Here is a 57024-nt window from a genome sequence, read left to right on the forward strand (position 1 = left end):
GTTCGTCGGCAGCGTCAGATGTGTATAAGAGACAGTTTCTGGGCGCTGCTTTGGGCAAGGAATGCAAGGATGAATTGAAACGTCCGGCTTGTTGAATAAGCCCGGTGCGAGAAGTAGCGATGATAGCCGGCGGTGATCGCAAACATGCGCAGCCAGTATAGGGCGACGCAAATTGCAGTCGCCTGCCATGAGACGCCCGTCCAGACCGCCGCCAGACATCCTGCGTGCACCAGCAGGAACGGGAGGACCTGCGGGTACATGATGTCGTCGTGCTGCGGAGCTGGATCGATATTGGTGGACACGCTCGCGACCTCGGCTGCTTCAATGCGCAGGCCGTTTCGCAGGCGGACGGTTCAAGTCCTGATCCTGGCGGGCATCGCGCGTGGTGTTGACAAAGAGAACCCCGCGGCCGGGTGACCAGTCGCGGGGTCGCGTAACCAGAGGCTTTGCCAGTTCATCCGTGGTCAAAGCAGCATGGCCGATTGTCGCAGCTTACACCGCGCGCAGATTGTCCGCAGCAGATTTGCCGGTCCGGCGGTCTGCAACGATCTCAAAAGAGACCTTCTGTCCCTCGTTGAGGGTGCTCATGCCGGCGCGTTCGACTGCGCTGATATGAACGAAAACGTCCTGGCCTCCCTGGTCCGGCTGAATGAAGCCGAAACCCTTCTGGCTGTTGAACCACTTCACAGTTCCCATGCTCATGGAAAATCGTCCTATAGATGCGTGTTTGGAGCCGCACTCACGAGCGCAGCAGGCGAATTCGAAGTTTAGGGGGTGAGGGTCGTCAGTCAGGCACGCTATCAGCGGCGAGGCCAAGTCGTTCGGCCGAAACTCCATCCGAGGTATATGGCTACGGTTCGGTCATTCCGCAAGCGGTTTTCTCCCTTTCTGACCTCGGCCGCTGCGTCCCCCTGTGAATGTTGGTAATTCATGGAGCGCCGCGGCAAGCCTGCCTGACCGCATGGCGGGGGACATCGTGCGGTTACGTGCACACGTCCTAATCCTTCTTCGCCGTCAGCCCGTCGACCATCGCGCGCGTCAACGTTGCGATCTCGCTGCGCAATGCGCCGATCGGCACCGCGATCAGCTTGTGCTCCAGCCCGAGCGCGACCATGCCATGCACGGCGGAGAACAGGCTGCGCGCGGTGACGCCGAGTTGCGCCGGCGAACGCTGCGGAAACAATGCGGCGAGCGGCTTGTAGATGTGGCGGAACAATTCCATCTGCTCGGTGATCGCCCATTCCGGCACCGGCTTGCCGGGCTGCATGCGATGCTCGAACAGCGCGCGCCACAGTTCGAGATTGTCGGCGGCGAAGTCGCAATAGGCGACCGCGATCCGCACCAGCATCTCGCGCGGCGCCGCAGCCCCGCCGATCTCGGCCAGCGACAGCGACGCATCGAGCCGCGCGAGCGTGCGCGAGCCGACGCGCAGGATCAGCTCGTCGACATCCTCGACCAGATTGTAGACGCCGCCATTGGCGACGCCGATTTCCTGGGCCAGTTCGCGGGTTTTCAGGCCACCGAGACCCTTTGCCGCAATCGCCCGTTCCGCCGCCTCGATCAGCGCTTCCCGCAGTTTTGCACGTCGTTCCAATGCCTTGGACATCTTTGATCCTTCGTTAACCATCGCCTTGAGCAGTGCTCAAATAATTATTGAGCGTTGCTCAGTATGTGGTACAAGAGATTCATGAGCGATGCTCATAACAGGGAGCGATGAAATGTTCAAAACTGTTTTCACTCTTTTCCGCGGCAGCGTGGCAGCAGCGGAGGAGGAACTGCAAGACCGGACCGCGCTGGTCATCCTCGACCAGCAGATGCGCGATGCCGCCGCCGCCGTCGACCGCTCGAAGCGGACCCTGGCGCTGGCGATCGCCGGCGACCAGCAGGAGGGCCGGCGGCTCGACGCCACCAACGCCCGGATCGCCGATCTCGAACAGCGCGCGTCGGCGGCACTCGAGGGCGGCCGGGAAGACCTCGCCCGCGAAGCCGCGCAGGCGATCGCCAATCTCGAAGCCGAGCGCGATGCCGCGATGACCGCACGCGCGCTGTTCGCCTCCGAGATCACGCGGCTGAAGCGCCATGTCGGCAACGCCGAGGCGCGGATCGCCGAGCTCGACCGCGGCCGGCGCCTCGCCCGCGCCTCGGAAGCGGTGCGTTCGCTGCGCCGGAGCGGCATCGAGGCAGCCCGCCCCTACGAGTCGACGCTGCCGGAAGCGGAGGCGACGCTGAAGCGGCTGCGCGAGCGGCAGATGGAGATCCAGGCCGCCGACGAGGCGTTGATCGAGATCGACGCCGCCGCGGGACCGTCAGCCACCGCCGAGAAGCTCGCCGAGCAGGGCTTTGGCCCGCGCATGAAATCGACCGCCGACGACGTGCTGGCGCGGCTGAAAGCCAAGCGCCCGAACGCAGCCTGAAACCTCAAGCCTGAAACTGATCCTTCGTCAAATTTCGCAACATCAAGGAGATTACCATGAACCAGACCATCCAACCCCACAGCGGCAGCTGGGTTACCTTCACCTACGCGTCCTTCGCGGCTTCCGCCTTCCTCGTCGCCATCGGCGTGTTCTTCCTGCCGATCGACCTCTGGATGAAGGGCTATCTGACGATGGGCATCGTGATGCTGATCCAGACCTGCGTCACGCTGACCAAGACGGTGCGCGACAATTACGAGAGCAGCAAGTTCGTGAACCGCATCGAGGACGCCAAGGCCGAGCGCCTGCTGATGGAAGTCTCCAAGGCAGGGTGAGAAGGCCGCCGACAGGAGGCGGCGGGTGTTTCGCACTCGCCGCTTTTGCCTAAAACGCTTTGCGCCGATCGGGCGCTAGACTCAGCGGTCCCGTCATCCTGAGGAGCGCGTAGCGCGTCTCGAAGGATGCACGGCCCGGCTGGTGGCCGTCGACCCTTCGAGACGCGCGTTCCGCGCTCCTCCAGCGACAACGGCAAAGCCGTTGCGCGGGGGTGACGGTGAAGGAGCTGGCGCTCTGCAGCCACGAGCTTCACTTCTCGCAATGACCGTGGATAGGCCGCGGGCCGCTTACGGCCAACTTGTTTCGTTTCCGGAAGGCCTTGTTTACCCTGCGGCAAACAGCGCCAGGTTGCGCTCATGGCTCCTTAACAGGGGCGAGTGCAGAGATCGCGCCCGAGGGACAGAGAAATGGCGTCCACGGACAATCCCACGCCGGCTTCGCGCGGCGGCAAGAGCCTTGCCAAGAGTCTCGGCAGAGCGCGCGCCGCCTTTGACGGTCTGCGCAGCCATGGCGGCTTCTGGCTGAAGGCGCTGTCGCAGCCGACCATCGATCTCAGCCTGCGCACCCAGGCCGGCCAACGCACCCGCATCGTCGAATCGCCGGGCCTGTCGCTGCCGAGGGACGAGCTCGACGCGCTGGTCGAGCAGCTGCGCATCGTCGCCGCCAAGACGCTGCCCGAGGAGAGCCTGACCTACGGCATCTTCTCCGGCGAACCCGAGCGGCTGTCGCGTGCCGTCGTCACGCTGATCTCGGAGGAAGCCACCGGGCGGCCGATCGCCTTCAACGCGCTGTCGGTGATGGACGTGCCGCTCGACGGCGAGCCGGCCGAGGTCACCCATCTCGGCCTCGTCATGGTCGATCCCGATGTGCGCGGGCAGGGGCTGTCCTGGGTGCTGTACGGTCTGACCGCGCTGGTGCTGTTCGCCCGCGACGGGCTGCGGCCGAAATGGATCTCCAACGTCACCCAGGTGCCGGCGGTGGTCGGCATGGTCAGCGATACATTCTCGGACGTGTTTCCGTCCCCGTTGCCGGGCGCGCGCCAGAGCTTTGCGCATCTGCAGCTGGCGCGCGGCATCATGGCAAGGCATCGCGCGGTGTTCGGCGTCGGCGAGGAGGCCGGCTTCGACGAGGCGCGCTCGGTCATCACCAACGCCTATACCGGCGGCTCGGACGCGCTGAAGAAGACCTTCGAGATCGCACCGAAGCACCGCGATGCCGTCTACAACGAGTTCTGCGCGCGCGAGCTGGACTACGCGCGCGGCGACGACGTGCTGCAGATCGGCCGCGTCGATCTTGCCGGCGCGCGCCACTATCTCATGAGCGAGGTGCCCTCGGGCTCGCTGCCGTCGCTGCTCGCCGCGTCCGCGATGCTGGCGCTGCAGCGGCTGGTGCTGCCGGTGGTCTACTGGATGGACGACAGCCGCGCCTTCGGCACGCTGCGTCCGCGCAAGCAGGATAGCGGGGCCGCGCGATGAATTTCGACTACTACTCCTTCACTGGCCGCAATATCGGCTTCATCGACGAGCACGAGCAGCAGCTGCTGCGTCAGGCCTGTCTCTTATACACATCTGACGCTGCCGACGAACTATGTGTATAAGAGACAGGCCTTCGCCGACGAGGTCGGGCGCGAGAAGGCGGCGGTCGCCGCCGAAGCGGCGAGGCGCATCAATCCGACCATCGAGATCGAGGTGCTTGGCGAGAACTGGACCAGCGAGCTCGCCGCGATCGCCGCGCAGTGCCCGGTCATCGTCAACGGCATGGACGATATCGCTGCCGGCGTTCATCTGTACCGGACCGCGAAGCACGCCGATGCAACCGTGATCGACGCCTACATGTCGCCGCTGCCGTCGGTGATCGTGGTCCGCCCGCACGATCCGCGGCCCGAGCAGCGCCTCGGCTTCCCGACAACAGGCAAGGACTGGACCGATATCACCGAGGACGACCGGCGCGCCGCGATGCGCGCCGAGATCGAGCATGTGATGCTGCACTCCTCGTCGCGCAACTATGTCGACCTCGCCATCGCCGGCGAAGTGGCCGCCGGCCGCCGCAGCCGGATGTCGTTTGCGCCGATGGTGATCTCGACCGGCATGCTGATGGCCTATGAGGCGGTCGCGCTGATCCTCGGCCGCACCTCGGGCACCGATTGCCGCGGCTGGTTTCTCAACCCGCATCGGCCCGCGATCGAGAGGCCGCGCAATGCGCTCATCGCCGCCCTGATGCGTCCGCTGGTGCGGCGGGCCATCGATGAACTGACTGGCAGCAAATGACCTCCGGGGTGATCGCGGATTCCATCGTCAATCTGTGCGGCGCCATCGGGCTCGCCGTGGCGATGATGACGTTCTACCGGCGCGATCCAAGGAGCCCGTTGACGCGCCGCCTGCTGCTCGCGCTCGGCGTGATCGCGATCCTGTTCCTCGACCGCGGTCTTGCCTGGTGGACCGGAAGCCGGCTGCTCGACCGCCTGTCGGTGATCCCGGCCTCGCTGGTCCCGCTCGGCGCCCTGATCGTCACCGAAGGCATCCTGCGGCGCCATGCGCCACGCCCGGTCAAGATCGCGGCGCTCGCGGGCGCCATCCTGCTCGGTCTCGGCGGCCTGTTCGGGCTGCAACGGCTGGCGATGCCTTACGCGATCGCGCTGGCGCTGTTTCAGCTCTTGGGTTTCGCCACTTGCGCCCTGCTGCTGGCGACGCGGGATCGCGCCGCGCTGATGGCTGCGGAAAACCGCAGCATCGGCCGCATGGCCGTCGGCGCGCTGGTCGTGATCCCGTTCATCCTGACCGACTTCCGCACGCTGTTTCCCGATATCCCTGTGCGGCTCGGCGCGCTGGGCGCGCTGCTCACCGTGACCGTGATGCTGATCGCCGGCGGCGGCGCCGAGACGCGCCGGCACGGCCTTGCGATGATGGCGCTGCGGCTGATCTCGTCGGGCCTCTTGGGCCTCGCCGCTGCCTTCATGGCGCCCGACGTCGACGCCGCGCAGATGGTCCGTTTCGTCGCGGTTGCGATCGCCGGCGTGCTGACCATCGGGTTGATGACGGACGCGCTGCGCGCGTTGTTCGAATCGCAGGAGCCGGGCGTGCTCAATTCGGTTGCGGCATCGCCGGCGCAGACCCGCGAGCAGTTGATCGCCGAGCTGGCGCGGCATCCGATCTTCGAAAGCGCGCGGCGCTTCCGCGAGAACGAGCTCGCGCTCTACGATCCGCCGCTGCTGCACGACTTCCTGTCGACGCGGCGCGTGCTGCGGCGGTCCGACGCGCCGTGGGGACTGGCGCCGACCGATCCCGCGGCCGAGCGCATGGTGTCGCTGATCTCAGCCAACAACGCCTCCCATGTCATCGTGCTTGGACATGATCCGCTCGACCTGATCGTGCTCGCGGTGCCCGTCACCGCAGCCGATCCCGCCACTGAAACCGCGCTGGCGCTGGTACGCCGGCTGCTGGCGTTGACCCCGGAGGCCAAATGACATCAGAGATCCGCGAGGGCGACCGCAGGGCGGCATTCGACGCCGCGCTCAATGCCTATGGGCGCGGCAGCCTCTACGTGCCGCCGCTGTGGAGCGATTTCGACCGGATGTTCGATCCGGCGAAGAACCCGTTCGTCACCGAAGGCCACGGCCGCTATGCGCTGTTTTCAGCGCATCGCGATGGGCGGCCGGTCGGCCGCATCGCCGCCTCGATCCACGACGCGTCCAACCGCAAGCACGGCACCCGCCACGGTGCATTCGGCTTCTTCGATTGCATCGACGACGTCGAGGTGGCCGATGCGCTGCTGAGCGCCGCCGAGCAATGGCTGTCGGCGCGCGGCATGAGCCGCGTCGCCGGCAATTTCAATCTGACGGCGATGCAGCAGATCGGCGTGATGACCGACGGGTTCGACCATGCGCCGTTCACCGACATGATGTGGTCGCCGCCGCACATTGCAAAGCATCTCGAACGCGCAGGCTACGCCGCGACCTTCCCGATGACGACGTTCGAGATCGCGCTCGACGGCGGCAAGCCGGAGCAATTGCTCGGCGACAAGCAGCGCGCGGTGCTCACTGACCCGGATTTCGTCTGGCAGCCGATCAAGCGTTCCGCCTTCAAGGTGCGGCTGGAGGATGCGCGGCTGATCCTCAATGACGGCTTTGCCGACAACCCGATGTTCGTGCCGCCGACCGCCGCCGAATATCTGTTCCAGGCCGGCGACATGATGTGGATCATCGACAAGCGGATTTCGACCGTGGTCTATCACCGCGGCCGGCCCGCCGGCGCGATCATCGCGATCCCCGACCTCAATCCGCTGATCAAGGCGATCGGCGGCCGGGTCGGGCTGTCAGCGCCGGTCAAATTCGTGCAGCACCGCGTGATGAACAGGCGCGCGGTGCTGATCTATCAGTCGGTCTGCCGCGACCTGCACAATCGCGGCCTCAACGGCGCGATGCTCTACCGCACCGCGCTGGCGTTGCAGGAGGCCGGCTACCGCACGCTGGGCGGCACCTGGATCGCCGATATCAACGGTCCGTCGCTGCGCCAGGTCGAGAAGGTCGGCGCAAAGCCGCTGCACCGGCTGCATCTGTTCACCAGGCGGCTGGCCGCGGCATGAGCGAGCTGACGCCGGATTTGCTGCGCGAGGTGGTCGCGGAGGCGCGGCTGGCACCGAGCGTCCACAATATCCAGCCGACCCGCTGGCGCCTCATCGACGAGGGGCGGCTGGCACTGGTCGACGCGACCGGCGTCCGCGCGCCGGTCGCCGACCCCGCGGGACATGACGTTCTGGTGTCGCACGGCGCCGCGCTGGAGGGCATGAGCCTCGCGCTCAACCGCCGTGGCTTCGCGATCACGGGCATGACCACGATCGAGCAGCCGCTGTCGCCGCAATTTGCCGTGCTCTGCTCTTTTGCGATCAAGCAAGGAGCCGAGCCCGATCTGCTGGCGGACCTCGTGGCACGCCGCATGTCGTGGCGCGGCAAGTTCGCGGCGTCGCTTGATGATGCGGCGGCGCTGGCGCAGCTGGCCGCCGCGCGCGACGATGTGATCTGCATTGGCGATCGCCGGGCGATTGCCGATATCGCCGGCTGGGCCGACCGGGCCGAATTCTCCTTTGTCCGCGGCGACGACTACCGGGCTGAGCTGCTCGCATGGATGCGGCTGTCGCCCGGCCATCCGCGCTATCTGCTCGATGGGCTCAACCGTGATGCGCTCGCCATGAATGCGGTCGAGGCCACCGCCGCGCGCTACGTACTCGGCACCCTGTTCAAGCCGCTCGATCGTCTCGGCCTCGCCGCGTCGTTGCTTGCCGACGGCGCCAAGACCGCGTCGGCATCGGCGATCGTGCTGTTTTGCCGTCCCGTCGGTGAGGATCCACTCACGACCGGACGACATTTCTACCGCGCCTGGCTGGAGATCGATCGCGCCGGTTTCGCGGCGTGCCCGATTTCGGCGCTATCAGATCATCCTGACTTCAACGACCGGCTGCGAAAGCTCGGAAAAATTGGCGCCGATCTGCGCCTCGTCAACGTGTTCCGCATCGGCCGGCCATCAAAACCGTTGAAACCTCGGCATTTCCGGTTGCCGGTTGACCGGCTCATTGTCTGAAAATTAAGCTGCAATCCCCGCTGTCAAAACTTCACGCGGTCGTGCTATGACGCCGCCCGCTAACCAACGACCGGTGGAGATGATGTCGAAGCAATCGCTGCGCGAGGAGGCCGAACGCCTCATCCGCGAGACCATGGAAAAGCGGAACCTCGTCGTCAAGCAGGGCATGACCCGGATCGAGGCCGTTTGCGGCAAATGCGGTGCGCCGAACCGGGTGCAGGCGGAAAAGGGCCAGTCCCGCGTCAAGTTCACCTGCAAGAATTGCGACCACAAGCAGGAAACGCTGTAAGCGGGGCCGCCCTCCCGTCATCCTGAGCGAATGTGAATGTATTCAGCGTCGTCCTGGCGAAAGCCAGGACCCATTACCCCAACCGCTTGTCGTTGTGTGACGCTGGGGCCACTATTGCACTCTCAATCGAATTCGGTGGTTATGGGTCCTGGCTTTCGCCAGGACGACAGCGTGGGGAGGCCGCTCGCTACAATTCTCACACCGTCATCCCCGCGCGAAGGCTTCGCCTTTGTCGCTGGAGGTGCGAGCGGAGCGAGCCTCGAAGGATGCACGGCCACCAGCCGGGCCGTCGATCCTTCGAGACGCGCGCAAGAGCGCGCTCCTCAGGAAGACGGTGATAGTCCGCAGGTGGGGCAGCCGAGCGTAACCCACTCTACGAAGCGCTCTACTTGAACGCCTCGCAGACCGTGGTGTGATCCGGCGCGGTCCGGGCCGCGGCGCGTAGCGAGACGCTGCGCCACCAGGCATCGAGCGCGTGGCGGTCGCAGGCGAGCTTCACGCTCATCCCGCCGGCGAACTTGATCCAGTCCGCAAAGCTCGCGCGCGACACCGCGATCACGACCGGAATGTCGGCGCCGAGCGCGCGCTCGATCAGGAAGCCAAGCCCCTTGCCGTCGCGCTCCCGCTTGCCGAAGCGGTTGATGATGACGAGATCGGCGCCTTCAGCCAGTGCGTCGGCGACGCGGATGCCGGCGGCCTGCAGCCGCGACAGATCGAGCTTGCAGCCGGTGGCGCCAGCGCTCCTGGTATCCGGGCTCGGCGGCTGCGCCAGCAGCAGCGTCTCGCCGCTATGCACCAGCACGGCCGACAGGCTGGAATCGGCGCATTGGCCTGATTGCACCATGCCGACGACGCGCGCGCCGTGTGCTCTCAGATCGCCGGCGAAGTCGCGCAGGATGGCGTCGGGATCATCAGTGGCGTCATAGACCAGGGCGGCGAGGTCGCATTGGGCGTCGAACATGACGGGCTCTGTTCGTAGTGGAGGAGGGAGGCAACCGCGGCGCCAAGGGGAGCCAGGGCGTCGCGGCCGCAGGTTTCGCGGGTCAGGCGGCCGGCGGGCCGTTGATGATCTGCAGCTGGGTGAATTCGGCGAGGCCTTCCTCGGCGAATTCGGTGCCGATGCCCGACTGCTTGGCGCCGCCGAACGGAATGTTCGGGGCCATGTCGAGATGCTTGTTGATCCACACCGTGCCGGCCTCGATCCGGGTCGCGATCTCGTGCGCGCGCTTGATGTCGGACGACCACACCGACGCACCGAGGCCGTAGGTGGTGGCGTTGGCGCGGCGGATCACGTCATCCTTGTCGGAGTACTTGATGACAGGCAGCACCGGACCGAACTGCTCCTCGTCGACCAGCTTGGAGCCTTCCTTGATGTCGCGCACGATGGTCGGCTCGATGAAATAGCCGGGGCGGTCGATCGCAGCGCCGCCGGCAATCACATTGCCGTTCTTGCGGGCATCGTCGAGGAACGCCTTGACCTTCTCGTACTGCATCTTGTTCTGCAGCGGCCCGAGCTTGGTGCCCTGCTTGGAGCCGTCGTCGACCACGGTGTTCTTCGCGATCGCGACCAGCTCGTTGCAGATCTCGTCATAGACGGATTCATGCACGTAGAGCCGCTTGATGGCGAGGCAGACCTGCCCGGAGTTCTGGAACGCGCCCTCGAAGATGCCGGGCGCGACCTTCTTCGGATCGACGTCGTCGAGCACGATGCCGGCGTCATTGCCGCCGAGCTCGAGCGTGATCCGCTTCAAGGTCTGCGACGCGCTCGCCATCACCTTCTGGCCGGTGGCCGAGGAGCCGGTGAAGGAGATCTTGCGGATGTCGGGGTGCTTGGTCATGTGGTCGCCGAGATCGTTGGCGTCGGCGATGAAGTTGAGCACGCCCTTCGGCAGGATGTCCTTGACCAGCTCGGCAAAGCGCAGCGAGGCCAGCGGCGTGGTGGGCGCGGGCTTCACCACCAGCGTGTTGCCGGCGAGCAGCGCCGACGGCAGCTTGAACGCCAGGATCAGCAGCGGATAGTTCCAGGGAATGATCGCACCGACCACGCCGAGCGGACGGCGATAGGCCTCGACCTTGCGGTCGCCGGAATTCTCGATCACGCGCATCGGCAATTCGAGCGAGCCGAGATAGCGGAAGAAGCCGGCCATGCCCATCACCTCGCCGGTGGCATCGGCGAGCGGCTTGCCCTGTTCGCTGGTCAGGATATGCGCGAGCTCGTTGGCGTTGGTCTCGATCACCTCGGCCATCTTGATGATCAGCTTGCGGCGCTCCTCCATCGGCGTGGCGGCCCAGGCTGGGTAGGCGGCCTTCGCGGCGGCGACGGCCTTGTCGAGCTGTTCCCTGGAGGCGCGCGGGCATTGCGCCACCACCTCTTCGGTCGCCGGATTGAGCACCGGCATGGTCTGGTCGCCGGGTACCATCTTGCCGTCGATGAGAAGCTTGTAATCACTCATTGGCCTTGCTCTCCCTGGTCAAACGGGTCCTTCGCGGACCTCGCTATATTCACGTGTATATCACGGCTGCGGCGTGGACGCCACGGCCATTCAGGGCACGCGCGCGGCACTGCCGAACCGAATGAATTCTCTGGAAAATCGTGAAGAAAAATCAGCCTGAGCTTCGTGCTGATTTATTCGCGGTTGCCCGCCCGGCGTCAATCGGGGCACCGCGGGCTTCAATAGATTCTAATGCCGCGTGCGCCTCTGCCGGTCACCGCCGCGGCTATACTTTTAAGGGCTGGACGCTGGTCGTCTTCGCGATATATTGGATGGAATATAACGATGATCCGGAGTGCCGGCATGCAGATCGAAACCCAGGAGCTCACCACCTGCGAAGTCGCGTCCGACGGCTGCGCGATTTCGCTGGGCTTCGTGGACGGCAAGGGCGAGCCCGCAACCATCCGCCTGTCGATCAACCAGGTCGGCGCGCTGGTCATGACCTTGCCCGGGCTGATCAGCAAGGCGCTGCGGACCCGCTTCGGCGACCAGACCTTGCGCTACGCCTATCCGCTGGATTCCTGGGTGATCGAACAGTCGACCGATCCGGCGCAGGGCATGGTGACGCTCAAGACCACGGACGGCTTCAGCGTCTGCTTCTCGATCCCGCGCGCCCAGCAGAGCGAGCTCGGTGAAGCGCTGGCGGCGCAGCCGGCGACAAGGGTGCAGGTGCGGGCGAATTAAGATCGTAGCTTCGTAGGGTGGGTTAGCCGAAGGCGTAACCCACCATTTGTGCCGCGGCGGGAGAAGAGGTGGGTTACGCTCGGCCAACCCACGCCCCGGACTATCACCGTCATCCTGAGGAGCCGCGAAGCGGCGTCTCGAAGGATGAATCGGCCCTAGTCGGGCCGTCGACCCTTCGAGACGCGCTTCGCGCTCCTCAGGGTGACGGGATAAATAGCCGCGTAGGATGGGTGGAGCGAAGCGATACCCATCAAATAGCTGGCCGCGGGAGAGATGATGGGTTTCGCTTTGCTCTACCCATCCTACGATTCCCCGCGGCTCACTTCCCCTTCACGAACGCGGCGAATGCATCGCCGTAATCCGGATGCCAGCGCGACAGCGGCGGGCGGTTCTCGACGATGTCGCCGGCGGCCCACAGGATGCGGCGTTCGTCGAGCGCGCGCGGCACGTCGTTGTCGGGGCAGAGGATATAGAAATCGCTGGCGTCGAGGCGCTCGATCATGAAGTCGACGGTCTGCTCCGCCGTCCACGCGCCGGCCGGCTTCTCGGTGCGGCCGCGGGCGGTCAGCCCGGTGAAGACAAAGCCCGGGATCAGGAGATGCGCCGTGATCTTGCAGCCGTCGGTGTTGCGCAGCTCGTGCTGCAGCGCCTCGGTGAATGCCTTCACGCCGGCCTTGGAGACGTTGTAGGCGGGATCGCCCGGCGGCGTGGTGATGCCTTGCTTGGAGCCGGTGTTGATGATCAGCCCCGGCCGGCCGCGCTTGATCATGTTGGGCGCGAACGTCTGCGTGCCGTTGATCACGCCCCACAGATTGACGCCGAGGATGCGCTGCCAATTGTCCGTGGGCCCGAACATCGCGCTGCCGGGCTGGATGCCGGCATTGTTCATCAGGATGTCGGTGCCGCCGAACTTTTTCGCGACCGTGTCTTCGAGCTTCGCCACCTCGTCGGCTCGGCTGACGTCGACCGCTGATGTCATGATATCAGCCGCGCCACCCGGCGCCGCAGATGACAGTTTTGTCGCAGCCGCCTTCAGCCGGTCATCGCCGAGATCTGCGATGCAAACCTTCATGCCGGCCTGCGCGAACCGCACTGCGGCGGCAAGTCCGATTCCAGAGGCGCCGCCGGTGATCACGGCAACATGATTGGCTGATATCACGGGGTGGGGCATCGGCGGTCTCCGGACACATGTGTGGCTGAGGTTCAGTCGCTATCGTACCATGCACGCGGGCGCATGGGAGGTTTTCATGCGCGCCACCCTCGACAACGGCCGCGCGGCTTTACGGTTTCGCGCCTGCGCTGTAGAATCACCGATATAACGCTTCCAAAAGACCTCAGCCGACAATTTGACAGGGAGTGCAAACATGGCTGTTTCGCAGGCTATTCCGATCACGCGCCATCCTTATGCCGATGGCTCCTACAAGAAGATGCTGATCGATGGCAAATGGGTCGACGCCGCCTCCGGCAAGAAATTCGAGACGCACAATCCCGCGACCGGTGAATTGCTCGCGTCGGTCGCCGAGGGCGATGCCGAGGACATCAACCGTGCGGTCGCGGCGGCGCGCCGCGCGTTCGAAGGGCCCTGGAGCAAGGTGAAGCCGTTCGAGCGGCAGAACATGCTGCTCAAGCTCGCCGAACTCGTCGAAGCCAATTTCGAGGAGCTGTCGCAGCTCGACACGCTCGACATGGGCGCACCGATCAGTCGGACCCGCGGCAACCGGCTGCGCGCGCTCGGCATGCTGCGCTACTATGCCGGACAGGCGACCGCGATCCACGGCGAGACCATCGAGAACTCGCTGCCCGGCGAGATCTTCTCCTACACGCTGAAGGAGCCGATCGGCGTGGTCGGCGCGATCATCCCCTGGAACGGGCCGCTGACCGCCTCGATCTGGAAGGTCGGCCCGGCGATCGCGACCGGCTGCACCGTGGTGCTGAAGCCGGCCGAGGAATCGCCGTTGACCTCGCTGCGCATCGGCGAGCTCTGCATGCAGGCCGGCATTCCGCCCGGCGTCGTCAACGTCGTGCCGGGCTATGGCGAGACTGCGGGCGCCGCGCTTGCCTCGCATCCCGATGTCGACAAGGTCGCCTTCACCGGCTCGCACGTCACGGGACAATCGATCATCCGTGCCTCGGCCGGCAACCTCAAGCGCGTCTCGCTCGAGCTCGGCGGCAAGTCGCCGGACATCGTGTTCGCCGACGCCGATCTCGACGCCGCGGTGCCGGGCGCTGCGATGGCGGTGTTCGCCAATTCCGGCCAGATCTGTAGCGCCGGCACGCGGCTGTTCGTCGAGCAGAAGGTCTATGACGAATTCGTCGGCCGCGTCGCCGAGTTCGGCAAGAAGCTGCAGGTCGGCAACGGCCTCGACCCCAACACCCAGATTGGTCCCTTGGTGTCGCAGCAGCAGATGGATCGGGTGTCGGGCTATCTCGACATCGGCCAGAAGGAAGGCGCCAAGGCGCTTGCCGGCGGCGGCCGCCTCACCGAGGGCGCGCTGTCGAAGGGTTACTTCGTGCAGCCGACCGTGTTTGCCAATGTGCAGGACAACATGCGCATCGCGCAGGAGGAGATCTTTGGCCCGGTGATCTCGGCGATCTCGTTCAGGGATCCGGACGAGCTGATCAAGCGCGCCAACGCCACCACCTTCGGCCTCGGCTCGGGCGTCTGGACCACCAATGTCAGCAAGGCGCACCAGGTCGCCAAGGCATTGCGCGCCGGCTCGGTCTGGGTCAATTGCTACCAGGCGATGGATCCGGCGGTGCCGTTCGGCGGCTACAAGATGAGCGGCTACGGCCGCGAGTCCGGCAAGCAGCACGTCGAGGAATATCTCAACGTCAAGGCCGTCTGGATCAAGACCGGCTAGCGCTGCTTCTTACCTCTCCCCGCTTGCGGGGAGAGGTATCGCATCTACCGTCTTGGCGACCGCGCAAGCGCTCGGCCTCGTGGTTCGAGACGCGCCGCAAGCGGCGCTCCTCACCATGAGGGTCTACTATCTTGCCGCAAAACCAGACCTCATCCTGAGGAGCCCGCCGAAGGCGGGCGTCTCGAAGGATGGCCACGAGGGCACCGCCACGAAATGCGATAGCCCTGCCGCTTGCGGGGAGAGGCATAGGCCGCCTTCGGCGGCCGTCCATGAAATCGACGCCGAAGCTAAGCTTCGGCTATGTTGCATCGAAGATGCAATCCGGGTGAGGGGTACAGGTCTCAATTTTCGGCGTGCTCGCAGAAGGGAAGCCCTTCACCCCAACGCCCACATGATTTCGGAATATTAGAATAATACCCCTGATTTGCCCGACGCGTCAAGTTGCCTCGTCGAACGCCGGCCACCGCCGGCTCCTTTGCATGGGGTTGTTTTCGATATTTTCGTAAGCGCCCCGTGCTGCGGCCGCCAGTTCCTGCGTTTACCGCCCGGCGGCCTTCTTCGGCCTGCCGATGTCGCTGCGCAGCGCCTCGAGGTCCTTGCGCACGGCGCTTGCCGCGTCGCGCTCGATCTTGCGGTAGCGCGCCACCAAAGAGAGGCCGAACGGGGTCAGCACCGCGCCGCCGCCATTCTTGCCGCCGGTCTGCCGTTCCACCGCCGCCTGCCGGCAGATGCGGTTGATCTCGTCGACCAGGTCCCAGGCGCGCTTGTAGCTCATGTCCATGGCGCGGCCGGCGGCGGAGATCGAGCCGCATTCCCTGATCCGCTCAAGCAGCAGGATCTTGCCCGGCCCGATCCGGTCCTCGGCATCGAGGTCGATGCGGACGCTGAGGGAGGGGAGCGATGATGCGCTCGATTTCGACATGGGAGACCTGTTCTCGTGGCAACAGATTGCCACTACCCGCTTTCATGAACAAGATGAACCCGTTAGATAACGGGCATGATCCGGAAAAGTGGTAACCGGTTTTCTGGGCGGATCATGCCCACACTATAACGGAAACCACATAAGAATATTTGGGGCAGGCATGAATCCTCCGTCGCTGTTCTCTCCGCTCAAGATCGGTCCTTACCAGCTCGAACATCGCGTCGTGATGGCGCCGCTGACGCGGATGCGGGCGGCGCGGCCGAGCCTCGCGCCGCGGCCGATGAACGCGGAATATTATGCGCAGCGCGCCACGCCCGGCGGCTTGCTGATCGCCGAGGCCTCGCCGGTGGTTGCGACCGGCTTCGGCAATCCTGGTGTTCCCGGCATCTACAGCGAGGCCCAGATCGCGGGCTGGCGCGAGGTGGTGGATGCCGTGCACGCCAGGGGCGGCTTGATCTTCCTGCAGCTCTGGCACGTCGGCCGCGTCTCGCATTCCTCGTTCCAGCCGGGCGGCGCGCTGCCGGTGGCGCCGTCGGCGGTCGCGATCCCCTCCGAATTCAAGTGCATGACGGCGGACGGCAAGGTGGTCGACTACGAGACGCCGCGCGCGCTCGAAACCGACGAGGTCGCCCTGATGGTCGAGGCCTACCGGCAAGGCGCGAAGAACGCGCTCGCCGCCGGCTTCGACGGCGTCGAGATCCACGGCGCCAATGGCTATCTGATCGAGCAGTTCCTGCAGTCGCGCAGCAATCTGCGCACCGACCGCTATGGCGGCTCGATCGAGAACCGCGTCCGCTTCCTGATGGAGGTGACGCAGGCGGTGACCGAAGTCTGGGGCGCGAGCCGCGTCGGCGTGCGGCTCTCGCCCTACGGCATCGCCAATGGCAGCGGCGAGGCGGACCCGATGCCGCTCTACAGCCACGCCATCACGGCGCTGGACAAGCTCGGGCTCGCCTATCTGCATTTCATCGAGCCGCGCGCCTCGGGCACTGGCCGCGCCGAGGTCGACTGGCAGAACGTGCCGTCCGCGATGGTGTTGTACCGTCCGATGTGGAGCGGCGTGCTGATCACCGCCGGCAATTTCGTCGGCGAAACCGCACAGAGCGCGGTCGCCGAGGGTCATGCCGATGCGATCGCATTCGGCCGCTACTTCATCTCCAACCCGGACCTGCCGCGCCGCCTGCAGCGCGGCTATCCGCTGACGAAGTACAACCGCGCCACCTTCTATGCAGGCGAGGAGAAGGGCTACACGGATTATCCGGTGCACGACGAATTGGCGCAGGCGTAGGTCTTCGTAGCCCGGATGCAGCGCAGCGAAATCCGGGGCCTTGCATCAGCGGATCAAGCATCCCCGGATTACGCTTCGCTGCATCCGGGCTACGATAGCTCGGCCAGCAAAACCGGGAGACCGCGATGTTTCCGGACGACGAGTTCGAGCCGACCAAGAAACCAAAGCCCGTGGCGCTGGCGAAGCCGGCGGCCGGCCAGTGCCTGTGCGGCAAGATCCGGTTCGAGATCGACGTGCCGGCGCGCTGGGCCTGGCATGATCACACCGCCGCCAGCCGCCGCGCCCATGGTGCGGTTTATGCGACCTATGTCGGCAGCTGGAAGAAGCGCTTCCGCATCACGCAAGGCGAAAGCGAGCTGTCGCGTTACGAGGATGCGAAAAGCAAGACCGCGCGCAGCTTCTGCGCCAATTGCGGCACGCCGATTTCTTACGAGCGCGCGCGGTCGCCGCACATGGTCAACATCCCGCGTGCGCTGTTCTCGGGGCGCACCGGCCGGCAGCCGCTCTATCACATCGCGATCGAGGAACTGCAGGAATGGGCCTACACCGGCGAGCCGCTGGTGCCGCTGAAGGGCTATCCCGGCGTGGTGTGGCAGCGCTCGAAAAAGAAGAAGCGCAGCGCGCGCGAGGGGATGTTCTAACGAGCGTTTCACCTCAGGCGCGCGCCTGCGGAATGCGGCCATGACCGGCGGCTCGATTGCCCCAGCTGCGCAAGTTTGGTCATCTCCCTTGATGCCCGTCGGCCAACGCGCCGACGGGCCTGGAGGGAACATGAAAAATCGCATTACCGGCCGCTCGGCATTTTTGGCGCTGCTGAAGGATGAGGGCGTCACCCATCTGTTCGGCAACCCTGGCACCACCGAACTGCCGATCATGCACGCGCTGAAGGACCATCCCGATCTCACCTATGTGATGGCGATGCAGGAGAGCCTGGTGGTCGCGATGGCCGACGGCTTCAGCCGCGCCTCCGGCAAGCTGGTCGCCTGCAACGTCCATGTCGCGCCTGGCCTCGGCAACGCGATGGGCTCGCTCTACAATGCCAGCTTCACCGGCACGCCGCTGATCCTCACCGCCGGGCAGCAGGAACAGGGCCATGGTTTGACTGAACCGGTGCTCTATGGCCCGCTGGTGCAGATGGCGACGCCGCTGGTGAAATGGGCGGTCGAGGTGACGCGCCTCGAAGACCTGCCGCGCATCGTGCGCCGCGCCGCCAAGATCGCGACCACGCCGCCGACCGGGCCGGTGTTCATCTCGCTGCCCGGCGACATCCTCAATTCCGAAGCCGGCATCGAGCTCGGCCGCTCCACCCGGATCGACACACGGGTGAGGCCGTCGGAGGAGTCGCTTAAGGCGCTGGCCGCGCGCATCCTGAAAGCCGAGCGACCGGTGATCGTCGTCGGCGACGAGATCGTGAAAAGCGATGCGCTGCGCGAGGCGGCCGATCTTGCCGAGACGCTGGGCTGCCCGGCCTGGCAGTCGCCGACGCCCTATGGTTCGCACTTCCTGTCCGAAAGCCCGAGCTTCATGGGCGCGATCGCGCGGCTGCAGAAGGTCGCGCGCGACGTGCTGGCGCCGCATGATCTGTTGATCGCACTCGGCGGCGATCCGCTGCGGATGTCTGTTTACAGCGAGGTCGATCCGCTGCCGGACGGGCTCTCGATCGTGCAGGTCGGGCTGGTCGACAGCGACCTCGCCAGGAACTACGGCGCCGAGATCGCGGTGAAGGCGGACGTCAAGGAAACGCTGCGCGCGCTGGTTCCTGCGTTGAAGGAGGCCGGCGGCGGCGCGCTGGAGACGCGTGCCAGGCAGGGACTCGCGGCGCTGTCGACCAAGAACTGGGTGGCGAAGCGCAAGGCGCGGGTCGAACAGATCTCGAAGGCGAGCCAGACCTCGCCGATCGATCCGGACTGGCTCGCGTTGCAGGTCGTGGAGGCGATGCCCGACGACGCGATCCTGGTCGACGAGGGTCTGACTTCGTCGCGTCAGATCATTGGCTTGCGGCCGCATCGCGACCGCTACGGCTATCACGCGCTGGCCTCCGGCGGCATCGGCTGGGGCCTGCCGGCCGCGGTCGGCGTCAGCCTCGCCAATCCGCAGCGCCCGGTGGTGTGCTATTCCGGCGACGGCTCGTCGATGTATTCGATCCAGTCGCTGTGGACCGCAGCCAATCACAAGCTGCCGCTCAACTTCGTCATCGTCAACAATGGCGGCTACCGCATCATCAAGCAGCGCCTGCTCGCCTTCCACGGCGATGACAATTATGTCGGCATGGATTTCATCGACCCGCCGGTCGACTTCACCGCCCTCGCACGCTCGCTCGGGCTCGAGGCGATCAAGGTCACCGACCCGCAGGAGCTGAAGGGCGCGATGAAGTCGGCGTTCAGCCGCCCGGGCGCTAAGCTGATCGAGGTGGTGGTGAGCAATGCGGTGAATTGACTTTTCACGATGCGCTCACCTCTCACCGTCATCCTGAGGTGCGAGCGGAGCGAGCCTCGAAGGATGCACGGCCCGGCCGGTGGCCGTCGATCCTTCGAGACGCGCTTCGCGCTCCTCAGGATGACGGGACGGCAGATGTGGGTACCCCGTCATTGCGAGGAGCGGAGCGACGAAGCAATCCATCGTTCCTCACACGCGGAGCTATGGATTGCTTCGCGGAGCCTGTCATCCGGCGGCGCTTCGCGCCGACCGGGTGGCTCGCAATGACGGGGGGTGGCTACGTCGTCGTCTTCTTCACCCGATACCGGGTCGCCGGATGCGTCGCGTCCAGCCTCGCACGCCCTCCGCCGAACAGCTTCTCGCGCAAGGTGCCCTTCGCATACTCGCGCTTGTAGCGGCCGCGCTTGACGAGCTCCGGCACCAGCATGTCGGCGATGTCCTCGAAATCGCCGGGCGAGATCGCAAACGCGACGTTGAGGCCGTCGACGTCGGTGTCCTCGAACCATTGCTCGATCTTGTCGGCGACCTGCTCCGGCGAGCCGACCACCACGGGGCCGGCGCCGCCGATGCCGACATGCTCGGCGACCTCGCGCACGGTCCAAACCCGGTCGGGATCGGCGCGGGTGACGTTGTCCATCGCGGAGCGGCCGGCATCGTTCTGCACGTGCCGCACCTCCTGGTCGAGCGAGTAGGTCGAGAAGTCGACGCCGGTCCAGCCCGACATCAGCGCCAGCGCGCCCTCATGGCTGATGTGGCTGCGATACTCGGCGTATTTCGCTTTCGCCTCGGCTTCGGTCGGCGCCACCACAATGCACATCATCGAGAACATCAGGATCTCGGCGGCGTTGCGGCCTTTCTCGGCGGCGAGCTCGCGGATCGCCGACACCCGCGGGCCGATCACCTTGGCTGACGGTCCCGACATGAACACGCATTCGGCGTGCTCGGCGGCGAATTGCCGCCCGCGCGGCGAGGTGCCGGCCTGATAGAGCACCGGCGTGCGCTGCGGCGACGGCTCGGAGAGATGGATCGCGTTGAGCCGGTAGTTGTTGCCGTCATGGTGTACCGGATGCACCTTGCTCGGATCGGTGAAGATGCCGCGCGTGACGTCGCGGATCGCGGCGTCGTCCTCCCAGCTGCCTTCCCAGAGCTTGTAGACCAGCTCCATATATTCGTCGGCGAGCTCGTAGCGGTCGTCATGCGCGGTCTGCTTGTCCTTGCCGGCACCGCGCGCGGCGGAATCGAGATAGCCGGTCACCACGTTCCAGCCGACGCGGCCGCCGGTGAGGTGATCGAGTGTCGACATCCGCCGCGCGAACGGGTAGGGCGGCTCGAAGGAGAGATTGCTGGTGACGCCGAAGCCGAGATTTTCCGTCACCGCGGCCATCGCCGGGATCAGCATCAACGGTTCGTTGGCCGGGGTCTGCGCCGCGTTGCGCAGCGCCGCATCCGGACTATTGGCATAGACGTCGTAGACGCCGAGCACGTCGGCGAGGAACAGCCCGTCGAACCGGCCGCGCTCCAGCGTCTTCGCCAGATCGGTCCAGTAGGACAGCTTGTTGTAGTCCTTGGTGCGATCGCGCGGATGGGTCCACAGCCCCGGCGACTGATGCGCCACGCAGTTCATGGCAAAGGCGTTGAGCCGGATTTGTTTTGTCATTGTCGAAAACCTTGGTCGAAACCTTGCGCGCCGCTTCGATTGCTGCCCGGTCGATGCCGGGCGTCCCGCATCAACTTGTTGCGACTTCCCACGTTTTGGCAAGGCCCATTCGCATTTCACGCCCTTCCGGTCGCGAGCCGATCCCGATAGGTTGCGCCTCTCCAGAAGCATGATCGGGACGCAAAGCGTGGCGTTCCGGTGGGATCATGCCAAGACGCGACCGGACGAAGGAACAATCATGGCGACACGGGCCGACGCAATCGCAAAGGTGCGAGAGCATTTTCAATCGGGACAGTTTTTGAAAGAACTGGACCAAAGGGTCGGCTACCAGACCGAGAGCCTGAATGCCGACAAGGCCGATGCGCTGCGCGCCTATCTGGTGGAGAATCTGCAGCCGGCCTTCGCCGAGCTCGATTTCAAGACCCGGCTGATCGAGTCGCCGACCGGCCGCGGACCCTATCTGATTGCCGACTACCAGGAAGACGCTTCGCGGCCGACCGTGCTGACCTATGGCCACGGCGACGTCGTCGACGGCATGGTCGGCGAATGGCGCGACGGGCTCAATCCCTGGCAGACCACGGTCAAGGGCGAGCGCGTCTATGGCCGCGGCACCGCCGACAACAAGGGCCAGCATTCGATCAACATGGCGGCGCTGCGCGCGGTGAAGCAGGCGCGCGGCGGCAAGCTCGGCTTCAACGCCAAGTTCATCATCGAGACCGGCGAGGAGATCGGCTCGCCCGATCTGCGCGAGGTCTGCGAGGCGCATCGCGAGGAGCTGAAGGCAGACCTGTTCATTGCCTCGGACGGGCCGCGGCTGTCGGCGGAGCGGCCGACCATCTTCCTCGGCTGCCGCGGCGGCAACCGGATCCATCTCGACGTCAATCTGCGCGAGGGCGGCAATCATTCCGGCAATTGGGGCGGCGTGCTCGCCAATCCGGCCACGATCCTGGCGAGCGCGATCGCGAGTTTGGTCGACGGAAAGGGCCGCATGAAGCTCGATATCCTGAAACCCCCGCCGATCTCCAACCGCGTCCGCGCCGCGCTCGCCGACGTCGAGGTCAAGCCGACCGCGGACGAACCGGCGCTGGCGGAAGACTGGGGCGAGGAGGGCCTGACGGCGGCGGAGCGGCTCTATGCCTGGAACACGCTGGAAGTGCTCGCGATGTCGTCGGGCAATATCGAAAAGCCCGCCAACGCGATTCCCGGCAAGGCCAATGCGGTGCTGCAGCTTCGCTTCGTCGTCGGCACCCGGCATCTCGAGGTGATCGACGCGGTGCGGGATTATCTGCACAACAACGGTTTCCCGATGGTCGAGGTCTCGGGCACGCAGCGCTTTGCCGCCTCGCGCACCGACATGGACAGCCCGTGGATCGACTGGGCGGCGAACTCGATCCGCGCCACCACCGGCAAGGCGCCGGCGGTGCTGCCGAACTTTGGCGGCTCGCTGCCGAACGACGTGTTCTCCGAAGGCCTCGGCCTGCCGACGATCTGGGTGCCGCATTCCTATCCGGGCTGCTCGCAGCACGCCCCCGACGAGCACATCCTGCTGCCGGTGACCGAGGAGGCGCTGACCATCATGGCCGGCCTGTTCTGGGATCTCGGCGAGGCAAAGCACAAGGGGTGAGGAGCTAAGCGCGCATTTTCCCCGTCATCCTGAGGAGCCGCGAAGCGGCGTCTCGAAGGATCGACGGCCACCAGCGGGGCCGTGCATCCTTCGAGGCTCGCAAGAGCTCGCACCTCCAGCGACAAAGGCGAAGCCTTTGCGCGGGGATGACGGGGAAGACGTGGATGGCCGGGTCAAGCCGGCCATTTCGAGTTGAAAAGCTGGTGCCTTCACCGGCAAGGAAAATGTAATGACACTATCGACTTCGGCCGACGCTCAGCACACGACAGCGGTCGACAAGAAAAACATCACCCGCCTGATCGTCGCGACTTCGGTCGGCAATGCGCTCGAATGGTACGACATCTCGGTCTACGCCTATTTCGCGGTGTATCTCTCGAAGGCGTTCTTCCCGGCCAATGATCCGACCACCTCGCTGCTCCTGACTTTCGGCAGCTTTGGCCTGTCGTTTCTGATCCGCCCGATCGGCGGCGTCGTGCTCGGCGCCTATGCCGACCGTCACGGCCGCAAGGCCTCGCTGATGCTGTCGATCGTGCTGATGACGTTCGGCACGCTGGTGCTGGCGCTGATGCCGACCTATCAGACCATCGGCATCCTGGCGCCGATCGCGGTGCTGCTGGCGCGGCTGGTGCAGGGCTTTTCCGCCGGCGGCGAGTTCGGCTCCTCGACCGCGTTCCTGGTCGAGCACATGCCGGAGCGGCGCGGCTTCGTGGCGAGCTGGCAGTTCGCGAGCCAAGGCGTCAGCGGCCTGCTCGGCGCCGGCTTCGGTGCGCTGCTGACCTCGTTGATGAGCCCGGAGGATTTGCAGTCCTGGGGCTGGCGGCTGCCGTTCCTGTTCGGCGTCTTGATCGGCCCGGTCGGCATCTACATCCGCAACCATGTCGACGACGCAACGCCGCCGCCGGCGGCGAAGCAGGAATCGCCGGTCAGGGAAGTGTTCGCGCGGCAGAAGTTCGCCACGACGCTTGCGATCGGCGCGCTCGCGGTGTCGACCGCGGTCAACTATCTGATCGTCTACATGCCGACCTATGTGGTGAAGACGCTCAAGCTCGCGCCGTCGGTCGGCTTCATCGCCTCGTTCGCCGCGCAGACCGCCGTTGCGCTGCTGGCGCCGATCGCAGGCATGGTCTCCGACAAGATCGGACGCACCACCCACATGATCCTGTTCGCGCTGTTGCTGCTGGTGTCGATCTTCCCGGCCTTCCTCTTGCTCACCGGCAAGCCGACGCCGATGATCATCCTGATCGGCGTGCTCTGGCTCGGCGTCCTCAAGTCGCTGTATTACGGGCCGCTGGCCGCGCTGATGTCGGAACTGTTTCCGGCGGCGACGCGTGCGACCGGGCTCGGTCTCAGCTACAATATCGGTGTCACATTGTTCGGCGGCATGGGGCCGGCGATCATGACCTGGCTGGGCGGCTTCGCGGCGATCGGCGAGCTCGCGCCGGGCTACTATCTCACCGCGGTCTGCATCCTCAGCCTCTGTGCGCTGTTCACGATCCGCAGGCTGCGGCTGGCGTAGCGCATGATCCGAAAAAGTGCGAAGCGGTTTTCTTTCGAAAGGATCATGCTAACCGCATCAGATTTCGTGATGCGAAATTCAAATATCCTTATTGTTGCACAGCAGCGTAGATAGTCGAAATCAAAGTTTCATCTGACGAAAGTATACGGTGTCCGGCGCACGTCATCCGTCCTAGGATGATGTCGGCCGGGCGCGTCTCTTCGTCGTGCCCGGTTCAGGATTTGGAATTGACGGCAAGGAAGGCCAGGGCATGAACGCCTCAACGACTGCGACCGCACGGACCAGCCGCAAGAGGCCACCGCCGGAGCCGGGCCAACCCGACAAGTTCAACGCGATCCAGAAGGTCTGCGCGATCCTGCGCGTGCTGGCGCAGCGCTCGCCGCTGCGGCTCACCGACATCGCCGACACCACCTCGCTGAACAAGGCGACTGCGCTGCGCATCCTCAACTCGCTGATCGAGGAAGGCTTCGTCAGCCGCGTCGCCGGCGCCAAGACCTATGAGCTCGGCCAGGAGGCGCGGGTGATGGCGGTCGGCGCGCGCCGTTCGGTCGACATCGCCGAGCTGGCGCAGCCGAGCCTGCTCCGGCTGTCGGAGCGCTCGGCCGATACGGCGCTGCTGTCGGTGCGCTCCGGTGTCGAGGCGCTTTATCTGGCGCGCTCGGTCGGCAACCATCCGCTGCAGCCGAACTATCTGCAGATCGGCAGCCGCCGTCCGCTCGGCGTCGGCGCCGGTGCGCTGGCGCTGCTGGTCTGGCTGCCGGATGCCGAGATCGAGGCTGTGATCGAGGTGATCGTGCCGCGGCTGGCAAAATCGCCGCGCATCACGCCAAAGTTCCTGCGCGAGCGGATCGCCATGGCGCGCAAGGCCGGCCACACCGTGCTGATCGACGCCGCGTTTCCCGGCATGGGCGGCGTCGGCGTGCCGGTCCGCGACGATGCCGGCGAGGTGGTGGCCGCGCTCTCGATCGGCGCCGCGTCCGACCGCATCCGCCGCCGCGAAGGCGAACTCGCCGACATGCTGAAGAAGGAAGCCCAGGTGCTGGCCCGCGCGCTGGCCCAGGCGCCGAAGAACGGACGCGCGGCGAAGATGGGTTGAGGCCGCTTTTTTGCTTCACCTCTCCCGCTTGCGGGGTCGAGACGAGCGAAGCTCGCTCTTAGGTCGACGCGCGTAGCGCGGCGGGTGGGGGCTCTATCCACGATATGACTCGTGGAGACACCCCCACCCCAACCCTCCCCCGCAAGCGCAGGGTTATCGCATATGCCCTTGGCGACCGCGCAAGTGCTGGGCCTCGTGGTTCGAGACGCGCCGCAAGCGGCGCTCCTCACCATGAGGGTCTACTATTGTGCCGCAAAACAAGACCTCATCCTGAGGAGCCCGCCGAAGGCGGGCGTCTCGAAGGATGGCCACGAGGGCACCGCCACGAAATGCGATAGCCCTGCCCGCAAGCGGGAGAGGGGCGGCGCACCACCGACTTGATGCGACTCAACTCCCTCTCGTCGCGCGCTACGCCCCCTCGTCCAGCGCCACCAGCTCGCGCTTCTTGCGCAGCGAGGGCAGCAGCGGGCCGACCAGCAGCACCAGCGCGAAAGCGAGGCAGATCGCCGAGATCGGCCGCTCCACGAAGGTCATGAGATCGCCCTGCGAGAGGATCAGCGACTTGCGCAGATTGTTCTCCAGCATCGGCCCGAGCACGAAGGCAAGCACCAGTGGCGCCGGCTCGTAGCCGAGCTTGCGCATGAAATAGCCGATCACGCCGAACGCGATCATGACGTGGACGTCGAACACGTTGTTGCTGGAGCAGTAGACGCCGATGATCGTGAACAGGATGATCAGCGGGAACAGCACGTTGTAGGGCAGCCGCAGCAGCTGCACCCACATGCCGATCATCGGCAGGTTGAGGACCAGCAGCATCAGGTTGCCGATATACATGCTGGCGACGATGCCCCAGAACAGCGTCGGGTTCTGCGAGATCATCAGCGGTCCCGGCTGCAGGCCGTGGATCACGAAGGCGCCGAGCAGCAGCGCCATCACCACGTTCGGCGGGATGCCGAGCGTCATCAGCGGAATGAAGGCGCCGCCGGCCGCGGAATTGTTGGCCGATTCCGGCCCCGCGACGCCCTCGATGGCGCCATGGCCGAAGCGCTCCGGATGCTTCGAGAGCCGCTTCTCCAGCGCGTAGGAGGCGAACGATGCCACCACGGCGCCGCCGCCGGGCAGGATTCCGAGGAAGAAGCCGAGCACCGTGCCGCGCGCCACCGGCCCGGCGCTGGCCTTCCAGTCCTCCTTGCTCGGCAGCAATTGGTTGATCCTGGTCTTGATGATGTCGCGCTTGATCGCCTGCTCGGTGTTGAGCAGCACCTCGGCGACGCCGAACAGGCCCATCACGACCGGCACAAGGCCGATGCCGTCGATCAGCTCGAGGCGGCCGAAGGTCAGCCGCGGCTGCGCCGTGATGCTGTCGAGCCCGACCAGGCCGAGTACGACGCCGATGCAGGCCATCAACAGCGCCTTGGCCATCGAGCCCTGGGTGAGGAAGGTGAGCACCACGAGGCCGAGCACCATCAGGCTGAAATATTCGGCCGGCCCGAACGCGATCGCGACGCTGGCAAGCGACGGCGCCACCAGCATCAGGGCGATCAGCGCGAAGGTGCCGGCGATGAACGAGCCGAAGGCGGAGATGCCGAGCGCCGGGCCGGCGCGGCCCTGCTTGGCCATCTGGTGGCCGTCGATGCAGGTGACGACGGAAGCCGCTTCGCCCGGGATGTTGACCAGGATCGAGGTGGTCGAGCCGCCATACATCGAGCCGTAATAGATGCCGGCCATCATGATGATGCCGGATTCCGGCGTGCCTGACAGCGTCACCGGCAGCAGCAGCGACATCGCCGAGATCGGGCCGATGCCGGGCAGCACGCCGACCAGCGTGCCGATGAACACGCCGATGAAGCAGTAGAGCAGGTTGATCGGCAGCAGTGCGACGCCGAGGCCGTGGGCGACGTTGACAAGAGTATCCATGGGCGCTCAACCGATCTCGAAGATGCCGCTCGGCAACTGGATCGCGAGCAGGTGTTTCAGCACCCACCACATTCCGAGCGGGGCAAGGATGGACAGCGGGATCGCCAGCGACCAGCGCACCGGATCGATCACGCGGAGCAGCAACAGCATCAGCGGGATCGCCGACAGCAGGAAGCCGAGCGGTTCCAGCGCAAAGGCGAACGCCGTGAGGCAGACGATGACCAGCACCGGCTTGCCCCAGCGCGCATTCTCCCAGCGCGAGGCGAAGGTCGGGCCGCCCTCGGTGACCGCCGCGATCATGATCGAGGCCGCGAACACGCACATCAGGATGCCGGTGTAGAACAGCACGTAGCCGGAGCCGGGATCGTTGATGGTGCCGAGCTTGAGCTTGAGGCCCGACCAGATCACGAAGGCGCCGAGCCCGAGCCCGATCAGCCCGCCCCAGAGCTCGGAGTTGTTGAGACGGAATTTGACGTTGGTTTGGTCTGTCATGTGTTGTGTTGCTCTCAATCACCGTCACCCTGAGGTGGCGGCGCGAAGCGACGCCCTCGAAGGGCGACGGTGCCCCGCTCCATCCTTCGAGGCGAGCCGCAAGGGCGGCTCGCACCTCAGGATGACGACGGCGCTTGTGGCGACTTAAACTCTACTTCTTCGCCAGCCCGAGCGTGTCGATCACCTTGCGCTCGGACTCGGTGACCTCGCCCACGAACTTCTTGTAGTCCTCGGTGTTCTTGTAGTTCGGCACCATGTCGTATTTGGCGAGGGTCGCGATCACCGCCGGGTCCTCGATCGCCTTCTTGAAGGCGTCGTGCAGCTTGGCGACGATCTTGGGGTCCATGCCCTTGGGGCCGGCAATGCCGAACGGCGAGTCATAGACCATGGGGTAGCCGAGCTCCTTCAGCGTCGGCACGTCGGGATAGTTCGGCGAGCGCGCGCCGGTCCACACCATCAACAGGCGGAGCTTGCCGGCATCGACCAGCGGCCGCCAGCCGGTGGAATCCGCCTGCAGCATGGTGTGCTGGCCGAGCACGGCGGCATTGGTCTCGGCGCCGCCCTTGAACGGCACCTGGGTCAGCTTGATCCCGGCCATCAGGGCGATCTGCTCCATGCCGACATGCAGCGAGGTGCCGGTGCCGGGCGTCGCATAGGTCACCTTGCCCGGGTTCTTCTTGGCGAAATCGACCACGTCCTGCCAGGTCTTGAACTGCGACTCCGCGTTGGTGGTGACGCCGAAGGTGTAGCCGGTGAGGTGAATGATGTAGGAGAAATCCTTCGCCGGATCCCACGACACCTCCTGCATCAGGGGCAGGCGGAACACGGTGATCGGGATCTGGGCGATGGTGTAGCCGTCGGGCTTGGCGCCGGCGGCCATCGTCGCGGGGCCCACGGTGCCGCCGCCGCCCGCCTTGTTGTCGACCGCGATCGGCTGGCCCAGCACCTTGGAGGCGCTCTCGGCGATCGCGCGCATCGAGATATCGGTCGAGCCGCCCGCCGGCCAGGGCACGATCAGCGTGATCGGCTTGGTCGGATAGTCCTGCGCGAGCGCCGCTGTCGACACCAGCATGCCGGCGGCGGCGAGCAGGACCATCAAGCGATTGCGGTGCGACATCTCTATCTCTCCCTTGTGGCCGCGTTCGATCGCAGCCGCGTCTTGTTCGGTGTTGGCAATGATCGTCCCCGTCATGCTGGGACCGAGGGCGCATTGGACAGAACGGGGCGGGCAACGGAAGCGCGAATTGCGCTCGAAGCGCCGGCTGCGACAATTGGTCTGCCGCGACCTGCCGAGCGGCGGAATTCAATCGGCATTTGGTCTGACGGTTTGGCCGTTCCCGGCAACATGCGAGGACGGCGCGGGGTGCGCGCGCCTGACCAGCAAGCCGGGTTTGGTCAAGCGAATAATGAAGGGAACCCAAGGGCATCGGCGCCTTGCGGGATTGCGCGCTTGCCGTCATCATGGCGCCGCCCGTTGCAGGAACGCCGCCCGACAGATGACGCCATCGCCTGACGCCACCGACGACGCTGTGACGAGGGCGTTTGCCGGCCTTCCCGCATTGCTCGACGAGGCCCCTCGGCTGGTTGCGCGCGGGCGGCTGCTCGATTGCGACTGCCTGATCGGCCCGATGGCGCGGCCGTTTCATGCCGCGATCCGCAGCGGGCGCATCGTCGAGCTTGCGCCGTCGCCGGTCCTGATGCGCTCCTGGCGCTTTTCCTATCGCGCGACGCCGGAGGCCTGGGCCGCCTATTGGCAGGCCGAGCCGAAGCCCGGCTGGCACGATCTGTTGGCGCTGACCAAGCGCGGCGAGGCGGTGCTGGAAGGCGACCTGCATCCCTTCATGGCGCATCTGCAATGCTTCAAGGACCTGCTGGCGCTGCCGCGGCAGCATTTCGCGGCGGCCGTATCATGAGCGGCAAGATCATGAACGGCCACATCGAGCCGATGGTCGGCCGCTACGTGCACGTCGAGATCGGCGGCGAGCTGCACCGCATCTATTTCGAGGAGAACGGCACGGGCATTCCGCTGGTCTGCCTGCACACCGCGGGATCAGATGCGCGGCAATGGCGCCATCTGCTCGCGGATACGCAATTTGCCGAAAATTTCCGCATCATTGCCTTCGATATGCCCTGGCATGGCAAGTCGAATCCGCCGATGAGCTGGACCGGCGATGAATACCAACTCACCACTGCGCGCTACACCGAGACCATCCGCGCTTTCTGTCGGGCGTTGGGGCTGGAGAAGCCTGTGGTGATGGGCTGCTCGATCGGCGGCCGCATCGTGCTTAACCTTGCGATCGAATATGCCGCCGAGTTCCGCGCGCTGATCGGGCTCGAGGCTGCCGATTTCCAGGCGCCGTGGTATGACACCAACTGGCTGAACCGGCCGGACGTTCACGGCGGCGAAGTCTGCGCCGCGCTGGTGTCCGGGCTGATCGCCCCGCAAAGCCCTGAGCCTGCGCGGATGGAAACGCTGTGGGCCTACAAGCAGGGCGGCCCCGGCGTGTTCAAGGGCGATCTGTATTTCTACCGTGTCGACGGCGACCTGCGCGGCCGGGTCGCGTCAATCGAGACTAAAGTATGCAAGCTCTATCTCCTCACGGGCGAGTATGATTTCTCCTGCACGCCCGAGGACACGAGGCGGACCGCAGCGGCAATAGGGGGCGCCAGCGTCACGATCATGGAGAAGCTCGGTCATTTTCCGATGAGCGAGAATCCGGAACAGTTTCGCCGCTACATCGCACCCGTCCTCGCCGATATTCTCACACAGTAAATCGACCGTTTCCACGCAAGGAGTAGACGTATGACACGCAAGTATCTCATCGGCCTCGCGCTCGCCGCCGCGGTCGGCGCGAGCCAGGCGCAAGCCCAGGAGCTGACCGGCACGCTGAAGAACATCAAGGACACCGGCGCGATCACGCTCGGCTACCGCGATTCCTCGATCCCGTTCTCCTATCTCGACGACAACCAGAAGCCCATCGGCTACGCCATGGACATCTGCTACAAGATCGTCGATGCCGTGAAGAAGGAGCTGAAGCTCGACAAGCTCGAGGTCAAGCTCAACCCGGTGACCTCGGCGACGCGTATCCCGCTGATGGCCAACGGCACCGTCGACCTGGAATGCGGCTCGACCACCAACAATGCCGAGCGCCAGAAGCAGGTCTCCTTCACCAACAGCCACTTCCTGACCGCCAGCCGCTACGTCACCAAGAAGGCGAGCAAGATCAATTCGATCGACGACCTGAAGGGCAAGACGGTGGTCTCGACCGCCGGCACCACCAACATCAAGCAGCTCACCGAGGCCAACCTCGCGCGCGGGCTGAGCGTCAACATCATCCCGGCCAAGGATCATGCCGAGGCCTTCCTGATGGTCGAGACCGATCGCGCGGTCGCCTTCGTGATGGACGACATCCTGCTCGCGAGCCTCGTCGCCGGCTCGAAGTCGCCGGATGACTACGTGATCTCCAAGGACGCGTTCTCCAAGCCCGAGCCCTACGGCATCATGCTGCGCAAGGATGACGCGCCGTTCAAGAAGGTCGTCGACGCCGCCACCGCCGCGCTCTACACCAGCGCCGAGGGCCAGAAGATCTACGACAAGTGGTTCAACCAGAAGATTCCGCCGAAGGGCCTGAACCTCAACGTGCCGCTCGGGCCGGAGATGAAGAAGCAGCTTGCCAAGCCGTCGGATTCACCGGATCCGGATGCGTATCTGGTCAACTGATCGCATTGCTGCGTATGACCTGCCGCCTCGCGGCGGCGGGTCCTGAGAGTTTGCATGTCCGGCCATTTTTGGAGGAGAATGGCCGGACATTTGCATGGACGCCGCGCGCGATGCCGGCGTAATGCCGTGACCGGCGCGGCCGCGTGGGGGACCTGTGAACTACAATTGGAACTGGCACATCTTCCTTGAGCCGAACCCGATGGGGACCGGCACCTATCTCGACCTGTTGTTGGCGGGACTGGTGGTCACCATCAAGGTGTCGGTGCTGGCCTGGATCATCGCGCTGGTGTCCGGCTCGGTGATCGGCGTACTGCGCACGCTGCCGTCGCGGACGGCGTCGTGGATTGGCTTCTGCTGGGTCGAGTTCTTCCGCAACATGCCGCTGCTGGTGCAGCTGTTCCTGTGGTTCTTCGTGCTGCCCGAACTGTTGCCGCGGTCGGCCGGGCTGTGGCTGAAGCAACTGCCGAACGCGCCGTTCTGGACCGCCGCGATCGGCGTCGGCTTCTTCATGTCGGCGCGCGTCGCCGTGCAATTGCAGGCCGGCATCACCTCGCTGCCGCGCGGGCAGAAGCAGGCCTCGACCGCGCTCGGCCTCACCACGGTGCAGACCTATCGCTACGTGCTGCTGCCGATGGCATTCCGCATCATCCTGCCGCCGCTGACCTCCGAATTCCTCAACACCATCAAGAACAGCGCGGTCGCCATCACGATCGGCCTGATCGAATTGACCGGCCAGGCGCGCTCGATGCAGGAGTTCTCGTTCCAGGTGTTCGAGGCGTTCACGGCGGCGACCGTGCTCTACCTGCTCCTCAATTTCGTCGTGGTGACCGCGATGCGCTTCCTCGAGCGCTATGTCGCGATCCCCGGCTACATCACGGGCAAATGACGATGATCGGCAGTTTCGATTTCGACGTCATCCGCCGCTCGCTGCCCTACCTGTTCCTGGAGGGCATGCGCTTCACGCTGACCCTGACCGCGCTCGCCGCGTTCGGCGGCCTGGTGTTCGGCACGCTGATCGCCTTGATGCGGCTGTCGAGCTACAAGGTGCTCGGGCGCATCGCGGGCTTCTATGTCGACTTCATCCGCTCGCTGCCGCTGGTGCTGGTGATCTTCTGGTTCTACTTCCTGGTGCCGTATATCGGGCAGTGGCTGACCGGCGCGTCGCGGCCGATCACGGTCGGCGCCTTCGCCTCCTCGCTGATCACCTTCATCGCGTTCGAGGCGGCGTATTTCTCCGAGATCATGCGCGCCGGCATCCAGTCGATCTCGAAGGGCCAGCCGGCCGCGGCCAGCGCGCTCGGCCTGACCTACGCGCAGTCGATGCGCTACGTCGTGCTGCCGCAGGCGTTCCGCAACATGCTGCCGGTGCTGCTGACGCAGACCATCGTGCTGTTCCAGGACACCTCGCTGGTCTACGTGCTGTCGATCCCGGATTTCCTCGGCGCCGCCAGCAAGGTCGCGCAGCGCGACGGCCGCCTGGTCGAAATGTACCTGTTCGCCGCGCTGGTCTACTTCGTCGTTTCCTGTATCGCGTCCTACGGCGTTCGCCGCCTGCAGGCGCGCATTGCGATTGTCCGGTAGCCAGTCATGCTTTCGAACATTCGAGACCCGGCCCCCTTCACCTCTCCCATCGGGAGAGGTCGGATCGCATCAGCGATCCGGGTGAGGGGTTTTGCTCCATCGATAGACCGCAATCCCTCACCCGGCGCTGCGCGCCGACCTCTCCCGATGGGAGTGGTGGAAGCGCGCTCGCTGCAACGCCTGAGTCACGCATGATCGAGATCAACCACGTCAATAAATGGTACGGGCCGTCCTTCCAGGTGCTGAAGGACTGCACCACCAGCGTCGCCAAGGGCGAGGTGGTGGTGGTCTGCGGTCCGTCCGGCTCGGGCAAGTCGACCCTGATCAAATGCGTCAACGCGCTGGAGCCGATCCAGGGCGGCGACATCACGCTCGACGGCGTCAAGGTCAACGATCCCAAGACCGACCTGCCGAAGCTGCGCTCGCGCGTCGGCATGGTGTTCCAGCACTTCGAGCTGTTTCCGCACTTACGGATCATCGACAATCTCCGCCTCGCGCAGGAGAAGGTGCTCGGCCGCAAGGCTGAGGACGCCACCGCCAAGGCCATGAAGCTTCTGGAGCGCGTCGGGCTGAAGGATCATGCCAAAAAGTTTCCGGCGGAGTTGTCCGGCGGCCAGCAGCAGCGCGTCGCGATCGCGCGGGCGTTGGCGATGGATCCGATCGCGATGCTGTTCGACGAGCCGACCTCGGCGCTCGACCCGGAAATGATCAGCGAGGTGCTCGACGTGATGGTCGACCTCGCCGGCGAGGGCATGACCATGATGGTCGTGACCCACGAAATGGGCTTCGCCAACAAGGTCGCCGACCGCGTCATCTTCATGGACCGCGGCGAGATCGTCGAGGACGCCAAGAAGGCCGACTTCTTCGGCAAGCCCCGCAGCGACCGCGCGCAGAAGTTCTTGTCGAAGATCCTGCAGCACTGAGGCAGAGGGCGCCTCTCCACCCGTCATTCCGGGGCGCCTCGAAGAGGCGAACCCGGAATCTCGAGATTCCGGGTTCGATGCTGCGCATCGCCTCGGAATGACGACGGCTACAGGGTTTTCCCCCGTTAACAATTTGCGTATACGAAGGCCTGAAACCCCCTTCGTCCGCAGGAGAACTCGCGTGGAAAAGATCGCTTACGTCAACGGCTCGTTCGTGCCGCATTCGGAGGCCAAGGTCTCGGTGTTCGACCGCGGATTCCTGTTCGCCGACGGCATCTACGAGGTGGCGGCGGTGCTCGAGGGCAAGCTGATCGACAACGCCTCGCATCTGGCGCGGCTCAAGCGTTCGGTCGGCGAGATCCAGCTCGCGCTGCCGGAGACGCTGGAGCGGATCGAGGAGATCCAGAAGGAGCTGGTTGCGCGCAACGACCTCGTCAACGGCATGGTCTATCTCGAGGTCACCCGCGGCGCCGACAAGGGCCGCGACTTCGCGTTCCCGAAGGCCGACGTCAAGCCGACGCTCGTGATGTTCACCTCGGAAAAGGACATCATCAACGCGCCCTCGGCCAAGACCGGCATCAACGTCATCACGGTGCCGGACATCCGCTGGGAGCGGCGCGACATCAAGAGCGTGGCGCTGCTGGCGCAGGTGCTGGCCAAGCAGGCGGCCGCCGCGGCCGGCGCCGGCGAAGCCTGGATGATCGAGGACGGCAAGGTCACCGAGGGCGGCTCGTCCTCGTCCTTCATCGTCACCCAGGACGATGTCATCGTGACCCGGCAGAACGGCAACGAGATCCTGCCCGGCTGCACCCGCAAGGCGGTGGTCAAGCTCGCCGAGGAGCGCCAGCTGCGCATCGAGGAGCGCGCCTTCACGGTCGAGGAAGCGCTCGCCGCCAAGGAAGCCTTCATCACCAGCGCCTCGGTGTTCGTGCAGGGCGTGGTCGCGATCGACGGCAAGAAGGTCGGAGGCGGCAAGGTCGGCCCGATCACCGACCGCCTGCGCGAGATCTACATCGAGTTCGCCCGCGCGACGGCGGTTTGACCCTGCCTAGGGTGGGTTAGCGCAGCGTAACCCACCAACTTTGCTCACCGCGGAGAGAATGGTGGGTTACGCCTTCGGCTAACCCACCCTACGGTCTGCGCATCGCCTTGGCGCCGTCACCCTGAGGTGGCCGCTTCTTCAGCGGCCCTCGAAGGGTCGACGGCCCGACTGTGGCCGTGCATCCTTCGAGACGCCTGCTGCGCAGGCTCCTCAGGATGACGGGGATGGATCGTCCGCGCTGCTCACGCCGCCACTTTCACCTTCACCGGATGCACCGCGCGGAAGCCGATCGCGATCCGGTTCCAGGCGTTGATCGCGCCGATCAGCGTCGTCAGGTTGACCAGCTCGCTGTCCGAGAAATGGGCGCGCACCGCCTCGTAGTCGGCGTCCGGTGCGTGCGTCTCCGCAACCAGCGTCAACGCTTCGGTCCAGGCCAGTGCCGCGCGTTCGCGCTCGCTGTAGAGCGGCGACTCGCGCCAGGCGTTGAGCAGATAGAGCCGCTGCTCGGTCTCGCCGTGCTTGCGGGCATCCTCGGTGTGCATGTTGATGCAGTAGGCGCAGCCGTTGATCTGCGAGGCGCGGGTCTTGACCAGCTCGATCAGCGATTGCTCGAGGCCGCTCGCAGCGATCTGGTTTTCCACCGCGACCAGCGCTTTGATGGTCTCGGGTGCGGCCTGGTAGAAATTCATGCGGGGCTTCATGGTCGTTCTCCTTGGTTGTGGTTGGGGTTAGTGCGCACCGCCGCCAGCGAGCTGGCCCGGTTTCTTCAGGAAGAGTGTCGCCGCGAGTGCTATGATCAGCGCGACGCCGAGCAGATAGAAGGTATCACTGAAGGCGAGGATGTAGGCCTGCTTCTGCACGACCTTGCCGATCGCCGCGATTGCGCGGCGGGCGGCAGTGGCCTGGTCGGCGACGCCGTGCTTCATGAAATACTGCGTCAGTTGCTCGATCCGGTTCCGCGTGGCCTGTTCCAGCAGCGAGACCGACTGCATGAGCACGTTGGAATGATATTGCTCGCGCTTGGTCAGCAGCGTCTGCAGCACGGCGATGCCGACGGCGCCGCCGAGGTTGCGCATCATGTTGAACAGCGCGGAGGCCGAGCCCGCATTCTCCAGTTCGATGCCCGCGGTCGCAACCGCCGACAACGGCGCCATCACCAGGGCCTGGCCGATGGCGCGGACGATGTTGGGCCAGAACAGCTGGTCGGTGGCATAGTCGTTGGTCATGAAGATGTTCATGAAGTTGGAGCCGGCGAACAGCGCGAAGCCGACGCCGATGATGATGCGGGGGTCGAAGCGCTGCATCAGCCGCGGCACCAGCGGGATCAGCACCAGCTGCGGCAGCCCGGTCCATGCCAGCACCATGCCGATCTGCTCGGCGTTGTAGCCCTGGATGCGCGACAGATACTGCGGCAGGATGAACACCGAGCCGTACAGCGCGATGCCGAGCAGGAAGTTGGCCAGCATGCCGAAGCCGAAATTGCGGCGGGCGAGCAGGCGCAGATTGAGCAGCGGCTTCTCGACGGTGAATTCGACGATCAGGAAGGCGACCAGCGCGACGGCCGCGATCACCGACAGGCGGACGATGAAGGGCGAGCCGAACCAGTCGTCCTTATTGCCTTCCTCCAGCACGGTCTGCAGCGCGGCGAGCCCGATCGCCATGGTGATGATGCCGAGCCAGTCGCCCTGGCGGATCAGCGACAGCTTCATCGGGCTCGGATCGAGCGAGATGTAGAGCATCGCGATCATCACCGCGCCGGGCACCAGGTTGACATAGAAGATGTACTGCCAGCCCCAGTTCTCGGTGAGATAGCCGCCGATGGTCGGGCCGATCGCCGGCGCGAACGTCGCCGACAGCGCAAACAGCGCGAGCCCGATCGGCTGCTTGGCCTTCGGCAGCAGCGTGATGATCAGCGTGAACGCCATCGGGATCAGCACGCCGCCGGTGAAACCCTGCACCGCGCGCAGCGCGATCATCTGCGGCAGGTCCTGCGCCAGCGCGCACGCCGCCGAGAACACCAGGAACAGGGCGGCGTTGGTGAGCAGATAGATGCGCACCGAGAACACCTGCGCGAGCCAGCCGGAGAGCGGGATCACCACGATCTCGGCGATCAGGTAGGAGGTCGAGATCCAGCCGCCGTCATCGATCCCGGCGCCGATCGCGCCCTGCACATCGGCGAGCGAGGCATTGACGATCTGGATGTTGAGCACCGCCATGAACGCGCCGAGCGTCGCCCCGATCACCGCGATCCAGGTCTTTGTCTGGATCGCGGGTGTCGCCGGCGTGGTGGGAGCGGCGAGGTTTGCAGCGTCGGCTGCATTGGCGGTGGGCTGGAGCGCGGTCATCGGGGTCGTCCTTGCTGGCCCACGCAAGATGGATTAGGCGGCGCTTTTCGATAATCCGGGAAACAGTGGAAGGATTGTCAGGCAGAGGTTGATAATCGGATGGTGGCGGCAAGCGCGGCTGCGACCGCGCTGCGGCCAGCGGCACGGCGCAGCGTTTGGTCTGCATGATGACGACCGGTGAGGTGAGCACGCCTCTCAAGCTCCCTCCCCCCTTGCGGGGGAGGGTGGGGAGAGGGGTAAGCCCAGGGCGCTGACGTCAAAGATTTGCGCAGACTGCTTCAATGCTGCCGTGCGCGTTCTCAGCAGGAGCGTCCGCTACCAACAGACGTCAGCACAAGCGGCACCCCTCTCCCCAACCCTCCCCCGCAAGGGGGGAGGGAGCCCTTCCACCGGTGTGCGCGGAGCGAAGAAGGGCACGGCAAAACGCGATCGACCACCGCGTGGGTGATCGATCGCGCGAGGTCAGTCGAAGAAGCGTTCGCCGCTACCCCCCGTTCGCCCGCGTCGCCGACGCCAGCCGCCGCTTCTCTTCGCGCTCGGCCAGCACGGTCGCCTTGGTGTTGACGGTCGGGATCGCCGACATGCCCGGGCGCAAGAGGCCGGTGAGGCTGTGATCGTCGAGCACGATCTTCACTGGCACGCGCTGCACGATCTTGGTGAAATTGCCGGTGGCGTTGTCGGGCGGCAGCAGCGCGAATTCGAGGCCGCTGGCCGGCGACAGGCTGTCGACATGGCCCTTCAGCGTGGTGCCGCGAAAACTGTCGACGGTGAGCTCGACCGGCTGGCCGTTGCGCACATGGGTCAGCTGCGTCTCCTTGAAATTGGCGACCACATAGACCGCGTCGAGCGGCACCACCGCCATCAGCTGGGTGCCGGCCTGCACATATTGCCCGACGCGGAGCGTGCGGGCGCCGACCGTGCCGTCGACCGGCGCGGTGATCCGCGCATAGGACAGGTTGAGCTCGGCCTGCTGCTCGACCGCGCGAGCCCTGTCGGCTTGGGCAACAGCCTGGGCGCGCTGCGTGGTCAACACGTCGACCTTGCGCTGGGCCGCCGACAGCGCCGACTTCGCGTGCTGCAATTGCGCGGTGTTGGCGCGCAGCGCCGCGTCGGTCTGTTGCGCGCGTTGAATGGTGCCGGAGCCGGATTTCATCAGCCCGTCGTAGCGGGTCTGCTCTTCTTGCGCGAATTTCAGGTTGGCCTCGGCGGCGGTGACGTCGGCCGTGCTCTGGTCGATGATCGGCTGCTGCAGTTCGAGCTGGGCATCGAGGTTGCGCACCGAGGCTGTGGCGGCGTCGACATCGGCCCCGGCCTGGCCGAGCGCGGTGCGGTAATCGCGGTCGTCAATCTCAGCCAGCAACTGGCCGGCCTTCACCGGCTGGTTGTCGGTGACCAGCACCCTGGCGATGTAGCCCGAGACCTTCGGGGCGATGATCGTGGAGTCCGCCTTCACATAGGCGTCGTCGGTGGTTTCGAGGTAGCGGCCGGTGGTGACGTAGTCGTAGCCAAAGTCGGCCGCCACGGCGGCGCCGATGATTGCGGCGAGCCCGAGCGCCACCCGCTTGACCGTTTTCCGCGACGGGCGGAGACCGATTTTTGCCGATTCTTCAGGGACATAAGTGGTGGTCGACATGGCATCCTCCGGGTCGAACATTTGCGTCCTTCCAGAAAGGGCGCCCAGTACGCCCCTTAGATGCAATGTCCTTCCCGCTGTGATAATCCCGATAAAACTGGAAGCATTATCAAGCCAGCGCTGATAATCCGGACCTTGCCGAATGGATCGCCTGACCAGCCTGACCGCCTTCGTCCGGGTCGTGGATACCGGCGGCTTCTCCGCCGCCGGCCGCAAGCTCAACATGTCCACCACCATGGTGAGCAACCACGTCCAGTCGCTGGAGGACCGGCTCGGCGCCCGGCTGCTCAACCGCACCACGCGCAAGGTCAGCCTCACCGAGGTCGGCCAGGCCTATTACGACCGCTGCGTCCAGATCCTCGCCGATATCGAGCAGGCCGACGACATCGCGGGCGCCCAGCAATCGGTGCCGCGCGGCACGCTGCGCATCTTCACCAACACCCATCTCGTCCAGTTCCTGTCGCCGGCGGTGGCCGAGTTCCTCGCTACCTATCCCGAGGTCAAGGTCGATCTCACGATCGGCGAGCGCAATGCCGATCTGATCGACGAGAATTACGATCTCGCCGTGCGCATGGTGCCGCCGCCGGACTCCAGCCTGATCGTGCGCACCATCGCGACCTGGCGCCACGTGCTGTGCTGCTCGCACGGCTATATCGAGCAGCACGGCAAGCCAACGCTGCTGGCCGACCTCTCCGCGCGCAACTGCATGCGTCACGCCAATTACCCCTATGGCGACGAGTGGCGCTTCGCCGACCGCAAGGGCACGCCGGCCGCGGTGCGGGTCTCCGGAAATCTGATTTCGAACAGCGGCGAGACGCTGAAGCTCGCGGCGCTGGCCGGCGTCGGCGTCTTTCTCGCGGCCGGCTTCCTGGTCCGCGACGAACTGGAGTCGGGACAACTGGTCCGCCTGCTGCCCGAATATCGGCCGGTCGAGCTCACGATGAACGCCGTCTATCCGCACCGCCATCATCTCTCGGCGAAGGTCCGCACCTTCATCGACCTCCTGGTCCGTCACGCCACCGAGCAGCAGAAGCTGATCAATCCGTATTCGTGAGCAAAGGTGCCGCGTACGCAAATCCATCTCCGTCATCCTGAGGTGCGAGCGGAGCGAGCCTCGAAGGATGAATCGGCCAGAGAAGTGGCCGTCCATCCTTCGAGGGCCGCGAAGAAGCGGCCACCTCAGGATGACGGGACTGGCAGCGTCGCGCATCCTTCCCGCGTCATGACGGCCCGGCATCCCTTGCATGGCGTTCGCGTGTATGAAGACGCCACCGTCTGCCGCCGGGGCCTGCCATGCCGCTTCGTCTTCTCGCATCATTCCTGTTCGCGCTCGCAGCAAACCTGCTGCTGCAACAGCCGGCGCTCGCCGCCTATCCCAATCACATCGTCAAGATCGTGGTGCCGTTCGCGCCGGGCGGCGGCACCGATGTCGTGGCGCGGACGCTGGCGCAGGAGATGCAGAAGGATCTCGGCGTCACCGTCATCATCGAGAACAAGCCGGGGGCGGGCACCATCATCGGCACGCAGAGCGTTGCGGCGAGTCCATCCGACGGCTACACGCTGCTGATGGCGACCTTCGCCAACGCGGTCAATCCGAGCCTCTACAGCAAGCTGCCCTATGACGCGCACAAGGATTTTGCGCCCGTGGCGCTGGTAGCGCGCTCGTTCAACGTCGTCGTGGTCAATCCGGCTTCGCCGATCAAGTCGATCGCCGATCTGATCGCGGCCGCGAAGGCCGATCCGGAAAAGCTGTCCTACGGCACCTATGGCACCGGTACCTCGGCGCATCTCGCCGGCGAACTGTTCAAGCACATGGCCGGGGTCAATCTCACCACCGTTCCCTACAAGGGCGCGGCGCCCGCCATCACCGACCTCTTGGGCGGCCAGATCCAGGTGATGTTCACCACGGTGGCAAGCTGCGCCTCGCTGGTCGAGGCCGGGCAGCTGCGCGCGATCGGAGTGACATCGGCTGAGCGCTCGGCCGCGTTCCCGCAATTGCCGACGGTGTCGGAAGCCGGCGCATCCGGCTATGTCGCCGAATCCTGGTACGGCCTCTACGCGCCGGCGAATACGCCGCCGGACATCATCGACCGCCTCAACAGATCGGCGGCCAAGGCCGTGCAGGCAGAGGCCTTCAAGAAGCTCAGCGTCAATGAGGGCCTCGTGATGGTGGCCTCACCGCCGGCCGAGCTCGACCGCTACTTTGCCGGCGAGGAGGCGCGCTGGCGCAAGGTGATAAAGGACGCCGGCATCAAGGCCGAATAGGCGGCATGCACCAGGTGACGATCACATCTTTTTGCGTCGCATTGCCGTAACCGTGATTCTAGACGCAACGGACCGGTTCCTGGATCGTTGCCATGATCAGCGGAACCGCCCGCCTTGAGCTGTGTCTTGGGTCAAAGAGTAGGCCATGTGGATTTTGTTGCTGCTGCCGTTCATCGGCTTGCTGTGGGTGCCGTTCTATAATTTCGTCGAGCCCTCCCTGTTCGGCTTTCCCTTCTTCTACTGGTACCAGCTCGCCTGGGTGCCGATCTCCTCGCTTCTGATCTGGCTGGTCTATCGCAGCCGCCGGCCTGATGCCGACGAGCCGCGGTGAGGGGACAGCCATGACCGATCACATCGCCTGGGTGGCGCTCTGCGTCTTCATCTTCTTCTTCGCGCTCGTCACCGTGATGGGCTTCTTCGCGGCGCGCTGGAAATCCGGCCCGGTCAGCGAGCATCTCGACGAATGGGGCCTCGGCGGCCGCCAGTTCGGCACCTGGATCACCTGGTTCCTGGTCGGCGGCGACTTCTACACTGCCTACACCGTGATCGCGGTGCCGGCGCTGGTCTATGCGGTCGGCGCCTATGGCTTCTTCGCGCTGCCCTACACCATCATCGTCTATCCCTTCGTGTTCGCGGTCATGCCGGTGCTGTGGAAGAAGGCGCATGCAAGCAGCTACGTCACCGCCGCCGATGTCGTCCACGGCGCCTATGGCTCGCGCGCGCTCGAGCTTGCGGTGGCGTTGACCGGCCTGGTCGCGACCATGCCCTACATCGCGCTGCAGCTGATCGGCATGGAGGTCGTGATCAAGGCGATGGGGCTGTCCGGCGAACTGCCGATCATCGCTGCCTTCGTCATCCTCGCACTTTATACCTATAGCTCTGGCCTGCGGGCGCCGGCACTGATCGCCTTCGTCAAGGACATCATGATCTACATCGTGGTGCTGACCGCCGTGGTCGTGGTGCCGGCAAAGCTCGGCGGCTATGGCGCGGTGTTCGCGGCGGCCAACGACGCCTTCACGGCAAAGGGCGGCGCGACCGGCCTGACGCTGAAGCCTTCACAATATCTGCCCTATGCGACGCTGGCGCTGGGCTCGGCGCTCGCCGCCTTCATGTATCCGCACACGCTGACCGGCATCTTCGCCTCGAAGTCGGCGGATACCATCCGCAAGAATGCGATCCTGCTGCCGGCCTATACGCTCTTGCTCGGCCTGATCGCGCTGCTCGGCTACATGGCCCATGCCGCCAACATCAAGGTGACGTCGCCGAACGACGTGGTGCCGATGTTGTTCAAGACGCTGTTCCCGGAATGGTTCGCGGGCTTTGCGTTCTCCGCGATTGCAATCGGCGCCTTGGTGCCGGCGGCGGTGATGAGCATCGGCGCCGCCAATCTGTTCACCCGCAATGTCTGGAAGTCCTATGTCAATCCGGAGATCTCGCACGCCGGTGAGGCGTCGGTGGCGAAGATCACATCGCTGGTGGTCAAGGTCGGCGCGCTCGCCTTCATCCTGTTCCTGCCGACGCAATATGCGCTCGACCTGCAACTGCTCGGCGGCCTCTGGATCGTGCAGACGCTGCCGGCGCTGGTGTTCGGCCTGTTCACCGTCTGGTTCCGCGCCGAAGGGCTGCTGCTCGGCTGGGCGGCCGGCATCGGCTGGGGCACGTATACGGCGTGGAGCAACGGGCTGAAGCCGCTCGCCAGCATCTCGTTCGGCGATTCCAGCTACAGCTTCTATGTCGGGCTCGGCGCGCTGCTGCTCAACATCGTCGTGGCGGTGCTCGCGACCGTCGTGGTCGGCCTGATATCACCCGCCAAGCGCAGCGCGGCGGCCTGAGCCGTCGCCTTGGTCTGACGGGGCGGAGGCAAGTCGCGCGGTGAGCCGCGCGACCTCCGCCCTGGTCTTCTCGATCGCGGCATCCTTCACCGGCCCATAGCCGCGGAGCTCCATCGGCGCCTTTGCCAGCGCGACCAGATCGGGCAGCCGTGCCTCGTCGAGCTTGCCGAGCATGGTCTCGATCAGCGCCTCATACCAGCCGATCAGTTCGCGCTCGGCGCGGCGCTCCGCGCTGTAACCGAACACGTCGAACGCCGTGCCGCGCAGCCCCTTGAGCCGCGCGAGCAACCGCAGCGGCGTCTGGATCCATTGGCCGAACGCGCGCTTCTTCGGCCGTCCCCGTGCATCACGTCGCGCCGGGAGGAACGGCGGCGCAAGGTGATATTGCACCGTGAAGTCGCCGTCGAACTCGCGCTTGAGCTCGTCAAGGAAGCCGGTCTGCATATGCAGCCGCGCCACCTCGTATTCGTCCTTGTAGGCCATCAGCTTGAACAGCGCGCGGGCGACGGCGTCGGTGAGGGGAAGATCTTGTCTGCTTGATTCGATCTGTCCGCGTGCCCCGTCCGCCTCTCCCGCTTGCGGGGGAGGCCGGATCGCATCGACAGATGCGATCCGGGTGGAGGCTCTCTCCGCGATACGATTCGTGGTGGGACCCCCACCCCAACCTCGAGAGCGAGCTTCGCTCGCCTCGGACCCCGCAAGCGGGAGAGGGGGCGCACCTCCGTCGCGGCTGCTGCTCAGCGTGGCCTCGGCGCGGCGGACGCGATCGACCGTGGTCCGATAGCGCGCGGCGTAAGCCGCGTCCTGGTACTCACTGAGGAAATCCGCGCGGCGCGCGATCACCTGCTCCAGCGTCTCTGGTACATCGGCCGCAGCACCGTCGGCCTTCGGCAAGAACTCCGGATCGGCGAACGCGATCCGGCCCCAGGCCAGCGCCTGCCTGTTGCGCTCGATGGCGACGCCGTTCAATTCGATCGCGCGGGTCAGCGCCTCCAGCGAGACCGGCACCAGGCCCTGCTGCCAGGCAAAGCCGAGCATCATGATGTTGGCATAGACGCTGTCGCCAAGCAGCCGCTCGGCCAGCGCGTTGGCGTCGATCATGGTGAGGTTGCCCGACCCGATCACCCGCTCGATCGCGCGCAAGCGAACCGGCGAGGCGAGGTCGGCATCGCGAAATCGCACCACATCGCCGGTCGGCATCTCGGCGATATTGACCGCAGCGCGCATCCCCTTGCGATAGGTGCCGGACGCTTTTGCCGACGAGCTCACCACAAGGTCGCAACCGATCAGCGCGTCGGCTGCGCCCTGGTCGATTCGCACCTGGTGCAGCGCGTCGGGCGTAGCCGCCAGCCGCAGATAGCTCAGCACGGGGCCGAACTTCTGCGCGAAGCCTGTGAAGTCGAGCACCGAGACGCCGCGGCCCTCGAGATGCGCAGCCATCGCGATCAACGCGCCGACGGTGATGACGCCGGTGCCGCCGACACCGGTGACGAGGAGATCGTAGGGACGCTCGAGCGCCGCGAGCTCCGGCACCGGCAGCGCCGCCGCGCGCGCGAGCGGATCGATCGCGCTTGCCGTCTTCGCCCGCCGCTTGCCGCCTTCGATCGTCACAAAGCTCGGGCAGAAGCCGTTGAGGCAGGAAAAATCCTTGTTGCAGGTCGAGAGGTTGATCCGGCGCTTGCGTCCGAACGGCGTCTGCTTCGGCTCGACGCTGAGGCAGTTAGATTCCACCGAGCAGTCGCCGCAGCCTTCGCAGACGAGGTCGTTGATGAAGGCGAAGCGCGCGGGATCCTCGATCGTGCCGCGCTTGCGCCGCCGCCGCTTCTCGGTGGCGCAGGTCTGCTGATAGATCAGCACGGTGACGCCCGAAATCTCGCGCAGCTCGCGCTGCACGGCGTCCATTTCCTCGCGCGGATGGATGGTGACGCTGGCGGGCAGGTCGGCCGGCGAAAAATGCGCGGGATCGTCCGACACCAGCGCGATCCGCGCGACGCCCTCGGCACGGACAGAGTGTGCGATCGCCTGCACGCTGACCGGGCCGTCGACCGGCTGGCCGCCGGTCATCGCCACCGCGTCGTTGAACAGGATCTTGTAGGTGATGTTGGCTTTGGCGGCGATCGCCTGCCGGATCGCCATCGAGCCGGAGTGATAATAGGTGCCTTCGCCGAGATTCTGGAACACATGGCTGTTGCCGGTGAATTTCGACGACGCCGCCCAGTTGACGCCTTCGCCGCCCATCTGGATCAGCGACGAGGTCTCACGGTCCATCCAGCTTGCCATGAAATGGCAGCCGATGCCGGCCAGCGCCTTGGAGCCTTCCGGCACCTTGGTCGAGGTGTTGTGCGGGCAGCCCGAGCAGAAATACGGTGTACGGGTCGCGCCCGGCACCGCGATCATGCGGTCCTGTTCGGGCACCAGCGCGGCGACGCGGCGGGCGAGTTGCAATTCCGGAAACATCGGATCGAGACGCCGCGCGAGCACGTCGGCGAGCATGCGCGGCGACAATTCGCCGGTCCAGGAGATCAGTCGCGCGCCGCTCTCGTCATGCTTGCCGACCATCCGCTCCGGCTTGGCGCCGGGATAGTCGTAGAAATACTCCTTGAACTGGCTCTCGATGATGCCGCGCTTCTCCTCGACCACGAGGATCTCGCGCTTGCCCGTCACGAACTCCATCGCGTCGTGCAGCGCCAGCGGCCACACCATGCCGACCTTGTAGATGTCGATGCCGAAGCGGCGGCAGGCGGCTTCATCCAGCCCGACCAGCCGCAGCGCCTCCATCAAATCGAGATGCGCCTTGCCCGTGGTGACGATGCCGTAGCTCGCATGCTTGATATCGTAGATGTGGCGGTCGATCGGATTGGCTTTCGCGAACGCGTAGACCGCGTGCTTCTTCGCCTCCAGCCGCTCCTCGATCTGCGGGCCCGGCAGATCCGGCCAGCGATAATGCAGGCCGCCGGGCGGCGGCACGAAATCCGGCTGCACGAAACGGCGCGGCGGCCGCAGCTCGACCGAGGCGCCGGATTCCACGATCTCCGAGATCGCCTTGAAGCCGACCCACATGCCGGAAAACCGGCTCAGCGCGTAGCCATATTCACCGAAGGCGAGATATTCGCCGACATCGGCCGGATGCAGCGTCGGCATGAACCAGCTCATGAAGGCGACGTCGGACTGGTGCGGCATCGAGGACGAGACGCAGCCATGATCGTCGCCGGCGACGACAAGCACGCCGCCATGCGGCGAGGAGCCATAGGCATTGCCGTGCTTCAGCGCATCGCCGGAGCGGTCGACGCCGGGGCCCTTGCCGTACCACAGGGCGAACACGCCATCGACCTCGCGATCCCTCTGCGTCTCGACCTGCTGCGAGCCGAGCACGGCGGTCGCGGCGAGGTCCTCATTGACCGCGGGCAGGAATTCGATGCGGCTGTCCTTGAGCTGCTCGCCGATCTTCCACAGTTCGAGATCGACGCCGCCGAGCGGCGAGCCGCGATAGCCGGAGATGAAGCCCGCGGTGTTGAGCCCGGCGGCGCGGTCGCGCCGCGCCTGGTCGAGCGCGATGCGGACGATCGCCTGCGTGCCGGTGAGGAAGACGCGGCCGCGGTCGCGGCTGTAGCGCTCGGACAGCTGGTAGGCGTCGAGCAACGGCATCTGGCCCATGACTGACCCCTCCGGGAATCGCGATGTCTGATCCGACAAGGCTATGCCTGTGGGCCTGGTAGGTCTTACCTATCCATTCATTCGCCGTGGAAAAATCGGCAGGATGTTGCTGAAAGTGATATAATTCGGTAGAATCTACCAAATCGGAGGGCTCGCAGTGATCGAAGAGCAGGACGAGAAAATCCTCGCCGAGCTGCAGAAGGACGGCCGCGCCACCAATCAGCAGCTTGCGGAAACCGTCGGGATGTCGACCTCCGCGTGCTGGCGCCGGGTCCGCGCGCTGGAAGAGTCCGGCGTCATCTCGGGCTATTCGGCGCTGGTCGCGCGCGAGCGCGCAGGCTTTGCGACCTCGGCGATCCTGCACGTCTCGCTGGAGCGGCACGACGTGAAGTTCGTCGACGAGTTCGTCGCGCGGGTGATGAAGCGCCGCGAGGTGCTGGAATGCTTCGCGACCACCGGCGACGCCGATTATCATCTGCGCGTCGTGGTGCGCGACATGGACGCCTACAACAAATTTCTCGACGAGTTCATGTTCCGCATCCCCGGCATCCGCCACGTCCGCACCAACGTGATCCTTAAGGAGATCAAGACCGGCGTGGCGTTGCCGTTTTAGCTCGTTGCAGCGCTTCGTAGGATGGGTAGAGCGCAGCGAAACCCATCACTCGTGCCGCGGGTGCGCTTGATGGGTTTCGCTTCGCTCTACCCATCCTACGAGGATACGGGTCATGCCGCCTGTTCTGCCGATTTGGCCCGCATCAGCAGCATGAACACCATGACATGGCTGACCAGCAGCAGCGGCACGTAGAGAGCCGGAATGTAGATGCCGGCGCCGAACAGGCCGGGATCGCCGATCTTCACGCCGTTGTAATAGGCGTTGAGCAGATCCAGCGTGCCCCAGACGTTGAACACCCAGACGATCGGAATCGCGATCGCCCAGCGCCAGGACAGCGCGGCCATGGCAAGCAGCGCGAGACCGGCGGCGGCGAGATCGCCCCATCCGACCTCAGCCGCGAAATCCGCGCTCAACTGCGGCGACACGAACCCGGTGACCATAAAGTTCATGCCCAGGAACCTGAACGCATGGAACGCTGCGAGCAGTCTGAGCGCGTTATCACGTGGCATCGCGCGGACCGTCGGCCAGACATAGGTGACGGCTACGACAGCACTTGTCAGAAACGCACCGGCGACGCTGAGGACGAATGGAAGATTGAAGCCCGGGGGCATCGGCGGATTCCCTTCTGTTGTCGATTGGGTTCGCTCGAAACGCGCTTAGGGCCTGGCGAGTAACAGGCGGAGCGGCAGCAGCGGGCCGACCCCGATGTACTCGTGATCCATCAGATCGAGTTTGGACAACGGCAGACCCTCCATGATCGCGTGCGCCTCGGCGGCATCCTTGGCATCGAGCAGCAGGACCACGCCGCGTCCGTCGGACCGCGAATACCATTCGCGAATCTTGCCGTTGAGATAGAGCTGCACGGTCTGCCGGATTTCGTCCGGCATCACGGCCATCACCTGATCGCGGGTGACGCCGGCTTTCGCGGTGAGGATGACCATCACGCCGGTGGTGACGGTGGAGGTGGCTTGGGCTTGAGCTTGGGCAGGGGAGGGAGTGGTCATGGAAGTGGTGCCTGTCAAAGTGAGGGTGAGAGCCAGGATTGTGTGACGGATTGCTTGCATCGGTCGCATGTCTCCGTTCACGACGGATGTCGTGATGTCGTGATGTCGGGTGAGCAGCGCGTGTCGCGCTGCCGCCGCTTGTGGCTCCGATGTAATGCGGCTTTCCGCGAGCGACTATTCGCGATAATGTTCACGGGCCATGAAGCAGAGCTTCACAGTCCGGCAGGGCGCGCTCGACGGCGTCGAGGCATTCCTGGCCGTCGCCCAGCACCGCAGCTTTCGCCGCGCGGCGGCCGAGCTCGGCGTCACGCCGTCGGCGATCAGCCAGGCGGTGCGCGCGCTCGAGGCGCGCCTCGGCGCTGTGCTCTTCATTCGCACCACCCGCAGCGTCGGGCTGACCGACGCCGGCGAACGATTCCTGGCGCGCGCAAGACCGGCATTCGAGGAGCTGGTCGCGGCGAGCGGGGCGGCGCGCGAGCTCGGGCAGAAGCCCGCCGGGCTGTTGCGCCTCACCGTGCCGCGCTCAGTGGTGCCGATCCTGCTGGAGCCGCTGATCGCCTCGTTCTGCAAGGCCTATCCCGAGATCGAGGTCGAGCTCGCCGCCAGCGAGGAACTGGTCGACCTCGCCGCCGGAGGCTTCGATGCCGGCATCCGCATGGGCCAGTTCATCAACCCGGACATGGTCGCGGTTCGCCTGACCAAGCCGTTCCCGTTTGCCATCGTCGGCAGCCCGGACTATCTCGCGCGCCGCGGCCGCCCCAAACGCCCGGACGATTTGCGCGCGCATGCGTGCCTCCGTTTGCGACGATCGAACGGTGGCCTCGCGCCATGGTCGCTGAACGACAATGGCCGTTCGATCGAGCTTGCCGTGTCGGGATCCTTCATCGGCCATGATTTCCCGACGCTGGTCGGCGCGGCGGTCGAAGGTGTCGGACTGGCGCAAGTGCCCGCACCGCTGGTATCAGGCGCCGTGAAGGAGAAGAAGCTCGTCCGTGTGCTGGAGCCATTCGCGCCGACCACGCCGGGCGTGTTCCTCTACTATCCCGGCCACCGCCAGATCATGCCGAAGCTGCGCGCCTTCATCGATCACGTGAAGAGCAGGCCGCGGGCCGCGCGGTGAGCCAAATGTAGGTTGGGTGGAGCGAAGCGATACCCATCGTCGTGCAGTGGATTCGAGACGATGGGTTTCGCTTCGCTCTACCCATCCTACGCAGCATGTTTTGCTTGCCGCTGCGAGAGCGGCGAAACGAAATGCAAGGTTTGGACGGTTCATGTCGCGAGAATGCGGACGTACGACTCCACAAACTCGCCGTCGTCCCGGCGAAAGCCGTGACCCATAACCACCGATGCTCATTGTTGCGCGACGCCTTGGCTGCAGCCTTCTTCAACAACTCAACCCTGTGGTTATGGGTCCCGGCTTTCGCCGGGACGACGAATGGAGAGAGAAGCGACCAGCTCCATCACCGTCATGCTGAGGTGCGAGCGCAGCGAGCCTCGAAGCACGACGGCCCGGCTCTCGACGCAAGGATGGAGCGGGGGCCGTGCATCCTACGAGGCTCGCTTCGCGAGCACCTCAGGATGACGGCTCTAAAGCGGTCCGGCGTGCCTCACACTTTCTCCCTCACGAACCGGTTCCGCAATGTCCCGATCCCGGTGATGTCGATCTCGACGACGTCGCCGTCCTTGAGGTCCGGCGAGGCGCCGTCGGTGCCCATCCAGATCACATCGCCGGGCGCCAGCGTGAAGTATTTCGAAAGCTCGACGAGGAAGGGCACGATGCCGAAGATCATCTCGTTGGTGTGGAAGCGGCCGGTCTCCTTGCCGTTGACGCGGATCGCGGTCTCCATGCGGTCGAGGTCGACATCGGTCTCGATCCACGGGCCCATCGGCTTGAAGGTGTCGGCGTTCTTGGCACGCCACAGCCCGCGATCGGCCTTCTGCCAGCTGCGTTCGGAGACGTCGTTGCCGATGGTGTAGCCGAACACGCAGTCCATCGCGTAGGCTTCGGTCAGATGCTTGGCTTTCTTGCCGATCACGACGACGAGCTCGCCCTCGTAGTGGATCTTCTCGGTGGCACCAGCCGGGATCACGACGTTCTCGTCATGCGCGATCAGCGCGTTCTGCGCGCGGTATCCGATCTCGGGACGGTCGGGCACGTTCGGCACAGTGCCGGCCTTGTCGGCGGCTTCCTTGAGATGCTTCAAATAATTCAGCCCGACGCAATAGAAGGTGCGCGGGATCAGCGGCAGCTCGATCTTGACGTCCTTCAATGCGTGGGTCTTCGACGTCTTGCTCCATTCGCCGAAGGGATCGCCGTTGACGGTGATGACGGTGTCGCCCTCGACGAGGCCCCAGGAAGTCGTGCCCGCGGCGGTGAATTTCAGCCAGCGCATGGTGATGTCCTTCTATTCCGCGGCCTGCGCGCGGGTCTTCCAGGCGCCCGCGGCCGGGCGCTTGAGCCCGAGATTTTCGCGCAGCGTCGTGCCGGCGTAGTCCTTGTGGAACAGCCCGCGCTTCTGCAACTCGGGCACCACGTGGTCGACGAAGTCGGCATAGGAGCCCGGCACATAGCTCGCCGCGACGACGAAGCCGTCGCAGCCGCGACCTTCGAACATTTCCTCCAGCCGGTCGGCGATCTCCTTCGGGCCGCCGACCATCGCGTCCTGCACCTGGCCGCGGCCGGAGAAGGTGATGAAGTCGCGGGTCGAGGGATTGCTCTTGCCGGAGGTGCGCAGCACGCCGTCGCGGATGCCGAGCATGCCTTGCATGCCCTGCAGCTCCTCTGATGTCAGCGGCTCGTCGATCGGTTTGGCGCCGAAATCGAAGTTGAGGCCTTCGGCGAGCAGCGACAGCGCGTCGATCTCGAGCGGCAGCTTCTGGATCACCGCCATCCGGTCCTCGGCCTCGGCCTTGGTCGCGCCGGTGACCGGCGTGATCAAATTGCAGAGGAACATCTGGTCGGGATCTCGCCCGGCCTTGGCGGCTTCGCCCCGGATCGCGTCATAGCCCTGCTTGGCATTGGCGAGGTTGCGCGCCGCGGTGAAGATCACCTCGCCCCAGCGCCCGGCAAAGCGCTGGCCGCGGCCGGAAGCGCCGGCCTGGATCACGACGGGATGGCCCTGCGGCGAGCGCGGCACCGTGAACGGGCCGCGCGAGGTGAAGAATGCGCCCTTGTGGTCGAGCCGCTTCACTTTGGTCGGATCGGCGAAGCGACCGCTCTTCTTGTCGATCACCAGCGAACCGTCTTCCCAGGCGTCCCAGTGGCCGAGCACCACCTCCATGAACTCGTCGGCGCGGTCATAGCGGTGATCGTGCTCGAGATGCTGCTCGCGGCCCATGTTGAGCGCTTCGCCGTCATTGACCGAGGTCACCACGTTCCAGGCGGCGCGGCCACCCGTCATCAGGTCGAGCGTGGCGAAGCGGCGGGCGACGTCGAACGGCTCGAAATAGGTGGTGGAGGCGGTCGAGGCGAGGCCGAGCTTGGTGGTGACCATGCCCATCGTGGTCAGCACCACGATCGGGTCCATCTTCACGCAGCGGATGCCGTATTCGACGGTGTGGGCGTGATCGTTGCCATAGCGATCGGGCATTGCGAGACGATCGTCGAAGAACGCCATGTGGAACTTGCCGCGCTCCAGGATGCGCGCGATCTCCTGATAGTAGTCCGCCGACATCGAATCGTCGCGCGACTCCGGGTGGCGCCACGAACTTGGCAGGTTGGTGCAGTTCTGCGCCTGCAAAAAGCCAACCAGCGCCATTTGCCGTGTCATGTCGTTCTCCTGTGTCCGGAACTATCAGCGAAGGTCGAGCTGGTCGGTGAGCTTGTAATCGGCGGCGAGCGCCTTGAGCTTGTCCCAGGTCGCATCCTCGATCTCGATGCCGTCCTTGCGCCGCTGCTGCTCGCGCAGATATTCGATCTCGCCGGGATAGAACACGCCGCGGCTCCCTTCCGAGGGCGGCGTCGATTTCAAATAGCGGGCGAAGTCGGCGACCTCCTTCCTGAAATCCTTCAGCGGACGGAATGCGGCGACGTTGAACACCGCCATGAAGCAGCCGTCGTTATGCCGGCCGGTCGGCTCGACGCCGAAACCGAGCCCGGTCAGGAGGCCGCACAGCACCTCGACCATCGCGGCAAGGCCCGAGCCCTTGTAGCCTTCGCTGCCGCCGAGCGGCAGCAGCGCGCCGCCCTTGCGATAGTCGGCAGGGTCGGTGGTGTCGCGCCCTTCGGCATCGATGATCCAGCCCTTCGGGATACTCTCGCCGCGCGCCACCGCGAGCTGGATCTTGCCGGCGGCGACCGCCGAGGTCGCCATATCGAGGTAGAACGGCGCCTCGAGGTCGGACGGCACCGCGATCGAAAGCGGGTTGGTGCCGAGCCGCGCCTCGCGGCCGCCGAACGGCGCCACATGTTTCGGCGAACGGCCGGAATCGGCAGCCGCAATCCCGATCATGCCTTCGCGCATCGCCATCATCGGGTAATGCGCGAGCCGTCCGACATGGCTCTGCCGGAACACGGTGCAGGCCGCGACATTGGCGGTCTTCGCCTTGTTGATGGTCATCTCCATCGCCTTGGCGTTGACGTGGAAGCCGAAGCCCCAATGACCGTCGATCACGGTCGTGGTCGGCGTCTCCTGCACGACGGTCCATTTCGCGCCGGGCACGATGTGGCCGGCCTTGATGCGATCGATATAGGTCGGGATTGCGATCACGCCGTGGGAGTCGTGGCCGGCGAGGTTGGCGTTGACGCAGCCGGAGGCGACGGCGCTCGCCTCCTCCTCCGATGCACCGGCACCCCTAAGGAGTGCCGCGCCGATGCGCGTGAGACGGTCGGCCTGGACGATCGGCATGGGATTTTCCTCGCGGTCTGCCCGCGTGATGCGCGGGTCGTGCTTGCTGTTGTCGAAGTCATGCTCTCAAAGCCCCGAGGGGCGAGCAAGGGCAGAAAATCCGGGCGGCTATACCGGGAGCAGGGTACTCGCCGCCGCGATTTCACAGAGTGGAACGGGCGCGGTCGCGATGCGGAATTTGGCTGCTCCGGCGGCGCCGGCAGGGCGCTCATCCGGGCGCCACGGCCCTCCGCCTCAGGCTGGCACACCGGTGTCCGTAATATCCCGGAAAATCGCCGCTCGCGTTCGTCAGCCGTTTACTTTGTCGTGCAACTTGCCGGATACGCTAACCACCACTTAGGCCTCTCGCGGGCAATGTTCCCCGCCAGATTGAAGGGGTTGGCCCCCGGGGCCTTCAAGGATCGTGCAGTCGAGCATCGGGCGTACATTCGCGGCGTTGAGTGCCACCAACGAAGCGATTCTGTACGCGAAATCACCAGAAGAATTGTACGGCAAGGTCTGCGAAGCCGCGTTCTCGAGCGGGAGCTTCCTGGCCGCGACCGTGTTTTTGCTGGAGCCGGATACCGGTCTCTTGAGGTTCGCGGCTGGCTACGGCGACGATGTCGCACGACTACGCAGCATCACCATTTCCGCGATCGCCAATACGCCGGAGGGAGAAGGCGTCGCCGGCCGGGCGTTCCGCGATCAGAACGCCTGCGTCGCCAACGATTATGTCAACGACGCCCGTTCGGTCGCCTGGCGCAGCGGTGCCGCGGCGGCCGGCGTCGGCGCGGCGGCGGCCCTGCCGCTGGTCTGCAACCGGCGCAGCGTCGGCGTCTTCATGGTGACGCGGCGCGAGGCCCAGTCGCTCGGCGACGAGATCGTTTCGCTGCTGGAGCGCATGGCCGCGAACGTGTCCTTTGCGCTCGACAATTTCGACCACGAAGCGTCGCGCAAGAGCGGCGAGCGCGCGATGCGCCGGCTCAACCGCATGTTCGGTGCCATCAGCGCAACCAACGAGGCGATCCTTCGCGCCAAGACCGAGCACGATCTCTATCAGCGGGTCTGCGATGCCGCGGTGTTCAGCGGAAAGTCCTTCGCCACGGTGGTGCTGCTGGCCGAACCAGACACGCACTGGTTCGAGCCCGTCGCCGGCACCGGCGAGGCGCTCGACCTGATCACGCAGACGCGCTTCTCGACCGATCCGGACAACGTCTACGGCAAGGGGATTTGCGGCGAGGCGTTCCGGACCCAGCGGCCCTGCGTCGAGCACGACATCCCGATATCGATGAGCCCGTCGCATGAGCCGATCGGCGGCAGCGGCCTGATGGCCTGCGTGGCGCTGCCGCTCACCCGGTTCGGCAAGAGCGTCGGCGTCCTGATCTTCTTCACCGGCAATTCCTGGGCGCGCGACGAGGAGATCATCGCGCTGCTCGCGGGGATCGCAGAGAATGTCTCGGTCGCGCTCGACAATTTCGGCCGTGCTACCGAAAAGGCCAAGGCCGACGCCGAGCGCGAGCGGCTGTCGCGGATGTTCGCGGCACTGAGCGCGACCAACGAGGCGATCATGCGCGCGAGGTCGCGGCTCGAGATGTTCGAGCTGGTCTGCGCGGCCGCGGCGCATGGCGGCGGGTTCAACTCCACCAGCATCCTGATCGCGAAGCCCGGCGACGATTTCCTGGAGATGATGGCGGTCGCAGGGCCTACCGCGGCAAATGCGCGCCGTCTCAACGTCTCGCGCAGCGAGGCACGCCCCGAAGGGCGCGGCGTCTGCGGCCGGGCGTTCCGCTCGCGGCGCGCCAGCATCAACAACGATTTTCTGGGCGACGTTGCCAACAACCCGTTCCGCGACGTCATCGACCGCGAGGATGCGCGATCGGGCGCGGCATTTCCGCTGATCGTCGACGACGAGCCGGTCGGCGTGATGCTGTTCATCTCCGCCAAGCGCAACACCTTCTCGGCTGAATTCGCCGAGCTGCTGCAGCGGCTCGCCGATAACGTCTCCTATGCGCTGGGGAGCTTCGACCGTGCCGACGAGAAGGCGCGGACCGAGGAGCAGAAGGAGCGGCTGCGGCGGATGTTCGCGGCGCTGAGCGCGACCAACGAGGCGATCATGCGGGCGAAATCCCGCAGCGAGCTGTTCGATCTGGTCTGCGATGCCGCGGCGGTCGGCGGCCAGTTCGTCTCGGCCACGATCAGGCTGGTGCGCCCCGGCGAGGTCTTCCTGGACAATGTGGCCGCCTCGGGCCCCGACCGGGTGCGGGCCCGCGAGGTTCAGCTGTCGGCCGACGCGACGCGGCCGGAGGGACAGACGCTGACCGGCGTTGCGATCCGCACGCGCAGGCCCTGCATCAGCAACGACTATCTCAGCGACTTCGGCTCCGAATCGCACGTCTATCCGGCCGTGCGCGACAGCGGCAGCAAATCAGGCGCAGCCCTGCCGCTGCTCAAGAATGGCGAGGCGATCGGCGCGCTGGTGTTTCTCTCAAGCGAATTCGGCACCTTCAGCCCGGAGATGATGGCGCTGTTGCAGCGGCTTGCCGAGAACGTCTCGTTTGCGCTGGCCAATTTCGATCGCGCCGACGAGAAGGCGCGGGACGACGAGCAGAAGGAGCGGCTGTCGCGGATGTTCGCGGCGCTGAGCGCGACCAATGAGGCGATCATGCGGGCGAAGTCCCGCGCCGAACTGTATCGACTGGTCTGCGCGGCGGCGGCGACCGGCGGCAAGTTCACCTCGACCACGATCGCGCTGGCGCAGACCGGAAGCGACTATCTGCGGATCGTCGCGATTGCGGGGCCGGCGGCGGAGGGCGCGCGCCAGGTGACGCTCTCGACCAGCGAGGCGCACCCCGAGGGCCGCGGCGCCTGCGGCCGGGCGTTCCGCTCGGGCAAGGCGTGCATCATCAACGACTATTTTGCCGATGCCGAGACCGCCGCCTTCCATGAGCGCGCCCGGCTCGATGGAACGCAGTCCAGCGCCTCGTTTCCGCTTGTTGTCAGCGGGCGGGTGGTCGGGGTCATGATCTTCGTCGCGCTCGACAAGGATACCTTCACGCCGGAGTTCGCCGAGTTGCTGCAGCGCCTCGCCGACAATCTGGCGTTCGCGCTCGAGAGCTTCGATCGCGCCGATGAGAAGCACAAGGCCGATGAGCGCATCGAATACCTCGCCTCGCACGACAGCCTGACCAATCTGCCCAACCGCGAGACGTTCAACGAGATGCTGCATCACGCGATCTCGGCGGCGGATCGCCATCGCCGGCAGCTCGCGGTGCTGTTCATCGATCTCGACCGCTTCAAGGTGATCAACGACTCGCTCGGCCACGACGCCGGCGACATGCTGCTGGTGGCGATCGCCGAGCGGCTGCAAGGATCGTTGCGCGCGAGCGACGTGGTGGCGCGGCTCGGCGGCGACGAGTTCGTGGTCATCCTCGAGGAGACCGCCGAACGGGACGACGTCGAGCGCATCGCCGGCGATCTGCTGATCTCGCTCAGCCAGCCGCTGACGATCAGCGGACATGAGTGCCACACCACGGCCTCGATCGGCATCGCGATGTATCCGACCGATGGCTCGGACGTGCAGACGCTGACCAAGAATGCCGACATGGCGATGTATCTCGCCAAGGAAGACGGCAAGAACGGCTTCCGCTTCTTCTCCAACGAGATCAGGGCGCAGTCGATCGAGCGCTTGACGATGGAGAGCGCGTTGCGCCGCGCGCTGGAGCGCAATCAGTTCTCGCTCGACTATCAGCCCAAGGTCGACATGGCGAGTGGAGCGATCAGCGGCGTCGAAGCGCTGCTGCGCTGGACCCATCCGGAGCTCGGCAGGGTATCGCCGGGGCAGTTCATTCCGCTCGCCGAGGAGATCGGGCTGATCGTGCCGATCGGCCGCTGGGTGCTGAAGGAAGCCTGTGCGCAGAACATGACGTGGCAGCGCCGCGGCCTCAAGGCCGTGACGATGGCGGTCAACCTTTCACCGCGGCAGTTCGGCGAT

The 57024-nt window shown here is 65.4% G+C and carries 48 protein-coding genes and 2 pseudogenes (1 of these 50 only partly in view); 30 read left to right on the forward strand and 20 right to left on the reverse strand.

Annotated elements, in window-relative coordinates; translation table 11 throughout:
- Positions 1-35: 35 nt before the first annotated feature.
- The 3 genes and pseudogenes from IF803_RS28575 to IF803_RS28585 all read right to left on the reverse strand — a co-directional run.
- A pseudogene (locus IF803_RS28575) lies at positions 36-260 on the reverse strand (acyl-CoA desaturase); the annotation flags it as partial.
- A gap of 232 nt (positions 261-492) precedes the next feature.
- On the reverse strand, positions 493-702 hold the full coding sequence (locus tag IF803_RS28580; RefSeq protein ID WP_028341292.1) for a cold-shock protein: 210 nt from the start codon (positions 700-702) through the stop codon (positions 493-495).
- Positions 703-997: 295 nt separating this feature from the next.
- The gene (locus tag IF803_RS28585) at positions 998-1606 is read right to left on the reverse strand and encodes a TetR/AcrR family transcriptional regulator (protein ID WP_028341291.1); all 609 of its coding nucleotides are present in this window, start codon (positions 1604-1606) and stop codon (positions 998-1000) included.
- Between the two features lie 112 nt (positions 1607-1718).
- On the opposite strand from IF803_RS28585, the gene IF803_RS28590 reads away from it, so the two are divergent.
- The 8 genes and pseudogenes from IF803_RS28590 (at position 1719) to IF803_RS28625 (ending at position 8609) form a co-directional block, all read left to right on the forward strand.
- Positions 1719-2414 (forward strand): PspA/IM30 family protein, encoded by a 696-nt coding sequence (locus IF803_RS28590; protein ID WP_461194335.1) that lies wholly within the window; start codon positions 1719-1721, stop codon positions 2412-2414.
- 56 nt (positions 2415-2470) lie between these two features.
- Positions 2471-2746 (forward strand): YiaA/YiaB family inner membrane protein, encoded by a 276-nt coding sequence (locus IF803_RS28595; RefSeq protein WP_028341289.1) that lies wholly within the window; start codon positions 2471-2473, stop codon positions 2744-2746.
- A 408-nt stretch (positions 2747-3154) separates the two neighbouring features.
- Positions 3155-4222 carry a hypothetical protein gene (locus IF803_RS28600; RefSeq protein WP_461194336.1) on the forward strand — a complete coding sequence of 356 codons (1068 nt, stop codon included), beginning with the start codon at positions 3155-3157 and terminating at the stop codon, positions 4220-4222.
- A pseudogene (locus IF803_RS28605) lies at positions 4219-5014 on the forward strand (ThiF family adenylyltransferase). The gene IF803_RS28600 and the pseudogene IF803_RS28605 overlap by 4 nt, the downstream one beginning before the upstream one ends.
- Complete coding sequence (locus IF803_RS28610) at positions 5011-6210, forward strand: hypothetical protein (protein ID WP_461194337.1); 1200 nt, start codon at positions 5011-5013, stop codon at positions 6208-6210. The pseudogene IF803_RS28605 and the gene IF803_RS28610 overlap by 4 nt, the downstream one beginning before the upstream one ends.
- Positions 6207-7328, forward strand: coding sequence for a GNAT family N-acetyltransferase (locus tag IF803_RS28615; protein WP_461194338.1), 1122 nt, complete (start codon positions 6207-6209; stop codon positions 7326-7328). Before IF803_RS28610 ends, IF803_RS28615 begins: the two co-directional genes overlap by 4 nt.
- Positions 7325-8320, forward strand: coding sequence for a nitroreductase family protein (locus IF803_RS28620; protein ID WP_461194339.1), 996 nt, complete (start codon positions 7325-7327; stop codon positions 8318-8320). The genes IF803_RS28615 and IF803_RS28620 overlap by 4 nt, the downstream gene beginning before the upstream one ends.
- Positions 8321-8402: 82 nt before the next feature.
- Positions 8403-8609, forward strand: a complete 207-nt coding sequence (locus IF803_RS28625; protein WP_069276011.1) for a hypothetical protein — start codon at positions 8403-8405, stop codon at positions 8607-8609.
- Between the two features lie 385 nt (positions 8610-8994).
- On the opposite strand, the gene IF803_RS28630 is transcribed toward IF803_RS28625, so the two are convergent.
- Together IF803_RS28630 and IF803_RS28635 are read right to left on the reverse strand one after the other, a co-directional pair.
- Entirely contained in the window at positions 8995-9570 is a 576-nt protein-coding gene (locus IF803_RS28630) for a DUF2478 domain-containing protein (protein ID WP_461194340.1), read from the reverse strand.
- Positions 9571-9652: 82 nt separating this feature from the next.
- Positions 9653-11062 (reverse strand): aldehyde dehydrogenase family protein, encoded by a 1410-nt coding sequence (locus IF803_RS28635; protein ID WP_461194342.1) that lies wholly within the window; start codon positions 11060-11062, stop codon positions 9653-9655.
- Between the two features lie 342 nt (positions 11063-11404).
- On the opposite strand from IF803_RS28635, the gene IF803_RS28640 reads away from it, so the two are divergent.
- The gene (locus tag IF803_RS28640; protein WP_461194343.1) at positions 11405-11785 is read left to right on the forward strand and encodes a hypothetical protein; all 381 of its coding nucleotides are present in this window, start codon (positions 11405-11407) and stop codon (positions 11783-11785) included.
- A 319-nt stretch (positions 11786-12104) separates the two neighbouring features.
- On the opposite strand, the gene IF803_RS28645 is transcribed toward IF803_RS28640, so the two are convergent.
- Positions 12105-12956, reverse strand: a complete 852-nt coding sequence (locus IF803_RS28645; protein WP_461194344.1) for an SDR family NAD(P)-dependent oxidoreductase — start codon at positions 12954-12956, stop codon at positions 12105-12107.
- A gap of 193 nt (positions 12957-13149) precedes the next feature.
- On the opposite strand from IF803_RS28645, the gene IF803_RS28650 reads away from it, so the two are divergent.
- Positions 13150-14646, forward strand: coding sequence for an aldehyde dehydrogenase family protein (locus IF803_RS28650; RefSeq protein WP_461194345.1), 1497 nt, complete (start codon positions 13150-13152; stop codon positions 14644-14646).
- Between the two features lie 538 nt (positions 14647-15184).
- Here IF803_RS28650 and IF803_RS28655 read toward each other — a convergent pair.
- Entirely contained in the window at positions 15185-15568 is a 384-nt protein-coding gene (locus IF803_RS28655) for a winged helix-turn-helix domain-containing protein (protein ID WP_304498688.1), read from the reverse strand.
- Positions 15569-15728: 160 nt separating this feature from the next.
- On the opposite strand from IF803_RS28655, the gene IF803_RS28660 reads away from it, so the two are divergent.
- The 3 genes from IF803_RS28660 (at position 15729) to IF803_RS28670 (ending at position 19292) form a co-directional block, all read left to right on the forward strand.
- Positions 15729-16856, forward strand: coding sequence for an alkene reductase (locus IF803_RS28660; protein WP_461194346.1), 1128 nt, complete (start codon positions 15729-15731; stop codon positions 16854-16856).
- Between the two features lie 125 nt (positions 16857-16981).
- A complete protein-coding gene (locus IF803_RS28665; RefSeq protein WP_461194347.1) occupies positions 16982-17497 on the forward strand; it encodes a GFA family protein in 516 nt (171 codons plus the stop codon).
- Between the two features lie 130 nt (positions 17498-17627).
- On the forward strand, positions 17628-19292 hold the full coding sequence (locus IF803_RS28670) for a thiamine pyrophosphate-binding protein (protein ID WP_461194349.1): 1665 nt from the start codon (positions 17628-17630) through the stop codon (positions 19290-19292).
- A gap of 277 nt (positions 19293-19569) precedes the next feature.
- Here IF803_RS28670 and IF803_RS28675 read toward each other — a convergent pair whose 3' ends face one another.
- Entirely contained in the window at positions 19570-20949 is a 1380-nt protein-coding gene (locus IF803_RS28675; protein WP_028341272.1) for an LLM class flavin-dependent oxidoreductase, read from the reverse strand.
- A 238-nt stretch (positions 20950-21187) separates the two neighbouring features.
- Between IF803_RS28675 and IF803_RS28680 the strand changes: the two genes are divergently transcribed.
- The 3 genes from IF803_RS28680 (at position 21188) to IF803_RS28690 (ending at position 25185) form a co-directional block, all read left to right on the forward strand.
- On the forward strand, positions 21188-22573 hold the full coding sequence (locus tag IF803_RS28680; protein ID WP_461194350.1) for a M20 family metallopeptidase: 1386 nt from the start codon (positions 21188-21190) through the stop codon (positions 22571-22573).
- 229 nt (positions 22574-22802) lie between these two features.
- Positions 22803-24089: an MFS transporter gene (locus IF803_RS28685; protein ID WP_461194352.1), complete on the forward strand. Its 1287-nt coding sequence runs from the start codon at positions 22803-22805 to the stop codon at positions 24087-24089.
- Positions 24090-24339: 250 nt separating this feature from the next.
- Positions 24340-25185 (forward strand): IclR family transcriptional regulator, encoded by an 846-nt coding sequence (locus tag IF803_RS28690; RefSeq protein WP_051447909.1) that lies wholly within the window; start codon positions 24340-24342, stop codon positions 25183-25185.
- A gap of 408 nt (positions 25186-25593) precedes the next feature.
- Here the strand turns inward: IF803_RS28690 and IF803_RS28695 are convergent, their stop codons facing one another.
- The 3 genes from IF803_RS28695 to IF803_RS28705 all read right to left on the reverse strand — a co-directional run bounded on the left by IF803_RS28695 (position 25594) and on the right by IF803_RS28705 (position 28711).
- The gene (locus tag IF803_RS28695) at positions 25594-27102 is read right to left on the reverse strand and encodes a tripartite tricarboxylate transporter permease (protein ID WP_028341157.1); all 1509 of its coding nucleotides are present in this window, start codon (positions 27100-27102) and stop codon (positions 25594-25596) included.
- A gap of 6 nt (positions 27103-27108) precedes the next feature.
- On the reverse strand, positions 27109-27594 hold the full coding sequence (locus IF803_RS28700; protein ID WP_016845625.1) for a tripartite tricarboxylate transporter TctB family protein: 486 nt from the start codon (positions 27592-27594) through the stop codon (positions 27109-27111).
- A gap of 151 nt (positions 27595-27745) precedes the next feature.
- On the reverse strand, positions 27746-28711 hold the full coding sequence (locus tag IF803_RS28705; protein WP_038384272.1) for a Bug family tripartite tricarboxylate transporter substrate binding protein: 966 nt from the start codon (positions 28709-28711) through the stop codon (positions 27746-27748).
- A gap of 379 nt (positions 28712-29090) precedes the next feature.
- On the opposite strand from IF803_RS28705, the gene IF803_RS28710 reads away from it, so the two are divergent.
- The 7 genes from IF803_RS28710 (at position 29091) to IF803_RS28740 (ending at position 34861) form a co-directional block, all read left to right on the forward strand.
- Positions 29091-29507: a hypothetical protein gene (locus IF803_RS28710; protein ID WP_461194354.1), complete on the forward strand. Its 417-nt coding sequence runs from the start codon at positions 29091-29093 to the stop codon at positions 29505-29507.
- The gene (locus tag IF803_RS28715; protein WP_461194355.1) at positions 29504-30367 is read left to right on the forward strand and encodes an alpha/beta fold hydrolase; all 864 of its coding nucleotides are present in this window, start codon (positions 29504-29506) and stop codon (positions 30365-30367) included. The genes IF803_RS28710 and IF803_RS28715 overlap by 4 nt, the downstream gene beginning before the upstream one ends.
- A 30-nt stretch (positions 30368-30397) precedes the next feature.
- Positions 30398-31315, forward strand: coding sequence for an amino acid ABC transporter substrate-binding protein (locus IF803_RS28720; protein ID WP_212058439.1), 918 nt, complete (start codon positions 30398-30400; stop codon positions 31313-31315).
- 154 nt (positions 31316-31469) lie between these two features.
- A complete protein-coding gene (locus IF803_RS28725) occupies positions 31470-32201 on the forward strand; it encodes an amino acid ABC transporter permease (protein WP_016845630.1) in 732 nt (243 codons plus the stop codon).
- Between the two features lie 2 nt (positions 32202-32203).
- Positions 32204-32896: an amino acid ABC transporter permease gene (locus IF803_RS28730; RefSeq protein WP_028341151.1), complete on the forward strand. Its 693-nt coding sequence runs from the start codon at positions 32204-32206 to the stop codon at positions 32894-32896.
- A gap of 191 nt (positions 32897-33087) precedes the next feature.
- Positions 33088-33819 (forward strand): amino acid ABC transporter ATP-binding protein, encoded by a 732-nt coding sequence (locus IF803_RS28735; protein ID WP_028341150.1) that lies wholly within the window; start codon positions 33088-33090, stop codon positions 33817-33819.
- Positions 33820-34000: 181 nt separating this feature from the next.
- Positions 34001-34861 carry a D-amino-acid transaminase gene (locus IF803_RS28740; protein ID WP_212058436.1) on the forward strand — a complete coding sequence of 287 codons (861 nt, stop codon included), beginning with the start codon at positions 34001-34003 and terminating at the stop codon, positions 34859-34861.
- Positions 34862-35103: 242 nt separating this feature from the next.
- On the opposite strand, the gene IF803_RS28745 is transcribed toward IF803_RS28740, so the two are convergent.
- The 3 genes from IF803_RS28745 to IF803_RS28755 all read right to left on the reverse strand — a co-directional run bounded on the left by IF803_RS28745 (position 35104) and on the right by IF803_RS28755 (position 38839).
- Positions 35104-35562 carry a carboxymuconolactone decarboxylase family protein gene (locus IF803_RS28745; protein ID WP_461194356.1) on the reverse strand — a complete coding sequence of 153 codons (459 nt, stop codon included), beginning with the start codon at positions 35560-35562 and terminating at the stop codon, positions 35104-35106.
- 27 nt (positions 35563-35589) lie between these two features.
- Positions 35590-37206: an MDR family MFS transporter gene (locus IF803_RS28750; RefSeq protein WP_461194357.1), complete on the reverse strand. Its 1617-nt coding sequence runs from the start codon at positions 37204-37206 to the stop codon at positions 35590-35592.
- A 484-nt stretch (positions 37207-37690) separates the two neighbouring features.
- On the reverse strand, positions 37691-38839 hold the full coding sequence (locus IF803_RS28755; protein ID WP_461194358.1) for an HlyD family secretion protein: 1149 nt from the start codon (positions 38837-38839) through the stop codon (positions 37691-37693).
- A gap of 142 nt (positions 38840-38981) precedes the next feature.
- Between IF803_RS28755 and IF803_RS28760 the strand changes: the two genes are divergently transcribed.
- The 4 genes from IF803_RS28760 (at position 38982) to mctP (ending at position 42936) form a co-directional block, all read left to right on the forward strand.
- Complete coding sequence (locus IF803_RS28760; RefSeq protein ID WP_050385174.1) at positions 38982-39893, forward strand: LysR family transcriptional regulator; 912 nt, start codon at positions 38982-38984, stop codon at positions 39891-39893.
- A 239-nt stretch (positions 39894-40132) separates the two neighbouring features.
- A complete protein-coding gene (locus IF803_RS28765; protein ID WP_461194359.1) occupies positions 40133-41104 on the forward strand; it encodes a tripartite tricarboxylate transporter substrate binding protein in 972 nt (323 codons plus the stop codon).
- Positions 41105-41249: 145 nt separating this feature from the next.
- A complete protein-coding gene (locus IF803_RS28770; RefSeq protein WP_038384255.1) occupies positions 41250-41435 on the forward strand; it encodes a DUF3311 domain-containing protein in 186 nt (61 codons plus the stop codon).
- A gap of 10 nt (positions 41436-41445) precedes the next feature.
- Positions 41446-42936 (forward strand): monocarboxylate uptake permease MctP, encoded by a 1491-nt coding sequence (gene mctP, locus IF803_RS28775; protein WP_461194360.1) that lies wholly within the window; start codon positions 41446-41448, stop codon positions 42934-42936.
- Here mctP and IF803_RS28780 read toward each other — a convergent pair.
- Entirely contained in the window at positions 42907-46590 is a 3684-nt protein-coding gene (locus tag IF803_RS28780) for an indolepyruvate ferredoxin oxidoreductase family protein (RefSeq protein WP_461194362.1), read from the reverse strand. The genes mctP and IF803_RS28780 overlap by 30 nt on opposite strands.
- Positions 46591-46747: 157 nt before the next feature.
- On the opposite strand from IF803_RS28780, the gene IF803_RS28785 reads away from it, so the two are divergent.
- Positions 46748-47203: an Lrp/AsnC family transcriptional regulator gene (locus tag IF803_RS28785; protein WP_461194363.1), complete on the forward strand. Its 456-nt coding sequence runs from the start codon at positions 46748-46750 to the stop codon at positions 47201-47203.
- Positions 47204-47313: 110 nt separating this feature from the next.
- Here the strand turns inward: IF803_RS28785 and IF803_RS28790 are convergent, their stop codons facing one another.
- Entirely contained in the window at positions 47314-47814 is a 501-nt protein-coding gene (locus IF803_RS28790; RefSeq protein ID WP_461194364.1) for a hypothetical protein, read from the reverse strand.
- Positions 47815-47859: 45 nt separating this feature from the next.
- Positions 47860-48207 carry a hypothetical protein gene (locus IF803_RS28795; protein WP_304498709.1) on the reverse strand — a complete coding sequence of 116 codons (348 nt, stop codon included), beginning with the start codon at positions 48205-48207 and terminating at the stop codon, positions 47860-47862.
- Between the two features lie 199 nt (positions 48208-48406).
- Between IF803_RS28795 and IF803_RS28800 the strand changes: the two genes are divergently transcribed.
- Positions 48407-49327, forward strand: a complete 921-nt coding sequence (locus IF803_RS28800) for a LysR family transcriptional regulator (protein WP_461194366.1) — start codon at positions 48407-48409, stop codon at positions 49325-49327.
- A 487-nt stretch (positions 49328-49814) separates the two neighbouring features.
- Here IF803_RS28800 and IF803_RS28805 read toward each other — a convergent pair whose 3' ends face one another.
- From IF803_RS28805 to IF803_RS28815, 3 genes are read right to left on the reverse strand one after another with little or no spacing between them, the layout of a single operon-like run.
- Positions 49815-50600, reverse strand: coding sequence for a fumarylacetoacetate hydrolase family protein (locus tag IF803_RS28805; RefSeq protein ID WP_461194368.1), 786 nt, complete (start codon positions 50598-50600; stop codon positions 49815-49817).
- 12 nt (positions 50601-50612) lie between these two features.
- On the reverse strand, positions 50613-51977 hold the full coding sequence (locus tag IF803_RS28810) for an LLM class flavin-dependent oxidoreductase (protein WP_304498712.1): 1365 nt from the start codon (positions 51975-51977) through the stop codon (positions 50613-50615).
- A gap of 24 nt (positions 51978-52001) precedes the next feature.
- The gene (locus IF803_RS28815) at positions 52002-53054 is read right to left on the reverse strand and encodes an Ldh family oxidoreductase (protein WP_461194370.1); all 1053 of its coding nucleotides are present in this window, start codon (positions 53052-53054) and stop codon (positions 52002-52004) included.
- A 403-nt stretch (positions 53055-53457) separates the two neighbouring features.
- Here IF803_RS28815 and IF803_RS28820 point away from each other — a divergent pair, with 403 nt between their 5' ends.
- Positions 53458-57024: the 5' portion of a bifunctional diguanylate cyclase/phosphodiesterase gene (locus tag IF803_RS28820; RefSeq protein ID WP_461194372.1), read on the forward strand. It continues 546 nt past the right edge of the window; the window shows 3567 of its 4113 coding nt (coding positions 1-3567); it begins with the start codon at positions 53458-53460; its stop codon lies off the right edge, out of view.

The sequence above is a fragment of the Bradyrhizobium sp. UFLA06-06 genome (genome assembly GCF_054820065.1).

What these genes read in the sequence shown, in the direction of transcription:
- IF803_RS28635 (WP_461194342.1), bottom strand. Translation starts at nt 11,062, where the DNA reads ATGAGTGATTACAAGCTTCTCATCGACGGCAAGATGGTACCCGGCGAC.
- IF803_RS28610 (WP_461194337.1), top strand. Translation starts at nt 5,011, where the DNA reads ATGACCTCCGGGGTGATCGCGGATTCCATCGTCAATCTGTGCGGCGCC.
- IF803_RS28810 (WP_304498712.1), bottom strand. Translation starts at nt 51,977, where the DNA reads ATGACACGGCAAATGGCGCTGGTTGGCTTTTTGCAGGCGCAGAACTGC.
- IF803_RS28685 (WP_461194352.1), top strand. Translation starts at nt 22,803, where the DNA reads ATGACACTATCGACTTCGGCCGACGCTCAGCACACGACAGCGGTCGAC.
- IF803_RS28735 (WP_028341150.1), top strand. Translation starts at nt 33,088, where the DNA reads ATGATCGAGATCAACCACGTCAATAAATGGTACGGGCCGTCCTTCCAG.
- IF803_RS28755 (WP_461194358.1), bottom strand. Translation starts at nt 38,839, where the DNA reads ATGTCGACCACCACTTATGTCCCTGAAGAATCGGCAAAAATCGGTCTC.
- IF803_RS28585 (WP_028341291.1), bottom strand. Translation starts at nt 1,606, where the DNA reads ATGTCCAAGGCATTGGAACGACGTGCAAAACTGCGGGAAGCGCTGATC.
- IF803_RS28670 (WP_461194349.1), top strand. Translation starts at nt 17,628, where the DNA reads ATGAAAAATCGCATTACCGGCCGCTCGGCATTTTTGGCGCTGCTGAAG.
- IF803_RS28795 (WP_304498709.1), bottom strand. Translation starts at nt 48,207, where the DNA reads ATGACCACTCCCTCCCCTGCCCAAGCTCAAGCCCAAGCCACCTCCACC.
- IF803_RS28590 (WP_461194335.1), top strand. Translation starts at nt 1,719, where the DNA reads ATGTTCAAAACTGTTTTCACTCTTTTCCGCGGCAGCGTGGCAGCAGCG.
- IF803_RS28745 (WP_461194356.1), bottom strand. Translation starts at nt 35,562, where the DNA reads ATGAAGCCCCGCATGAATTTCTACCAGGCCGCACCCGAGACCATCAAA.
- IF803_RS28715 (WP_461194355.1), top strand. Translation starts at nt 29,504, where the DNA reads ATGAGCGGCAAGATCATGAACGGCCACATCGAGCCGATGGTCGGCCGC.
- mctP (WP_461194360.1), top strand. Translation starts at nt 41,446, where the DNA reads ATGACCGATCACATCGCCTGGGTGGCGCTCTGCGTCTTCATCTTCTTC.
- IF803_RS28680 (WP_461194350.1), top strand. Translation starts at nt 21,188, where the DNA reads ATGGCGACACGGGCCGACGCAATCGCAAAGGTGCGAGAGCATTTTCAA.
- IF803_RS28800 (WP_461194366.1), top strand. Translation starts at nt 48,407, where the DNA reads ATGAAGCAGAGCTTCACAGTCCGGCAGGGCGCGCTCGACGGCGTCGAG.
- IF803_RS28675 (WP_028341272.1), bottom strand. Translation starts at nt 20,949, where the DNA reads ATGACAAAACAAATCCGGCTCAACGCCTTTGCCATGAACTGCGTGGCG.
- IF803_RS28625 (WP_069276011.1), top strand. Translation starts at nt 8,403, where the DNA reads ATGTCGAAGCAATCGCTGCGCGAGGAGGCCGAACGCCTCATCCGCGAG.
- IF803_RS28700 (WP_016845625.1), bottom strand. Translation starts at nt 27,594, where the DNA reads ATGACAGACCAAACCAACGTCAAATTCCGTCTCAACAACTCCGAGCTC.
- IF803_RS28600 (WP_461194336.1), top strand. Translation starts at nt 3,155, where the DNA reads ATGGCGTCCACGGACAATCCCACGCCGGCTTCGCGCGGCGGCAAGAGC.
- IF803_RS28690 (WP_051447909.1), top strand. Translation starts at nt 24,340, where the DNA reads ATGAACGCCTCAACGACTGCGACCGCACGGACCAGCCGCAAGAGGCCA.
- IF803_RS28780 (WP_461194362.1), bottom strand. Translation starts at nt 46,590, where the DNA reads ATGGGCCAGATGCCGTTGCTCGACGCCTACCAGCTGTCCGAGCGCTAC.
- IF803_RS28720 (WP_212058439.1), top strand. Translation starts at nt 30,398, where the DNA reads ATGACACGCAAGTATCTCATCGGCCTCGCGCTCGCCGCCGCGGTCGGC.
- IF803_RS28760 (WP_050385174.1), top strand. Translation starts at nt 38,982, where the DNA reads ATGGATCGCCTGACCAGCCTGACCGCCTTCGTCCGGGTCGTGGATACC.
- IF803_RS28645 (WP_461194344.1), bottom strand. Translation starts at nt 12,956, where the DNA reads ATGCCCCACCCCGTGATATCAGCCAATCATGTTGCCGTGATCACCGGC.
- IF803_RS28730 (WP_028341151.1), top strand. Translation starts at nt 32,204, where the DNA reads ATGATCGGCAGTTTCGATTTCGACGTCATCCGCCGCTCGCTGCCCTAC.
- IF803_RS28650 (WP_461194345.1), top strand. Translation starts at nt 13,150, where the DNA reads ATGGCTGTTTCGCAGGCTATTCCGATCACGCGCCATCCTTATGCCGAT.
- IF803_RS28705 (WP_038384272.1), bottom strand. Translation starts at nt 28,711, where the DNA reads ATGTCGCACCGCAATCGCTTGATGGTCCTGCTCGCCGCCGCCGGCATG.
- IF803_RS28790 (WP_461194364.1), bottom strand. Translation starts at nt 47,814, where the DNA reads ATGCCCCCGGGCTTCAATCTTCCATTCGTCCTCAGCGTCGCCGGTGCG.
- IF803_RS28595 (WP_028341289.1), top strand. Translation starts at nt 2,471, where the DNA reads ATGAACCAGACCATCCAACCCCACAGCGGCAGCTGGGTTACCTTCACC.
- IF803_RS28580 (WP_028341292.1), bottom strand. Translation starts at nt 702, where the DNA reads ATGAGCATGGGAACTGTGAAGTGGTTCAACAGCCAGAAGGGTTTCGGC.
- IF803_RS28695 (WP_028341157.1), bottom strand. Translation starts at nt 27,102, where the DNA reads ATGGATACTCTTGTCAACGTCGCCCACGGCCTCGGCGTCGCACTGCTG.
- IF803_RS28805 (WP_461194368.1), bottom strand. Translation starts at nt 50,600, where the DNA reads ATGCGCTGGCTGAAATTCACCGCCGCGGGCACGACTTCCTGGGGCCTC.
- IF803_RS28815 (WP_461194370.1), bottom strand. Translation starts at nt 53,054, where the DNA reads ATGCCGATCGTCCAGGCCGACCGTCTCACGCGCATCGGCGCGGCACTC.
- IF803_RS28630 (WP_461194340.1), bottom strand. Translation starts at nt 9,570, where the DNA reads ATGTTCGACGCCCAATGCGACCTCGCCGCCCTGGTCTATGACGCCACT.
- IF803_RS28615 (WP_461194338.1), top strand. Translation starts at nt 6,207, where the DNA reads ATGACATCAGAGATCCGCGAGGGCGACCGCAGGGCGGCATTCGACGCC.
- IF803_RS28710 (WP_461194354.1), top strand. Translation starts at nt 29,091, where the DNA reads ATGACGCCATCGCCTGACGCCACCGACGACGCTGTGACGAGGGCGTTT.
- IF803_RS28660 (WP_461194346.1), top strand. Translation starts at nt 15,729, where the DNA reads ATGAATCCTCCGTCGCTGTTCTCTCCGCTCAAGATCGGTCCTTACCAG.
- IF803_RS28640 (WP_461194343.1), top strand. Translation starts at nt 11,405, where the DNA reads ATGCAGATCGAAACCCAGGAGCTCACCACCTGCGAAGTCGCGTCCGAC.
- IF803_RS28765 (WP_461194359.1), top strand. Translation starts at nt 40,133, where the DNA reads ATGCCGCTTCGTCTTCTCGCATCATTCCTGTTCGCGCTCGCAGCAAAC.
- IF803_RS28620 (WP_461194339.1), top strand. Translation starts at nt 7,325, where the DNA reads ATGAGCGAGCTGACGCCGGATTTGCTGCGCGAGGTGGTCGCGGAGGCG.
- IF803_RS28770 (WP_038384255.1), top strand. Translation starts at nt 41,250, where the DNA reads ATGTGGATTTTGTTGCTGCTGCCGTTCATCGGCTTGCTGTGGGTGCCG.
- IF803_RS28750 (WP_461194357.1), bottom strand. Translation starts at nt 37,206, where the DNA reads ATGACCGCGCTCCAGCCCACCGCCAATGCAGCCGACGCTGCAAACCTC.
- IF803_RS28655 (WP_304498688.1), bottom strand. Translation starts at nt 15,568, where the DNA reads ATGTCGAAATCGAGCGCATCATCGCTCCCCTCCCTCAGCGTCCGCATC.
- IF803_RS28665 (WP_461194347.1), top strand. Translation starts at nt 16,982, where the DNA reads ATGTTTCCGGACGACGAGTTCGAGCCGACCAAGAAACCAAAGCCCGTG.